Below are 56,871 nucleotides of genomic sequence, written 5' to 3' on the forward strand. Positions count from 1 at the left end.
CGCGGCTGGGGGTATAGAGCGCACGGCGCCGGCGGATGACGTCCATCTGTTCGGCGCTTTCCCGTTCGAGGTAGGTCGTATCTGCCCCAATGCGCGCTGCATACGGCGCGATGTAGGTCCAACCACCTTCTTCCACGGAGCCGACTGCCAGTTCGGGGTTGAACGGCGCGCCCAGCTTACGAACCAGCACCACATCGAGCTGACCGTCGAGCGCGGTGGCGATGAGCGCGCCCATGGGTACCGCGCCCCGCGGAATGGCAAGCACCAGGGGATGCAGGCCCCTGTACTTATCGAGCGCCTGCGCAAGCATGCGCGCTGCATTCAATCGATCCTTGAATCGCACGGCGCTACCTCATGTGTGGCTTGGATTGGGGGGGTACGCCCAGATGGCGCATAAACCATGCGCGCGCCAGCTCGGCAACGTGTTCGAGCGCGCCCGCCTCTTCAAAAAGATGCGTTGCGCGGGGCACCGTCTCCAGCGCCTTCTCGCAATGCATCTGGCTCAGCGCCTGCCGGTTGAGATCGAGCACGTCCAGATCGGCGGCTCCGACGATGAGGAGGGTCGGGCAGGTGAGTTTGCTCAGCGCAGATTGGCCGGCAAGATCGGGGCGACCGCCGCGACTGACGACCGCTTCGATCGGATAAGAGTCGTCCGGCTCGGCTGCCGCCAGGATGGCGGCCGCGGCTCCCGTGCTTGCGCCAAAGTAGCCGAGGCGCAGCCCGCGTTTGCGCGCGATGTCGCCCACCCCGTGTGTGGCCGTATGCAGGCGCCGCGCCAGAAGGCCGATGTCGAATCGGCACGACGCGTGTAACGCCTCGTCTGCGCTCAACAGGTCAAACAGCAGCGTGCCCAGCCCGGCAGCGCGGAGCTGATCGGCAACATATCGGTTGCGCGGACTGAGCCGCGAACTGCCGCTGCCATGCGCAAAGATCACCAGGCCGGTGGCGTTGCTGGGGCAGGTCAGCGTGCCCTCCAGCACGGCTTCGTCCGCCACGATGTCCATGCTGAGAGAAAGCGGCTCGGCGTTCATGGCGAGGGCTTCCTATGGGCCGTCGATCAGGCCGCCTGTTCCGCTTTTGCCTTTGCAGAACGTGCGAGTCCCGTCTTCTTGGCTTCCGAGTCGGGCAGGGCCATGAGGTTGAAGCTGTCAAAGAAGGCCTTCAACGAATCGGACGATGCCGCGAACAACTGAGACGAAGAGGTTTGCCCTTCCGGCTGTTGCATTTGCTGCGTCCACTCTGTCAGCCGACGCAAGTAGGCGGCCTGCAGCTTGTTCGTAAACTCGGCCCACGTCTTCAGCGCCGTCGCACTGTGACTCGATTGCATCTTCATGAAGAGGCTTTGCGCAGACGCCAGCGATGTCCAGTCATGCGTTCCGCTCAGTTCATGTTCGAGTTCACGCACATCCTCGAGCGCAGCCTCGGCCAGCTTCAGCCGGAAATGTGCCAGGTCGATCTGCGATTCGAGCATGAAGCTGGCGGTGCGGCTCATATCGCGCAGGACGGCGCACGCCACATTGCAGGTCATATCAGCAGGTTGTTGCATGACGTTCTCCAGTGGGGTCTTGGCGGACGGGTGAGCAGGACCGCCGAATGAGGAATCCTTCTGCAGCGTAGGCGCTCTGTGGCCGTATGCGTTGATATGGCGCAAATGGGCGGCCGCCGCTGAAACACCTTCGCTGGCACGCTTCGTTTCAAGGCACTTGATTGCCTGAGCCAGCGGCTCCGAAACAGCGTTACTGGCTACCTCGGATGGTCTGCACCACTTTGCAGATGTCGTCGGGGATGACATGTGTGCGCTCCTCCACGTTGAGGGGCTCTTGTGTGGCGATCTGTGTGTCCAGCACGTGCAGGTCTGCCTCGGATGCGTCGCGCCCTTCGCGCATGCGATTGCGGATGCGCGCGCGCAGCGTGTCGAAACCGGCCACGCAGTCGGCGATGGCCACGGCAACGCCCAAGCGCCGGCCCAGCGAAAAAAAGCGTCTGCGCTGCTGCTCCGCCAGGAACGTGGCATCCGCAATCATCGGGAAACCCGCGCATGCACCGAGTTTGCAGATGGCCGCCAGACGCCGATAAGTACGCTCGACCGCACGCGGCAGGTAGCGATCGGCAGCGGCGACATGTCGGCTGCGTTGACGTTCGACGTCGGAGCGCACGCGGATCATCCCTTCTGTTTCGACAAGCTGCGCGGCCCGAGTTGATTTTCCGCTGCCTGAAAGGCCATGCATGAGAAGAATGCAGGCCTCGTTTCGGCTGAGCAGTTGGCGAGACAGATCAAGCATGCGACGTGCCTCGGCCCGGGGCTCGGCGGCCAGATCCGGGGCGCCGTCCAACTGATGAGCGCGTTCGAGCAGTACTCGAGCCCGCACGAGTGCGCGCATCGATGCGTAGAAGGGCAGTACCGCCAACCCGCCATAGTCGCCGCATCGTTCAAGGTAGCGGTTGATGAGTCGATACGCCTGCCCATCCAGACCTGCGGCGAGCAAATCCATGAACAGAAATGCGGTGTCGTACATGGTGTCGACCCACCGCAGCGAAGGGGAGAATTCGAGACAGTCGAACGGCGTCGGCTGCCCGTTGATCAGCACGATGTTGCCCAGGTGCAGATCGCCGTGGCATTCGCGGATGTGCCGGCTACGTCGGCGTGAGGCGAACGTCGCTTCCAGGCGATTTGCCTCTCGGCAAAGCTGCGATATCGCGGCTTTCGCCAGCGCTGGTTCCGTGCTTAAGGCAATAACCCCAGCTGCGCAATCCTCTAGCGTGCGGCGAATGGCTGAGGGCGTTCCATCGTCTGAACCCGCACCGGCGACCGGCGCGGTGGCGTGGAAATCTGCGACCAAGTCGGCGAGCGCATCGACTTCTCCCGGGCGGAGCCGCCCGTCGCGCGCCACCACATTGAGTACGTCTTGCTGGGCGAACCGCCGCATGCAGACGGCGTACTCATCAGGCACCCCTTGTCCGTTGACGTGGATGGCGCCCGTGACCGGATCATGCGAAATCGGTACCACACCCACGTACAGCGACGGGGCGAGGCGACGGTTTAGACGGCACTCTTCCTCGCAATCGATTCGTCGCGCGCTGAGCGTCGAAAAATCGACGAAATCGAGCTTGACCGGCTTGCGCACCTTGTACGCAAACTCCCCGGCCAAAAAGACCCATGACAGATGGGTTTCGATCATCTGCAGATCCGCAGCGGGATGCGGATACGCCGCGGCGTCAAGCATGCGGCTGACAACCGCTTCTTCTGCCTGCGTGCTTGCAAGGATGGTGGCTTGTTCGGCCATACGCGGGTTTCATCTCCGGGCAATGAAGATCAATATCGCGCGGTTGCTGCCATGCGCCCTGACGTAGATCAACGTCCGCGCAGGGCGGTTGCCTAGCATGGAGTCATCGTCTTCCTTGGGGACTCCCATGAAAGCGCTCGTCTACGAAGGGCCCGGCAAGATCACGCTGGCTGACAAGCCAAAACCGGAGTTACAGGCGCCCGGCGACGCAGTGGTGCGCGTTACGCTGACGACCATCTGCGGTACCGATCTGCACATCATCAAGGGCGATGTGCCGACCTGTGAGTCTGGGCGCACCTTGGGCCACGAAGGCGTAGGCGTGGTGGAGTCGGTTGGCGCGGCCGTGACATCGCTCCAGCCGGGTGACCACGTGCTGATCTCGTGCATTTCATCGTGCGGCAAATGTGCAAACTGCCGGCGCGGCATGTACTCGCATTGCGAGACCGGCGGCTGGATCCTGGGGCACCGCATCGACGGCGTGCAGGCCGAGTACGTCCGGATTCCGCATGCGGAGACCAGCCTGTACAAGCTGCCGCCGGGCGTCGATGAAGAGGCGCTTGTCATGCTGTCGGACATCTTCCCGACCGGATTCGAATGCGGCGTGCTGAATGGCCGCGTGCAGCCGGGCAACAGCGTGGCGATTGTGGGCGCAGGCCCCATCGGGCTGGCCTCGTTGCTCACCGCGCAGTTCTACTCGCCGGCGCAGATCATCATGATCGACACGAATGCGGCGCGGCTGGAAGTGGCGAACCAGCTGGGCGCGACGGCCTGCATCGACGTCTCCAGTGAAGACGCCATTGCCGCTGTGAAGCGGTTGACGGACGAGGTGGGTGTCGACTGCGCAATCGAGGCGGTGGGCGTGCCCGCGACGTTCGAACTCTGCCAGCAACTGGTTGCGCCGGGCGGCGTGATTGCGAACATCGGCGTGCATGGCGTGAAGGCTGACCTGCATCTGGAAACGCTGTGGAGCCAGAACATCGCCATCACCACGAGGCTGGTGGATACCGTCAGCACACCGATGCTCCTCAAAACGGTACGGGCGGGGAAGCTACTTCCGGGGCAACTGATTACGCATCGCTTCAAGCTCGATGACATTCTTGCCGCCTACGACACCTTCCGCAACGCCGCGAAGACCCAAGCACTCAAGGTGATCATCGCTGCGTAGGGGCGGCAGATGTTCGATGCATTTTCAGTTTGATGAGGTGGATGCCATGAGCGAAGCGATGCTCCTGTCTTATGACCCGGTGAAGGGTCTGCTGCCACAGCCAACGTCCCACGCAGCGCCGGCAACCATTTCGCTGGCGCCGCCGCTCTTGGATAGCGGCAGCACGTTGGCGGCAGCGCTGAGCAAGCGGCAAAGCGTGCGGGAGTTCGCACCCACGCCGCTGTCGCTGCAGCAATTGAGCGAACTGCTATGGGCAGCGAACGGCATCAACCGGCCGGAAACAGGCGGGCGCACCGCACCTTCTGCGCATGGCCTGAACGAGATCGACCTCTACGTCGCGCTGCCTGAAGGCGTTTACCAATACGAGCCTGTGGCGCATCGCTTGCGGCTCAAGCGCGCCGTGGACGCGCGTAACTTGACGGGCTATCAGGATTTTGTCGGCAGGGCGCCGCTGGATCTGGTGTACGTGGTGAACCATGCGCGTGCGGACCAGATGCCCGAGGCCGTGCGCGGAACCTTTTCGGGCGTAGCGGCCGGTGCGATCTCGCAGAACGTGTCGCTCTACTGTGCCGCGACGAGGCTGGGCTGCGTGGTGCGTGGCTGGCTGAACCAGCGTCTTCTGGCAGAGGCCTTGTCGCTCAATGAAGACGAGGTGCCGGTGCTGGCACAGACGGTCGGCCACCCGACCGCCGAGCAGTGAGGTATGACATGCGCCACGCAAACTGTCTTGTATCAGGCAGCCTTCTCGCCGCGTTGGCGTTGGCGTTGACCGCCAGCACGCACGCTGGTGCAGCCGGGCCGGATGCGGCGGTGGCCCCGGAGGTGCGTTTCCAGAACGAGATCGCCTATGTGTCGGGCGGCGTTGGAAGCGACGAGCGCGCCGCCATGCACGCGATGGCGCGTCGTTTCAACGTGCGATTGAACGTGGTGTCGGCAAGGACCGGCGAAGCGCTGTCGGATGTGGATGTTTCGGTGGCGGATCATCGGGGCAAGCTTCGTTTGCGCGTACGCACCGAGGGGCCTCTGCTGTATATGCGCCTGCCGCACGGGCGCTATCAGATTACCGCTGCGTATCGCGGTGCGATGCAGACCCAGACCGTTCGCGCAGGCGCGTCACCGGTCGATACGGTCGTGCGGTTGCGTACCGAACCCGGCGCGGAAGAATGGCTGCTGTGCCAGCGCGATTGTCCACGCGCTGGCACACGTTCGACGCCGCGATGAGGCTGTCATGACAACACAACGCATCGACTCCAAGGCTGGCAGAACGGCCTATGCGAAGGCGCCAACGTTACGGCGCCAGCGCGGACGTCAATGCCGGCACGCACACGCGATGGCGCATGTGTGCAAGTCCACGACGTCTCAAGACTCAGACGAGCTTTTGCCCTTGGCTTCCGCAAGCATGCGTTCTACATGCGTGAACGCTTCGTGAAGCGCGACGTATGGGTCCTCGTGCGAGGTACTGCTCGAGACATGTGTCTGATGTGGCGTGAACACGTGGACGTGGACGTCGAAAGGTTTCCCCTGGCGCTGATGCTTGGCACCCACGGCCAGGCTGACGCGGCAGCGCAGCAGATCGCCGCGAATACGCTTCAAGCGGTCTGCACGGTGAACAACCGCCTCTTCGACCGCCCTGGAGTGGGGAATACCCTGGAACGAGATATCGATTGGCACGCTCATGATTAGGCCCCGTTGGTCTGAATGATGGTGTTGGCGTTGATGCGTTCATTCTTGACCGCACGATTCCCGGCACCTTGACCCGGATCAAACCGATGGGCGTGGCCATCGACATGTTGTGTTGCTGATACAGCTGACTTGAGGCGGAGCCGATCACCCGAGAAAGGCGTCCTTCGAGTGCAGTTGGCAGATCTGAGTTCGGGCGACGCTCGCGGATTGCGTCGCGTGTGTCATTGACCCAGGCAGCTAATGCGCGTCTTGCGCGCGCGGCGTCGCCGAAGCGCTGGCGGCGCCCACGTCCGGCTTCGGAGGCGGCATTGGCGTTACGTTTCCGGACAGGACACTGTCGAGGTCGTGGCGGTCAACCACCTCTTTTTCCAGCAGCATGCGCGACAGCGCTTCCAATTTGGAGCGCTGGCCTTGCAGCGTGGCCGTCACGCGCGCGCTGGCATCGGACAACACCTTGCGGACTTCCGCATCGATCAACTGCGCTGTGTCTTCGCTATATTCCTTGCGCTCGCGCTGCATCAAGCCCGTTCCAGCCAGGAGCGGGTTGGGCGTCTGCTCATAAGTCGCCAGACCGAGCCGCTCGCTCATCCCAAACTGGGTCACCATCTGCCGCGCCATGTCGGTTGCGCGTTGCAAGTCGTTTTGCGCTCCGGTCGATACGTCGTGATAGACGATCTGCTCGGCAACGTAGCCGCCCAGCAGTACGTCAAGGCGGTCGAGCAACTCACTTCGTTTTAGGAGATAGCGGTCCTCGGTCGGGGTCTGCTGTGTATAGCCCAAGGCGGCTATACCTCGTGGAATGATCGATACCTTCGAAACACGGTCGGCCAGCGGTCGATGCTCGGCCACGATGGCATGCCCGGCTTCGTGGTAGGCGATCGTCTCTTTTTCCGTGGCGTTCATCACGCGGTTCTTCTTCTCCAGGCCGCCCACGATGCGGTCCAGCGCCTGGTCAAAGTCAACGGTCTCCACGGCAGCTTTACCTTCGCGCGCCGCAAGAAGCGCTGCCTCATTGATGAGGTTGGCCAAGTCGGCCCCCGCAAAGCCCGGCGTCCGGGCGGCGATTTTGCCCAGGTCCACATCGGCCCCCAGCGTGACGTTTTTGGCGTGGACCTTCAGGATCTGCTCGCGCCCTTTGAGGTCCGGGCGATCCAGGGCGATATGGCGGTCAAACCGGCCAGGACGAAGCAGGGCAGGGTCGAGTATTTCGGGCCGGTTCGTGGCGGCCATGATGATGACGCCCTTGTTGCTGTCAAAGCCGTCCATCTCGACCAGAAGCTGGTTCAGCGTCTGCTCGCGTTCCTCATTGCCGCCAACGACGTTGAACGCGCGCGTCTTGCCCAGGGCGTCAAGCTCGTCGATGAAGATGATGCAGGGCGCCATGGCTTCGGCCTGACTGAACAGATCGCGCACCCGCGCCGCGCCAACGCCGACGAACATCTCGACAAATTCCGACCCGCTCATGCTGAAGAAGGGCACAGCCGCTTCACCGGCAACTGCCTTGGCAAGGAGGGTCTTGCCGGTGCCGGGCGCGCCCACAAGCAACACGCCTTTGGGAATCTTGCCACCCAGGAGCTGATACCGCAGCGGTTCCTTCAGAAAACTCACGATTTCCGACAGCTCGTCTTTGGCTTCGTCGATGCCGGCAACGTCGGCAAAGGTCACGCCCGTTTCCTTTTGCATGTAGACCTTCGCCTTGCTCTTGCCGATTTCCATCAGGCCACCGGCTGCAGCTCCGCCCATGCGCCGGATCAGGAAATTCCAAACAGCAAAGAACAGGAGCGCAGGCACAACCCACGAGAGCAGCGTGCTCAGCCATTTGTTGTCAGGCCGACCAACGAATCGCACCTTGGCTGCCTCCAGCTCCTGAACAAGGGCCGGGTCATTCACACGAAGCGTCTGGAACGGATGGTCGCCCTTGCCCGTGCGGCGGATGAGATCGATCTGCTGCTGCGTCAGCAACGCCTCGACACCCTCCGTCGAAAAGGTTCCGGTGATGTCCTGCTCGCCAATGGCGACGTCCTTGATCTTGCCGGCGTGCAGCAGGGCCTTGAAGTCGCTGTAGGGGAGGGTGTCCGTCTGCTCGGACATGAACAGCGCCTGGAACGCCAGCATGCTCAACGCGACGATGACGGCGTACCAGAGTGAAAATCTCTGCTGCTGCGGCTTCATGCTCTCTTTCACGATTTCACCTTCGCATGGTCGTGCGTCATCTGGCGTCCTGATCGAACCTTGATGTTCGTGCCTGGGCCGGAAAGACGGTTGATGCGGATCAACCCCTGCGCAGGGCGTCGTTGCACGCTCAGCGGCGTGCCTGCGATGGCGGAAACAGCCTCCAGCACCCCGCGCGGTGACGGAAGAAGATGATGACAAGCGGGCGGGCCGATGTTGTCAGCTCGGCCTGTACGCAGCCGCAGTCGACGCCGGGGCAATGCAGGCGCGAGATGCGCAGATTCGGTGCGTCGCGCAGGCCAAACCACTTGGTCACCAGCTCGCGCAACGTGGTTTCGTATTGGGGCATGGTGCGATTCGCCGTCATGCGGCCTGGGTCGGCTGCTGGGCAGTGCGCCATTCGGCGGACAGCGCCAGCAGCATCAGCTTGAACAGCATGCGCGCAGCCCGGACGGGGCTTTTCAGGCAGGCCTGCACCTGTGCGCTGCGGCACTCGCCGAACAGGCACCACGAACAGAAGTGCTCGCAGTTGTTGGTGAGCAGCCGGTAGTTGCGCTCCCCAAGGCGCGACCCGGCACGGCGAGCGACCTCTTCACCGTCGTAGCAGGGGCTGGCGTCGCACTGGATGGTTACCGCAAAGCCGCATGCAAAGCAGCCAATGGAGATGCGCTCCACCGGGCCACGGCGCTGACGTCGAGAGAAGCCGGCGTAGTGAATGACCTGCCCATTGCCGACATAGATGCCGTGGTGTCGGTATCCATCGCGGCCCGCTACAAGGTGCGCGCCTACCGGAAGCACAGTATCGAAAGCGGCGAGATCGTGCGGCTCATCCCACTGGGCGATGCATTCGATGTTTTGGCTCATGATGCGCTCCGTCGTCTTGGCTGGGCGTTGTCGTGTTTCGGGGGCGATTCGACAAGGCGCCGCGTTGCTCGTTGGCGTGTCACTAGTATTGGAGCGACACTCGGCGGCGTCATGCAGGCTGCGCTGAGAATGCTGTCGGAGCGGCGGGTTCCCATGTCAGGAAAGCCTGACACCGGGGGCGGCACCTCGGAAGCGATGTGCTTGATACGAGCCGCGCGACGCCCAGTCCGACGCCTGCCGTGCGCCCCCGTTGATCTGCCGCAAGGCGCGCCGGCACCGCCGTGCCACGATGAATGTGCTCACCCGGAGATTCCGGGGACCACTCACTAGGAGGCAGTCATGAGTCAACTCAAGCGTTATGACCCGTTCGCCATTGAGCCGGTCGGCGACATCTTCCAAGGGCTTCTGCGCTCGTTTCGCGGCGGGATGGAGGGGGCGTTGCCGTTCAAGGTGGACGTGACGGAATCGGACAAGGCATACAACGTGGTCGCGGAAATCCCGGGCGCGAAGAAGGAAGACATTGATGTGACGGTCGATCGCGGCACGGTCATGATTTCGGCCAAGGTGGAACGCAACTCCGAAGAGAAGGAGGGCGAACGCGTCATCCGCAGCGAGCGCTATAGCGGCGCCATGCAACGCATGTTCACGCTCGATGCGGCCGTCGACGAAAGTAAGGTCGATGCGACATACGAGAACGGACTGCTGCGCGTGACGCTGCCCAAGAAGGAAGCGTCACCGCAACAGCGCGTGACCATTCGCTGAGTGTCAGGGGCGACGGCATGCGGCTGCAATTTCTCGGCGCGACCGACACGGTGACGGGCTCCAAGTACGTGCTTGAGACCGGCGGGCGCCGGGTCATGGTCGACTGCGGGCTCTTCCAGGGCTACAAGTCGCTGCGTCTGCGCAACTGGGACAAGCTCGCCGTCAACCCGCACCACATCGACGCGGTTGTACTGACGCATGCCCATATCGACCACAGCGGCTACCTGCCGCTGCTCGTGCGCAATGGCTTTCATGGCCCGGTCTATTGCACGAAGGGCACCGCCGAACTGTGCAACATCCTGCTACCTGACAGCGCCCGGCTTGCACAGGAGGATGCGCAGTATGCCAATGCCGAAGGGTTCTCCCGTCATCACCCGGCCTTGCCGCTCTACGACGAAAAGGACGCCGCCCGGGCATTGCGGCGTCTGCACCCCGTTGACTATGGCGAACGCTTTCCCGTTGCGGAGGGCGTGGAAGCGGAGTTCCACCGTGCAGGGCACATCATCGGTGCGGCCACGGCGACGTTGTTCGCAGAGGGCCGTCGCGTCGTCTTTTCCGGCGACCTCGGGCGACAGATCGATCCTGTCATGCGGCCGCCCGAGCCCATTGCCGAGGCGGACACCTTGCTGGTCGAATCCACCTATGGCGATCGCGTGCATCCGGAAGGCGACCCGCTTGATGCGCTCCAGCAGGTTGTGCAGCGGACCATCGGGCAGGGCGGCACGCTGCTGATCCCAGCCTTTGCGGTGGGGCGTACGCAAGCGTTGCTCTATTGCCTCTACGTCCTGATCCGCGAGCGCCGGATTCCGCATGTGCCGATCTACCTCGACAGCCCGATGGCCGAGCTTGCGACCGAGGTATTTGCGCGCCATGTCGACGACCTGCATATCGGTGCCTCCGACTGCCAGGCGGCCTGCGCATTGGCCGTCCCGGTGCAGAGCCCTGAACAGTCGAGGCATCTGGGCAGCGATCGCGCGCCCAAGATCATTCTTGCCGCAAGCGGCATGGCTACGGGCGGGCGGGTGCTGCATCACCTGAAGAGCTTTGGCGGCGGAAAGCGCAACGCCATCCTCATGTCCGGCTTCCAGGCGGCGGGCACGCGGGGCGCAGCGCTGCTGGCCGGTCAACGGGCGTTGCGCGTGCACGGACGCGAGGTTGCCATCCGGGCCTCGGTGGAGCAGATCCAGAACCTGTCCGCCCATGCGGATGCCAATGAACTGATGGCCTGGCTGCGCGGCTTTACGCGGCCGCCACAGCAAACCTTCATCGTGCATGGCGAACCAGCCGCCAGTGACGCCTTGCGCCAGCGCATCGAGCATGAACTGCAGTGGCCAGTCCGCATGCCGGAGTATCGCCAGTCTTACGATCTGGAGGGCACATGACTGCCCCGGCCGTTGGTCTGGACCCGCAGCGTGTGTTGATTGCCATGCCGGGCTGCGAGGCCGCAGCCACGCGGCTTGCCATTCCGCTGAGCGCGGAATTGGGCCATGCCGCCGTGAGCCATTTTCCGGACGGCGAGTCCTACGTGCGGCTTTACACACCCGTGGGCGGCGCAGAAGTCGCCATTGTCTGCACGCTCGATCATCCCGACGAAAAGCTGTTGCCACTGCTCTGGCTGGCGATTGCGGCACGCCAGGGTGGGGCGCGTCGCGTTGGGCTGATTGCGCCGTATCTGCCATACATGCGGCAGGACGTCATCTTCAATGTGGGAGAGATTCGCGCTGCCGGGCACTTTGCGGCCTTGCTCAATCCCGCGTTCGACTGGCTCGTCACGGTGGATCCGCATCTGCATCGCATCGCGCATCTGTCGGATGTCTATCGCATGCCGACGGTCGCCGTGGAAGCGGCGCCAGCCATTGCCGCATGGATCCAGACCCATGTACAGGCGCCGTTCCTGATCGGGCCCGACGATGAAAGCCGCCAGTGGGTCGAGCATGTAGCCGGTATCTGCAACGCCCCATGGGCAGCGTTGGCCAAGACGCGGCACAGTGCGTGGCACGTGGAGATTGCGGAACTGCCAACCATTCCGCCGGGGTGTGTACCGGTCCTCGTCGACGACATCATCTCGACCGGCCGCACGATGCTCGCCGCGGCAGCGTTGTTGCAGCGTGCCGGTCAGCCTCAGCCAATCTGCGTTGGCGTGCACGCCGTGTTTGCCGCCGACGCGTACAGCCGCCTGTGCGCTGGCAGCGCAGATGTCGTCACGTGCGACACCATCCCGCATCCCTCGAACCAGATCGCACTGACAGAGCCGCTGGTCGACGCCGTTTCACGCATGTTTGAGTTACCGCTGCCTTCGAGCAAGCCGATGCTTGTTTGACCAGGGCGCATTCGTATTTGGAGGCCATCATGAAACAGATCCGATTCCTGCCTGACGAGCCCACCTACTGTGCAACGGGGCCGCGTCTGCAATGCCGCGCGTCGGTCGATGGCAACTCCGCCAGCTACGCGATCACGGCCGAGGCGCTCGAAGATCATTTCGGTGCGCGCTCCTGCCGCTCGGACGATCTGCTCAGCGCATTCCAGGTACACCGCGGTGACATTGAAGAAGTCGCACGCATGCTGTTCGAACAAACGGGGTCGAAAGAGATCACGCTCCACAGCGGGCACTTCCGCTTTGCCGGCTGACGTACCTGCCATGAGCACCGTTTCTGTGCCGTCTCTGGACGCACCTCTCGCGCCGCAGGGGTGTCTGCGGTTCAAGGCGCTTGGCATTGATACGTGGCAGGAGCACGTCATCTACATGCATCCGGACAGTGCTGTTTGCCGGTCAGAGGGTTTTGCCGCGCAGGCCCGCGTGGAAGTGCAGATCGGGCAGCGATCGGCAATCGCAACGCTGAATCTGGTGGGATCAGGGCTGCTGGAAAAGCACGAGGTAAGCCTGTCTGCCAGCGCGGTGGAGGCGTTGATGGCGCGGCCCGGGGATGAGGTCTGTGTCAGGCACGCGCCGTCGCTTGAATCGCTGCGGGCCTTGCGGGCGAAGATCTACGGCGCGCATCTGGATGCCAAGCAATTGCAGGACATCGTGGCGGACATTTCGCACGAGCGTTATGCCGATGTCCATATCGCCGCCTTCCTGAGCGCCTGCGCGTCGGGGCGCATGACGATCAAGGAGACCATCGACCTCACACAGGCCATGGTCGACTCGGGCGAGCGCCTGCAGTGGGATCGCGCCGTCGTGGCAGACAAGCACTGCGTGGGCGGATTGCCCGGCAACCGCACCAGCCCCATCGTGGTGGCCATCTGCGCGGCGGCGGGGCTGCTGCTGCCCAAAACGTCATCACGCGCCATCACCTCGCCGGCAGGCACCGCAGACATGATGGAAACGCTCACCCGCGTCAACCTGAGTGCCGCAGAGCTGCGAAGCGTCGTGGGGCAGGTCGGCGCATCGCTCGCGTGGGGCGGCGCGTTGAGCCTCAGCCCCGCGGACGACGTCTTGATTCGCGTGGAAAGGGCGCTCGATGTCGACAGCGATGCACAGCTTGTGGCGTCCATTCTCTCCAAGAAGATCGCGGCCGGGTCCACCCATGTGTTGATCGACGTGCCCGTCGGCCCAACGGCCAAAGTCCGCAGTGTCGAAGACCTCGAACGCCTGGAAATGTTGCTCAAGCGCGTGGCCCAGGCGTTTGGCGTGCAGGTGTTGATGGTGCGCACGGATGGCGCTCAACCGGTTGGCCGCGGAATCGGCCCTGCGTTGGAAGCAAGAGACGTCCTCGCGGTGCTGCAGCGCTCTCCGACTGCGCCATTCGACTTGCGGGAACGGTCTTTATTGCTTGCCGGCGCGTTGCTGGAATTCTGCGGCGCAGCCGTTGCCGGAACGGGGCTCGACATGGCAACCGGCCTGCTCGACAGCGGCGCTGCATGGCGCAAGTTCGAGGCGATCTGCGAGGCGCAGGGCGGCTTGCGCATCCCCGGAGAAGCCGTGTTCCGCCGCGACGTGGTTGCCGATCAAAATGGCATCGTCACCAACATCGACAACCGCCACCTGGCCCGCATCGCAAAGCTTGCGGGCGCACCGATGCGTCAAGTCGCGGGCGTGCAGATGCATGTGCGGCTGCGGGATCAGGTGAGTGTGGGGCAGCCGCTATTCACGATTCATGCGCAGGCCTCGGGCGAGCTGGAGTATTCGTCGGCATATGCCTTGGCGCATGCTGCGGTGGATTTGTCTCCGGTGGGAATCAGTTGATCTTGATTGCATATCGTTGGTGGTGCGGCATCGTCAAATGGAAGGCACATTGCGTTACAATCCGCGCATGCCACGTGCGACTGCAAGCCTCTCGCTTCGGGCAATGCTGTTGTTGACCATCGTGTTGATGCAGCTGCTCAGCCCGCTTCTGCACGGCCATCTCGGAACACCGAAACAATTTGGCCTGCACGTGCACACCGCACTTCCTGCTGCGGTTGATTCTCATTTCTCGTCCATCTCGTTTGCCCATCGGCCTTCCGCTGAAACGTCGGCTACGACCGATCTCCATGACTGGGCATTGACGAGTCAGGAACCGTTCGAAGTGGATGTCGAGCCCGCCATGGGCCCGGCGGACCTTGCTGCGTTTCTTTGGGCAGCGGCGGCCGCTGGCGTTTCTGCGCTGACGTTCCTCCTCCTTGCGGCGCTTGCTCGCGCCGCTGCATTGCGTCCCGCCTATCGGCCAACGCCCGTTCGAGCGCGCTGGCGGGATCGCATCAACCGGCCACCTCCGTCCCAAGCACCTCCGCTGCAGTCCTGATCCGTACCCGGTTGACGGCCGGCGTGCGCGTGGCTCCGCAGCTTGTTGACTTGCAACAAGCCCTACGTGTCTGCATTGGCGATGATGAATGTGTCAAAAGCGCTGTCTTTTGCCGCATTGCGCCCGCCTAACGCTACGCGGCGATAGCCACACCGCTTTCCACTGGCCATCCACCGCAAGCGTTTGTCGCTCGCGTCGCATGCAGACGCAGAGCGACGGTTGATCTTTAGGTTGCTCCGCGTACGCGCGGCAATCAGGGGCGGCGCCCGCAGCGCTGCCTCCGAGGATTGGAGTCAGGCATGTCTTTCAAACGAATCTTCACCGCCAGTGCGTGTGTCGTGCTGATCGTGTGCCCGCTCGGGCAGGCCGCTGCCCAAGCAGGTGCCCAGGCGGTGCCGCTGTCGGCGGAGCAGGCGCGCTCGCTTGGTGTGCGCTTCAGCCCGGTCGACAGTGCTTCTGGGCTGGAGGTGGGCACGCATGCGCGCGTCGTCTTCAAGCCGGACGCGCAATATGTGGTGGCAGCGCCGTACGCGGGCATGGTGCCGCGGGTGTTGGTGTCGGTCGGGCAAACCGTCCGCACGGGCCAGCCGCTGGCAGGTTTCCTGAGCCCGCAACTGTTCGAAACCAGCCGCGCATTCACCGAAGCCAATTCCCAGGCGCGGCTCGCACAGCAGTCGCTTGCGCGCGACAAGGCCCTCTACGACGACGGCATCATCGCTGCAAGCCGCTGGCAGGCAACGCAAGCGCGGGCCGCTGAAGCCGGCGCCATGGTCAAGGCCCGCAGGGCGGAGCTGGCTTCCGCAGGCATCGCATTCACCGGCGCGGGCGGTGAGGCGCAACTGGTTGCGAGCCGTGGTGGTGTCGTGTCCGAAGTGAACGCCGTTCCGGGCGCGCGAGTGGAAGCGGCGGCACCGCTTTTCAGGATCGTCGATCCGGCTGCCCTGGAGCTGGACCTGCTCGTCGGCCGCGATATACCGGTACCGGCAGCAGGCGATCGGGTGGAGATCGCGCAACGCGGCGCGGGCGGCACCGTCATTGGTGTCGCGCCTTCCGGTGATGGCACAGCGGGCGTGCGGGTGCGCGCATCGCTGGAGCGACGTGGCGATCTGCGCGCCGGAGAGAGTGTCAACGTCACGCTCAAGCTCAGGGGCCAGGCCAGCGCGAACGCTCCCGGGCTGCTGCGCGTGCCTGTGGCCGCGCTGGTCTATGTGCGCGGCGTGCCGGGCGTGTTTGTCGCGACCGATAAGGGTTTCCGCTTCCAGGAGGTCGCCGTCGCCAGTACGGACGACGCCATCGCCGTCGTTCGTGCCAACCTTCCGGCCGGTGCGCGCGTAGCGGTGGCAGGTGTCGGCGCGCTCAAGGGCTTGCTGGCGGGAGAGCAGTGATGTTGCCCCGCCTGATTGAGTTTTCGTTGCGCCAGCGCGTGCTGGTGCTGATCGCGGCTGGCGTGCTGGCAGTGGCCGGCGTCTGGGCGTATCTGAACCTGCCAATCGACGCGTTTCCCGATATCTCGCCAACGCAGGTCAAGGTCGTGCTGAAGGTGCCGGGCATGACCCCAGAGGAGGTGGAGCAGCGGGTCTCCACGCCCATCGAGCAGGAGCTGCTCGGCCTGCCGCACAAGACGATCGTGCGCTCGGTATCCAAATACGGCATCAGCGATGTGACGGTCGATTTTGAAGAAGGTGTCGACGTTTATTGGGCACGCCAGCAGGTGTCGGAGCGTCTGGCCGGCTTGGCGCGCGATCTGCCGTCGACGGCCGTGGGCGGCTTGGCGCCTATCACCACGCCGCTGGGCGAGATGTTTATGTTCACGGTGGAGGGCGATGGCTATTCCCTGGCCGAACGGCGCCGTGTGCTGGACTGGGTGATCCGGCCAGCGCTGCGCACCGTGCCGGGCGTGGCTGACGTCAACGCCCTCGGCGGCGAGGTGCGCAGCTATGAGGTGACACCCGACCCGGCCCGACTGCGGGCACGCGGCGTCACGCTCGAACAATTGCGTCAGGCGCTGAACGCCAATAATCGCAACGATGGAGCAGGGAGGCTGGACCGCGGAGACGAGCATTGGGTCGTGCGCGTAGAAGGCGGCGTGCGCGGGCTGGATGATCTGCGCGCGATTGTCGTGGTGCCGGCACAGAGCCTGTCTTCCGCGCCTGCGGTCACGGTTGGCGATGTTGCGACCGTGCGCCTGGGCGAGGCTACCCGCAATGGCGCCGTCAGCAAAGATGGCAACGGCGAGGCGGTTGAAGGACTGGTGCTGGGCCTGCGCGGCAGCGATGCGCGCAAGCTCGTGGAGGCGGTGCAGGCGCGGCTCGATGCGCTGGGCCCGCAACTGCCAAAGGGCATGTCGACCCACGTCTTCTACAACCGCGGCGAGCTGGTCACCCGCGCAGCGAATACCGTGGTCCGCGCGTTGATTGAAGCCAGCGTGCTGGTGGTCATCACCTTGTACCTGTTTCTGGGCGGGGTGCGGGCGGCGCTGGTCGTGGCGGCCACGCTGCCGCTATCGATGCTGGCGACGTTCCTGCTGATGCGCTATGTGGGCCTGACGGCCAACCTGATGAGCCTCGGTGGCTTGGCCATTGCGCTGGGCATGCTCGTGGACGCCGCCGTCGTCGTGGTCGAGAACATCGAGACGGCCATGGCGCGTGCGCAAGACCACAAGACAGATCCGGCGTTGCGCGGCGCGGTCATCCGCCATGCAGTGGCAACGGTGGCGGTACCGATGCTGTCGGGCGTGTCGATCATTGCCATCGTGTTTCTGCCGCTGCTGTCATTGCAAGGCCTGGAGGGCAAGCTCTTCGGGCCGGTGGCGCTGACCATCGTGCTGGCGCTGGCCTCGTCCGTGGTGATCGCGTTTACGGTGGTTCCCGCGCTCGCTTCTCTGCTCTTGCTGGCGCATGCAGACGAGCCGCCCTGGCTGATGCGCAAGGTCGCGGGCGGCTTTGCGCGACTGCAGGCATGGACGACAACGCATCGCCGCACGGTGTTCAGTCTGGCTGGCGTGGCGCTGGCGCTGGCCGTGGTGTTGTACATGTCGGTCGGCAAGACCTTCATGCCGACGATGGATGAGGGCGATCTCATCGTCCAGTTGCAGAAGGCGCCGTCCGTTTCGCTCGCCGCGTCGCTCGACATGGATCAACGTGTGCAACAGGCGTTGCTCAAGGAGGTGCCGGAAATACGCTCGATCGTCGCGCGTTCGGGGTCGGATGATCTCGGCCTGGACCCGATGGGCCTGAACGAAACCGATACGTTCCTGGTGCTCAAGCCCAAGGATCAGTGGCGCGGCAGCAAGGAAGACATCGCGATAGCGATCCGGCGTGTGATGGGGCGCTTTCCCGGCGTCATCTACGGCTTCACGCAGCCCATTGAGATGCGTGTCTCTGAGATGCTGACCGGCACGCGCGGCGACGTTGCCATCAAGCTGTTTGGCAGCGACCTTGCCGCCATCGATGCAGCTGCGCAGGCCATCGCTGCGAAGGTCCGCACCATTCCCGGCGCGGCGGAAGTGATTGCGCCCAGCAACAGCGGCGTGCAGTACCTGAAGGTGTCGCTGGACCGGGCGGCGGTCGGTCAGGCCGGCTTCTCCGGCGATGCCCTGCAGGCACAACTGCGCGCGCTGATCGAAGGTGACCGCATTGGCGTGGTGCCGGAGGGCATCGTCCGCACGCCGCTGATCTTGCGTGGTGGAGCCAGCTTGCGACAGGCCCCCGAGAACCTGACCAGCCTTCTGGTAACGGCGCCCGACGGCAAGGTATGGCCGCTCACGTCCCTCGCGCGCATCGAACGTGTGGACGGCCCCGTGCGCATCAACCACGAAGACGGCGCCCGGTTTGCAGTAATCCAGGCCAATGTCGATGGTCGGGACCTCGCAGGTTTCGTGCAGGAAGCCCAGGCAGCAGTCGGTGGCATTGGCACCTTGCCGAAAGGGCTGCGCGTGGTGTGGGGCGGTCAGTTCGAGAACCAGCAACGCGCCGCGGCGCGCCTTGCGCTGGTGGTTCCACTGGCTCTGGGCGCGATCTTCCTCTTGCTGATGCTGACGTTCCGCTCGGTGCGGCAGGCCGTGCTCGTGGTCGCCAACATTCCGTTCGCGCTCGTGGGCGGCATTGCGGCGCTGCGGATATCGGGCGAGTACCTGTCGGTGCCGGCATCCGTTGGGTTTATCGCATTGCTCGGTATCGCGGTGCTCAACGGCGTGGTGCTGGTGTCGCACTTCAACACGCTGTTGGAGTCTGGCATTGGCATGGCGCAAGCCGTGCGCGACGGCGTGCGAGACCGCCTGCGGCCTGTCCTGATGACGGCCTGCATCACCGCGCTGGGGATGATTCCGCTGCTGCTGGCCAGCGGGCCGGGGTCAGAAATTCAGCGGCCGCTGGCGATTGTCGTATCGGGCGGACTCATCTCTTCGACCGCGCTGACGCTGCTTCTTCTGCCCCTGCTGTTTGAACGTTTTGGGTTGCCTCGGCCGCGCGCGGCCGCCGGGCAGGGAGATTCACAATGAGGTTGGAACTGTTTCGCATCGTATTGGCCGGCGCGGGCGCGATGCTGCTGTGGAGTGCCGCGGCGCAAGCGCAATGGCAAGGTTCGCCGAGCTATCTACCCGCCGAGAGCGCCGTGCGCGAGGCCGTCGCGCAGTCGCCCGACGTGCTGGCGGCAGAGGCCCGCCGCGATGCCGTACTGGCCCGCGCTGAGGGCATCCGCGTCGGCACGGCGGAAACGGTGGTGCGTGCCATTGGCCAGGGCCGACAGGTGCGCGACCCTTCCGAGCGCCATGCCGAAGGGCAGATTGCCGTGGAACGGCCATTGCGACTATGGAGCAAAGCGCAAGCCGACGGGCAGCTTGCCGATGCGGCTGCCGAGGCCGGCCAGCTTGCCGTCAAGGACGCACGCCATGAGGCATCGCGGCAGGTTCTCGCCTTGTGGTTTGCAGCCGTGCGTGCAGGTCAGGCACGCCAAGCGGCGCAGGAGAATGCCAAGGCGGCCACCGATCTGGCGACGCTGACGGCCCGTCGGGTGCAACTGGGTGATGCCTCCCGCCTGGAGGCCGAGCTGGCCGCAGCCGACCGCGCGCGCATGCAGGCCGCGCTGGCGACCGCCGAGGCGGCGGAGCGGACAGCGCTGGCGGAGCTGCAAGCGCGGTTTCCGGGACTCGGCCATCCCGCGGTGGGCGCCGATACCGCACTCGCAGCGTTGCCGCGCGATCCAGACGATCCGCCAGATCGACTACGTGTCCAGTACATCCAGGACAGTCACGAATACCGGCTTGCCATGGCAGAAGAGGCGCAGGCGCAGCAGATGGCCAAGCGTGCCGATCTGGACCGTCGGCCCGACCCGACTGTCGGCATGTTCGTTACGGTGGAACGCGGCGGCGCCGAACGCATCATGGGCGTGAGCGTTGCCATGCCGATCGGTTCGGCGCATCGCCGCTCAGCGGCGGTGGCGGCCGCTGCCGATGCGGAAACGGCGGCACGGCGCAGGCTGGGTGCGGAGCGGCGGCTGGGTGCCGAATTCGATGTTCTCTACGGCAACTTGCAAGGCAAGCGGGCCAGCGCGCAAGCGCAGATGGAAGCGGCCACGCTGCAAAAGAGCGCTTCCGACAGGGCTACCCGTGCGTATCGCGCAGGTGAGTCGGGCCTGACGGAGCTATTGGCCGCGCGCCGCAGTCTGGCCGAGGCGCAACTGGCCGAGCGGCTCGCCCGCGTCGACCTGCTGGAGGCCGACAGCCGCCTTCAACTCGATCTGCATCGGATGTGGGATTTCGACGATTGACCTGCAACCGCTTGACCGCTCACTCAACACATTCTGGATAACGCTATGCAAACCGAACTGAAATATTCCCCCACCATGCGCGCGCTCCATTGGCTGGTGGTCCTGGCGGTGGCGATCGCCGTTGTGGCCATCGAGATCATGGATTTTTTCCCGAAGGGAAGCGCCGAGCGAGCGTCTCTGTTCGTCGTCCACCAGACAGCGGGCCTCTCCGTGCTCGCCTTGATGGTGTTGCGCCTGTTGGCCCGGGTGGCCACGCAGGCCCCGCCACCGGTTCCGGGCACACCGCTGGTGCAGCTTGCGGCGCGACTCACGCATGGCGCGCTCTACGTCCTGATGGTCGGGATGCCCGTTCTGGGCCTGCTGGCACTGGCCTGGGGCGGCAAGCCGATTCAACCGTTCGGGCTGAATCTGCCGCTGGCGCTCACGCAAGACAAGACCTTGGCGCACTGGTCCAAGGAAATTCATGAGTCGGGCGCCACGCTCGTCTATATCGCGGTCGGGCTGCATGCCGCTGCGGCGCTCTGGCACGAGTTCATCCTGAAGGATCGGCTGCTGCGCCGCATGCTGTAGCCAACATGGGCACATGAGCACATGAAGACTGCGCCGACAACGAGCCCCACGATGCACTCCACGCGCCTGCTCGCCAACGTTGCGTTGCTTGCCGTGTCAGCGCTGACCTTGGCGGCGGGGCTATGGGCGCGGTATGTCGGTGCTGATGCGCTGGCGCAGCAACTCTGGCTGATCGGCGTGGTGCCGAACTGGGTCGCGCTGGTCGCCGCGATTGTTCGCTCACTGATGCGACGGCAGGCCGGCGTGGATGTTCTGGCCGTGATGTCGATCAGCTTTGCGCTCCTGTCTGGCGAGGTGCTGGTCGCGGCGGTCATTGCGTTGATGCTCGCGACGGGCCGCACGTTGGAAGACTTTGCCCAGGCGCGTGCGCAGCGCGAGATGACCGCGTTACTCGGCCACGCGCCCAAGCGGGCCAATCGCTTCGACGACGGTCAGTGGCGCCAGGTCAGTCTGGAGACGGTGCAAGCCGGTGACCGGTTGCTGGTGCGACACGGCGAAGTCGTACCGGTGGACGGTACGCTGTCCGAGCCCGCCGATCTCGATGAATCCACGTTGACCGGAGAATCGCTCACCCGTCATCGGTTGGCCGCAGATGCCATTTGCAGCGGCGTGCTCAATGTGGGCGCCGCTTTCGAAATGATCGCGAGCGCGTCAGCCGAGAAGAGCACGTTTGCCGGCGTTGTCCGCCTGGTCGGTGCGGCGCAGTCAGAGCGCAGCCCTTCGGTGAGGCTGGCTGACCGATATGCCTTTGCCTTTGGCGGCGTCGCCATTCTTCTGGCCGGGGCGAGCTGGATCCTCACGGGCGATTCGGCGCGTTGTCTTGCCGTGCTCGTTGTCGCCACGCCGTGTCCGTTGATCCTTGCGGTGCCGGTCGCGATCGTTTCCGGGTTGTCGCGTTGCGCCAAACGGGGCGTACTCGTCAAAGGCGGCAGCGCGCTGGAGCGACTGGCACTGGCCGACACGCTGTTCTTCGACAAAACGGGCACGCTGACCAGCGGATATGCGCGATTGGTCGACGTTGAATGCGCACCGCAGTACGCGCCGGATGTTGTGCTTGGGCTTGCAGGATCACTCGCGCAGGCATCGAACCACGTTACGGCAGAAGCCGTCGCCAAGGCCGCGCGCGAGCAGGGTGCGACGCTGCGATTGCCAAGCGCGGTCGTCGAAAGTCCCGGAGCCGGGGTCTGCGGCCGCGTTGATGGGCATGTCGTTTCCATCGGCGCGTTGCCTTATGTCTTGGGTTCGGCCGCCGTGCCGGCTTGGGTGGAAGCGTTCGTCAAGCGCGTGAGCTATGCCGGTGCGTCGGCCGTCTTTGTCGGCGTAGATGGCGCACTGGTGGGCGCATTGCAGTTGATTGACCGCGTTCGCCTTGAAGCCCCTCGTGCGCTACGGCTCCTGCGCCGAGAGGGCATCACACGCCAGGCGATGTTGACCGGCGATCGCGCAGACGTTGCGGAATCGGTGGGATCGATGCTGGGGGTGACGGAGATCTATGCGTCGTTGTCGCCGGGGGCCAAGCTCGCAGCGATTCGGGATGCCCGCGCCAATGGCACAGTCGTCATGGTCGGTGACGGCGTCAACGATGCGCCTGCGCTGGCTGCGGCAGACATTGGCGTGGCCATGGGTGCGCGCGGCGCGGCCGCCTCTTCGGAGGCTGCAGACGTTGTCTTGCTGGTGGACCGCCTGGACCGGCTCGTTGATGCGGTCCGGATCGCGCACCGCACACGCCGCATCGCGCTGCAGAGCGTGATGATCGGCATGTCGTTGTCGCTGGCCGCCATGGTTGTGGCAGCACTGGGCCATCTACCGCCGTTGGCGGGCGCACTGCTGCAGGAAGTGATTGATGTATTGGCAATCGCCAACGCGTTACGCGCGCTGTTGCCCAATCAAGCTGGAGCGGCCCGTTCAATGATCTCTGCAGACGTCGAACGTCTGAAGGCCGAACACGCCGAGCTAGAGCCCATTCTCAGCCGCATCCGCGTCGTTGCAGACGCGCTGCCCCATATGGCCGGCGCAGCGGCAAAAGCCGCGCTGTTATCGCTCAACCAATCCTTGGCAGACGTCCTGCTGCCGCATGAGCGCCGTGACGACACCCAGCTGTACCCGGACGTCGCGCGCCTGCTCGGCGGAGACGACCCGATGGCGGCAATGAGCGCCATGCATCGTGAGATATTCCGCGTGACGAACCTGTTGGGCCGTATCGTGGCGGATGTTCCCCTCGACGGACCTGATGCCGCCGTCACACAAGAGTTGCAACGCCTGCTGTATGGCCTCGATGCCATCTTGCGGCTGCATTGCGCACAAGAAGACGAACTGTTCCACGTGCTGGGTCGAGAGGCCTGAACGCCATGACAAACCTGCTCGCATTGTTCGCGACCCTCTTTTTGCTGAACGTGATGCCGGCCTTCGCCCCGCCGACGTGGATGGTCATGTCATGGGTGGGCTTCTCTCGGCCCGATGCGAATCCAGCGCTTCTTGCAGGCGTGGCTGCCTGCGCGGCAACCCTCGGCCGCCTGGTCCTTGCGCGGCTGTCCTGCACGCTGGTACGCAACCGCTGGATGCGCGAGGCGGATCGTCAGAACATCGATGTGGTGCGCGCGTGGTTGGAAGACCGCAAGGGTATGACGGTCGGCCTGATGCTTGCCTACGCGTTCAGCCCCTTCCCATCCAACTACATCTTCATTGCGTACGGTTTGACCGGGATGCGGCTATGGCTGATCGGCGTTCCGTTCTTCATCGGCCGCTGGATCAGCTACCTCACCTGGACGCACATTGCCCAGATCGGCGCCCGTTATCTGGATGCGGAGGCGGAGATCGACGGGGCGTATATGGGCGTGTATTTCGTCGTGTCGCAGGTGGCGTTTCTTGCGCTCGTTTATGGGTTCGCCAAAGTGGATTGGGGACACTTCTTGCAAACGAAGCGGCTGCGCTGGCGGCGTCTGCGGTCCCTTGAATCGGCGTCTGAAGAGACGAGCGCACAGGCAAAGAGATGAATTTGGCTCTGACGCCTTTGCCTGGCGCTCAGGTAACCGTGTCATTTTTACCGTCGCCTGTACGCCACGTTTGTACACAACACATGTATTTAAATAAATACATTTGAACTCGGCGCTGATACATTGGCTTTGAGAGCTCGCTCTCCCCACGGTCTTGAAGGCGGTCCACCTCTCTCCGGACCGCCTTTATTTTTTTCTGTGGGACGGTGCCTGGGCAGGAAAATTGCGCACCTGAAGGTATGTCATGCAGATTCACGCCAACCATGCCTTTTGCACGGGACAGCCGATCGGGCCCTGTCGGCCCTACCAACGCGCGGTCGTCCGACCGTTTTCTCGAATGCGCCCACGAATGTGAGCGCCTGGCGTTGTCCGCGCGCGTGCCGCCCCGCATCGCCGCCGTCGCGCGCGAGTGCAGCCATTTCTGCTACATGGCCGCCGCACTGCCGGGTGTCGAAACCGAGCATTCCTCGTACTTCATCTATCGCAGTTGCATGGAGCACTGCGCGGGCTTGGCGTTCGCCTGTGCCGGCCTGAGCGGGGCGGCGCAGTGTGCCGAACTGTGCTGTGAGTGCGAGGCGCTTTGCCATGAACGCTGTGGTCGCGCGGCTTTGTAAAACCCGGTGCCGCCTGCATGGGAAGCCCCTTCCTGACGTTGCGCCTGCGGTAAAAGGTGCGGCCGCGTTTGCTGCACCCTACAATGCCTTGGCTGGCAATCTGCCGGCTTCCACTTGGCGGCTCCAATGCAACTGCCCTACGGCGTATTAAAGGTCCTTCCTGAACCGTATATCGTCGTAGACGAGCGGCTCTTCATCCTGTTCGCGAATACAGCTGCGCGCGACATGCTCATGCTCCCGCTTCAAGAGGGGCGGGCGCTCGATCTGCGGACGGACGCGCTCGATGCCGTTTCGGCCGCCATGCATCGCGCTTCACCGCAAACGATTGAATTCGATGGCCCCGGCGGCGCCCGCTTCCAGGCGGAGATCCTGCCAGAAGGCGAGGATGCGAGGCCCGGGCGCGCGATCATTCGTTTCCACCGCGTTATCAACAACATCGAGCGAGCCCACAGCGAGGCTCATGACGCCTTTCAAGACGAGGCGATGCTGCGCATGGCCGTTGAAGCGGCGGAGATCGGCACGTTCTATTGCCCGATGCCGCTGCACAAGATCGTCTGGAACGCGAAGTGCAAGGAGCATTTCTGGCTCCCGGCCGATGCCGAGGTCGATATCGACGTCTTCTACGCCCGGCTGCACCCTGACGACGTTGCGCATACGCGCGAGGCGGTTGAAGCGGCGGTGTATCGCGCCATGCCGTACGACATCGAATACCGGACGCTGTCGCCGTCGGGCGACGTGCGATGGCTGCGGGCGATGGGCCGCACGCGATACTCCGAATCGGGCGACCCCGTTCAGTTTGACGGCATCACGATCGACATCACCAAACAGAAATTGGTGGAAAAGGAGCGGGACCGGCTCCTAGAGCACGAGCGGCTGCGCCGGCAGGAAGCCCAAACCGCAAGCTCGCTCAAGGATGCATTGATCGCGACGGTTTCGCACGAACTGCGCACGCCGCTGAACGCAATCAAAGCCTGGACCGAGGTGCTGGCTGCCAAAGCGACTGACCCTGAGGCGGTCATGCGGTGCGTCGAGGTGCTGCACCGAAACATCGATGCACAAGCGCGGCTGGTGGACGATCTGCTGGATGTCAATCGCGCGGCCACCGACAAGCTGGTCATTGAACGCGAGCCGCTGCGGATCGAGAACATTGTCTCGGCGGAAGTCCAAAGCTGGATGCCGATCGCGCAACGCAAGCAGATCGACTTGCGCTATCGGCTGGAAGCCGGCGGGCCCGTGGCGGGCGACGCGGTGCGTCTGCGCCAGATCATCTCCAACGTGCTCAGCAACGCAATGCGCTACACGCCTGCAGGCGGGCACATCGACGTTGCCGTCACCGTGGACGGACCGCTCGCGAAAGTCGCCATGTCCGACAGCGGCAAGGGCATCCCGCCGGAGAAACTCGAAACGATCTTTGAGCCGTTTGCGCAGCTGGGCGCGTCCCGTCCCAGCGATCATGGCGGCTTGGGCCTGGGGCTGGCCATCGCCCGCAAACTGGCGACGCTGCATGGCGGCACGTTGACGGCGACCAGCGCGGGCGAAGGGAAGGGCGCCACGTTCGCCCTGGCGTTGCCGCTGGAGGCCGTGGCCGCAGCGACGATCGGCACGATTGACGCCGGTGCGAGGAATCCACCGGAAGACGTGCCGGTTGCTGCGGCGTTGTTGGCGGCGCCGCTCGCCGCTGTATCCGTGTCGTGATGTTTCCTGCGGCGAAGCGGCATGGATTGCCGCCGGGCCACAATAAGTGAATCAAAGGCGTGCCGACATGTACTGCTCTCGCAGGGCTAGGCCAGCGTAAGGAAGGTTGCTGGCCGTGACGGTTGCAAGGTAATCGGCAAATCGATACTGCAAACGTGCTGTCTGCAACGGCGACCCGCTTAGCGCCTCCGGTGATGCATCACCCACCGCCGACGTTGGCATACCGAGCGCCTTGCGCAGCGCCTCTGTCGCGCCGTTCCAGGCAGCGGTTGTGTCGCTGGCAGTCATACCGCGCCGGTAGACGTCTATGCCGATGAGGCGGCCGCCTGGACCGAAGCTGAGCCACAACTCGCTGACGGGCGGGCCGGCCAGACCCAGCTTATTGGCATCGACGCCGCGGCAGCGAAGATAGCTGTAGCCGTGCTTGACGTCATCGCACGCAACGCCGTTTTCGTGTGCCCAGCGGGCAGCCTGTTCGGCTGTCGTCCCATCCAGCACGAACCCGCCCGGGACGGGGCGCACCGGCGCGGAACGGTCCGCGCGCACGTGCGCCAGTCCGCTTGCACGCAGCGCGCTGACTTGCTCGGCCGTAGTCTGGTCGACCGGGCAGGGGACGCCGAGCATCGCCAGCACAGGACGAGCCGCCTTCAAATGCATTGCCCCGACGAGACCGATCGCCACCGCAAGCGCTGCAACACTGGGCACGGCATAGCGTTGCAGACCGCGTTGCGGGCTCATTGGCAGTTCTGGGCGGTGTTAGGGCCCAGATACTTAGGCATCGGCGACACGATGGACGACTTCAGACCGGTCAGCACAGGAGCCACACGAGAGATGTACCCGTCCGGAACGCCATCAGTCTTCATGACAGCCGCGGCATCGGTGATGAACTGGTCGAATACGCAGCCCGGGATGCCGACGTCGGCGTGTGCGGTCGCCATGTCCTCACACATGACGGTGGCGCCGTCCGCCGAGACTTTGCCTGGATAGCTGAAAGGGCCGCCAAACAGCGCCTTGAACTGGAGGTTCAGGCAAGCCTTCAGGCGTCCCACCGTATCGTGCCCGGGTTGACCGATGTTGGCGAAGTACGGCGCTTCTTTGGGGTCCGCAAGCAAACCGGACACCGCGTCGTCCACCACTTTTGAAATGGCTGCCGGTGCACTGGCGTCACCACCAAGCCCCGCCCACATGTCGGCGTTTTGCGGAAACTGCGCTGTCGCCGCCGTCGATGCCGTCGACATGGGTGCATCGTCGCCGCCTCCGCATGCGCTCAGCGTCGCGGTGGTCAGCGTCAAAACCAATAGCAGTGCTCGCTTCATCGTCAATCTCCTTGGGCCGGATATGGATCGGGCGCTGCGTGGTTTGCCTCACGCGCTACGCAGCGCTGGATTCATATACGGTAGCCATGCGAGATCGGATGCAGAGCGGACCGTGCAACCGAGAAGATATGTACGGGAGCAGGGGACGAATCTCAACGCACTTTCAACTCAGCGCGGTGCGCCAAGCAGCCGCGCGTTCTTTTCGAAGTAGTCGGAGTAGAAAAAATCCGAGGGCGGTTTGCAATCGAACCCTTCATATCAAAGGGTCGACTGATTGCAGCTTCCGCGTTCCGCAGTTGGCCCGAGGGTGCCGTGTTGTTTTCTTACCGGAGCGCAACATTTGGCCGTATTGTTTGACGATACATCGCGAAACAGCGGGCCACCATTTCTGGAAGCGCTGGAGGAATTCGGCTGAACTTCGTATTTCAATACGACGGGGAAGAGGACGATCAGTCGGCTCCACCCCGGTTACCGACTTCAAGTAGGAGACGCTATGGTTAGGACTGCCCCAGTTGCCTTCGTCACAAACGCTTGCGGCTATGCAGGATTGCCGGCCGTTGAAGCGTTGGTCGCCGCTGGCTTCAATGTCTTCGCGCATGACACGAGCTTTCCCGAAGCCGATCCATGGGCAGGATCGGCGGGAGGGCAACGCGTGAGGCGTCTCGCCGGTGACGCAGCCACCGCCCTGGAGACAACATGGGCCGAGACAGGCCGCATCGACGCGCTCGTTAGCAATGACCATCACCCGGCAATTCATCACGCCACGGAGACTGTGCCAATCCGCGCGTTGAGCGAGACGCTGGATGCGCTTGTTGTACGACCATTCGCTCTGCTTCAAAGCGCGATACCGCACTTGAAGCGTCAAGGCGGAGCAAACATTGTGATGATCACCTCGTGTCGAACACGCTTGCCAATGCCTGGCGGTGCGATTCCCGATATGGCGCGTGCGGCAGCCAATGCCCTTGTCAGATCGCTGGCCATTGAGTTGGCCCCAAATGACATTGCAGTCAATGCTATTGCGCCGAATTTTCTCTACAGTGAAGCCTATTACCCAAAAGCCTGCTTCGTTGACGATGCCGACGGACGTGAGTTTGTGAGGCGTTCTGTACCTGCGGGCCGGCTTGGACGGCCGGATGAGATCGGAGAATTGATTACCTTCCTGGCCACGACAAAAGCTCGTTTTATGACCGGTGCCATCATCGACTTCTCGGGCGGCTGGCCGGCGTCGCCCCCGCGACCGTGAAGCCCTGGATCGAACACCGAGTCACCGCCGTCGGGCTGTTGGGTCAGCTTGCAGCCCAGGAGCGAATAACTTTCAGCGCTCAAGCTGCGTCTTGTATCTACGTAAGCTCGGTAGATGGGCAACGCGTCGCCCAGTTATCCTCGAAATCAACGGTAAAGCCGACTTCATCAGCCCGACCCGCGGCACAGGTTCTTAAGGCAATTCGCCCACAACGCGGCTTGACCCTTCCAGGGCGAATCTGGACGAGGAGAACGATGATGAAAAAACTCATCCTGAACATGCAGATGTCGGTCGATGGTTTCGTCGGTGCCAATGAGGACCATCGCTGGCAGCTTTGGGGTTGGGGCGACGAATGCGCTTGGGACGAAGAATTGAAGCGGGACTTCAACGCCATCTTTGAGACGATCGACACCATTCTCTTGAGCCGCAAGATGGCGGAGGAGGGATATCTGACTCATTGGGGCAATGCCGCGAAGAAGTTTCCGCAGGACCGCTTCTACGCCTTTGCGCAGCGCATCGTCGAAGCCCAAAAGATCGTACCGAGCGACAAGCTCACAACGAGCCGCTGGGAGCGCACCAAAGTCGTGAGCGGCGATCTGCCCACTGAAGTCATCGCCTTAAAGCAAGGTGCAGGCGGCAACATCGGCGTGTTTGGTGGCGCCGGATTTGCCTCTGCGTTGATTGCTGCCAATCTGATCGACGAGTTCCAGCTCTTCGTCAATCCGGCTGTGCTCGGCGCTGGCCGCCGCGTCTTTGACCGGGGTGGGTTTTCGCGGCTGAAATTACTTGGCTCTAAATCCTATGCCAGTGGCATGGTGGTGAGTCGCTATGCTCGATGCGAGTGATGACGGCAGGATTGCCGCATCCGGTCCCGAGCGACGGCTGGTTCGGCTCGCATCACCTTGGTGTGGTCCTGTAAAGGCACGACTTGGCACAAACACCAATATGTCGCGTAATTTGTGTTATGTAAAATAACAAAACACCTTCGAGAAACGGTGCGGCGGCTTCCTTCGTCCTGCTCCTTTGACAATAACGCTCGTCACTGCAGCTTGCATCGAACTGCATGCCGTGCCGCCACCCACTCCTCATTCGTCGGCTCTACCGCCACGCGAACCCGGCTCGCTGAACTGGAAATGATTGCAGCATGGGCTTGGTTGGCCGCTTCATTCAGCTCGGCACCCAAGTAACCCAGTGCGCCGACAACGCGTTCGCGCAGTACCGCGTTGTGTTCGCCAATCCCAGCCGTGAACACCAGAAAATCCAGGCCGCCGAGCACCGCCACCAGTGCGCCGATCTCGCGGACGATGCGGCGCACGTAGAGCGCCAGTGCTGCCTGTGCGCGCGGATTGTCGGCTTCGTGCGAAATGAGTTCGCGCGGGTCGGAAGACAGCCCTGATACGCCCAGAAGACCCGATTCGTGATACAGCACGTGCCCGACCTGTGCCGGGGAAAGATGCTCCGTCTCCATCATGTAGAGCACCGCACCCGGATCGAGCGAGCCACATCGCGTCCCCATCATCAGGCCCTCGAGCGCTGAAAACCCCATCGTGGTGGCCACGCTCTTGAGCCCGTGCATTGCACACAGGCTGGCACCGCTGCCGAGGTGCGCGACAATGGTTCGCCCGCGGGCGATATCGCCATGCCGCTGGGGCAAGGCAATCGACATGTATTCGTACGACAACCCATGAAAGCCATAACGCCGCAGGCCGCGCTCCCATGCCTTGTAAGGCAACGGCAGCATCGTCTCGACCTGCGGCAGCGTGCTGTGGAACGCGGTATCGAAGCAGGCGACCTGCGGCACGTCAGGCAAGTCCGACAGAAGCGCCTCGATGGCTTCCAGTGCAAACGGCTGATGCAGCGGTGCCAGTGGGATGTAGCTGCGCAGATCGGAAAGCACCTCCGCGTCCACGCGTACCGGCGCAAAATACTTGGCGCCGCCGTGCACGACCCGATGCGCCACGGCCATCAGCCGGCGGCCGTCCAGCCTTTGCTGGACACGCCGGCGAATGTGCACGAGCGCGGCGTGATACGGCTGTGCAGCGTCAAGGTCCACCGCCTGTGCCGGCGCGCCTGCCTCACTTGCGGTGGGGTGTGCAGTGCCGATCCCCTCCACTTTTCCGTTCCACATGGGCGCGCGCGGCAACGGGTCCAAGGTGGCATCGAACAACGCAAACTTGATGCTCGACGAGCCGCAGTTCAGTACGACGATGCAATCGTTCATGGCGGTAAGTTGCGGTAGCGGTGGGCCAGCAATGTGGCAAGCGCGCACGACGCAATGCGCGATTCGCGCGAGTCGGCACGGCTGGTCAACACAATGGGCACGCGGGCGCCGAGCACGATGCCCGCGCTGGCAGCCCCGCCTAGGTATTCCAACTGTTTGGCGAGCATGTTGCCGCTTTCCAGATCGGGCACCACCAGCACATCGGCCTGGCCTGCCACTTCCGAGACGATGCCCTTGATGCGCGCGGCCGCGGCAGATACGGCGTTATCGAAGGCCAGTGGCCCGTCCAGCACCCCGCCCTCAATCTGGCCACGGTCCGCCATCTTGCACAGCGCCGCCGCGTCGAGCGTGGCCGGCATGCGCGGGTTCACGGTTTCGACCGCCGCAAGGATCGCCACCCGAGGCCGTACCACGCCAATCGCATGGGCCAGATCGATGGCGTTGCGCACGATGTCCGCCTTCTGATCCAGGGTCGGCGTGATGTTGATGGCGGCATCCGTCACGATAAACGGGCGCGGGTACGCGGGCGACTGCATGAGGAAACAATGGCTGATCCGGCGCTTGGTACGCAGCCCAGCCTCTTCGCGCACGACCGCCGCCATCAATTCATCGGTATGCAGGCTGCCCTTCATGAGCGCCTCTGCCCTGCCCTGCGTGACAAGCTCCACGGCGCGGGTGGCAGCGGCGCTGCTGTGCGGCACGTCTTCAATCTCGATGCCGCGGAGGTCGAGGCCGGCTTCGGCGGCCACGCGCATCAGCTTGGCGTATGGCGCGACGAGACACGGCACGATCAGCCCTTCAGCGCGCGCGTCCATCACGGCAGACAGGCTCAGCACATCGCACGGGTGAACGACAGCCATGTGAATCGCACCAAGCGGCCGCACATGGTCGAGCAGCCGATGGATACCGTCACTGCCGGTGGTGATGCGCACATCCGGCAGTGTGGTACGCGGACGTTCGATCCGCTCGGTGGGCGCGATGACCTCCGCCTCGCCGGCGATGGCCACCGTGCCGCTGTCGTTCGTACACGTGCATGCCAGCTTGACCCGCTTTCTCTCCTCTTCCTTGCTGACCACCGTCACGCGGATGGTCAACGTGTCGCCCACGCGCACCGGCGCCAGAAATTGCAGTGTCTGGCCAAGGTAGATCGTTCCCGGGCCCGGCAAACGGGTCCCGAGCAAGGCGGAAATCAGCGCTCCGCCGAGCATGCCGTGGGCAATCACGCCATGAAAGCGCGTGGATGCGGCAAATTCCGGGTCGAGGTGTTGGGGGTTGACGTCCCCCGACAGCACGGCAAAGAGCTGGATGTCCTCCGCCGTGAGCGTGCGCAGGATGGCTGCAGTGTCGCCAACGGCAATTTCGTCAAAGGTGCGATTGCGCACCACGCTGAGGTCGCTGCCCGGCAGGAGCGCCGGAGATGCAGGCAGATGATCGGGGCCCATGTGCGCTCGTCAGGAAGCTTTGCGGAGTTGTCCGTTGCCCTTGCCGGGGGCACGCAGAAGATTCGGGGTCGACGGCTCGCTTGCGGAGCGGAGCACGGCATCGCCCGGCACGCCCCACGTCGACAGCATGTCCTGCAGCGCCGTGTGGACCGGCATGGCATTGCCGGCCGTGCTCAGGGTCTGGACGGAGGCCTGCTGCCATTCCAGCATGACGCGCTGGTAATCCGCCACGAAGCTCGACTGGTTCGAGACGGCGGTCTGCAGCACGCCTTGCAGTACATCCATGACCCGCTGGCTGCTCTGCCAGAATGCGTTGGGCAGCAGTGCAGCAAACGCGTTCCAGTCCTCGACGCTTCGCAGTTCGGCCAGCGCAGATTCCGTGCGGACCACGTCTGCGGCAAGCAGTTCAGCGCCGAGTTCATACCAGCGCTGTCGCGTTGCCTTGAGCAGACCCAACATCTGCAGTCCGAATGCAATCTGCGCTTTTTGAAGCGCAAGAGGAACGTTGGCGGGTGTATCCATGTTGGCTCCTTAAGCCATCTGGCTGATGGTTTGGCGAAAGCGTGTCAATGACGCGAGAAACAGCACGGTACCGATGACGCAGATGGCCAGACACTGCGGCCACACGACCTCCAGCCCCGCACCGCGATAGAGAATGGCTTGCGACGCCGATACGAAATGGGTGGTCGGTGCGGCGAGCATGATGTCTCGCACCACGCCGGGCATGCTCTCGCGCGGGGTGGTGCCGCCGGAAAGCAACTGCAGCGGCAGCAGCACCAGAACGAGCAGCATGCCGAACTGCGGCATGGACCGCGCCACCGTCGCAAGAAAAATCCCCATGGAGGTTGTGGCAAACAAGTGCAGCGTGGCCACCAGCATGAACAGCAGGATCGAGCCCTCGATCGGGACATGCAGCACGCCTTGCACCACGAACACCAGCGCCACGAGCGCGGCGAGCACCACCACCAGCCCCATCGACCAGACCTTGGACACCATGATCTCGAACGGCGTGACAGGCATCACCAGCAGGTGTTCGATCGTGCCGTGCTCGCGTTCGCGGATCAGCGCCGCGCCCGTCAGGATGATCGACAGCATGGTCACGTTGTTGATGATCTCCATCAACGATCCGAACCACGTCTGCTCCAGATTGGGGTTGAAGCGCGTGCGCAGCACCAGGTCGACCGGCGTGGCAGGCGCGGCGCGGTGGCGCTGCAGGAACGTGCTCACCTCCCCCGAGACGATCTGCTGGATGTAGCCATTGCCGGTGAAGGCCTGGCTCATGCGCGTGGCGTCGATGTTGAGCTGGATTGACGGTGCGCGTCCGGCCAGCACGTCGCGCTGGAAGTTGGGCGGGATGTCGAGCACGAACGTGTAGCGGCCGCTGTCCATGCCTGTGTCCACCTCGGTGAGCGGGATCAGCGCCGGCGTGCGGAAATGCGGTGGATAGAAGCTCGAGACAATGCGTGCCGACAGCGGCGAACTGTCTTCATCGACGATAGCGATGGAGGCGTTGTGCAGGCTCTCCGGCATGGCGGTGGCGGCCACGTAGATCGACAGCGTGAAGGTGTAGACGATCAGCACCAGCATCATCGGATCGCGCAGCAGGCTGCGCAATTCCTTGATGCCCAGCCGGAAGATGTTGCTCAGGCGGGCGGTGCGGCGATCGGTCGGAAGGTGCGGCATGGCGGGACTCTCCTACTGATCCTGCTTGCGAAGCATCAGCAACGTCGCGCCCAGAATGAATGGCACCGCCGCCAGCAGCGGCCAGAAGGCGCTGCCCAGCGCGCCCACATCCAGTGCCTTGCTGAACACGCCGCGGCTGATCGTCAGGAAATGCGTGGCCGGATAGACGCGCCCGATCACGGCACCTGCCCCTTCCAGTGACGACACCGGATTGAGCAGTCCGGCAAACTGCACGCACGGAATGATCGTGCCGATCATGGTGACGAACATGGCCGCGATCTGGCTTTGCGTGAAGGTCGACGCAAACAGCCCGAAACCCGTCGAACACGTCACGAAAATCAGCGCCCCCAGCGCGAGCGTCGCAAAGCTGCCCTTGATCGGCACACCGAACACCGTGACCGCCAGCAGCGCCAACAAAAAGAAGTTCAGCATGGCGAGCACAATGTACGGCGCTTGCTTGCCGAGCACGAATTCCGCCCGCGTAACCGGGGTGACATAGAAATTGATGATGGAGCCCAGTTCCTTTTCTCGCACCACCGACAACGCCGCCAGCATGGCGGGAATCATCATTAGCAGCATCGGAATCACGGCAGGCACCATGGCAGGCAGGCTTTTCACGTCAGGGTTGTAGCGATAGCGCGTTTCAACACTGCTGGGCGCCGCAAGGCGCACGCCCAGCCGGTGCACGGCGGCATCTGCCAGCCAGAGCTGGTGGATCGCCTGCACGTAACCGCGCACGGTTTCCGCGCGGGTGGGCATGGCGCCGTCCACCCAGGCACCAATCTGCACGGCCGTGCCGCGCTCCACGTCGCGCGCAAAGCCAGGCGGAATTTCAATCGCCAGCGACAACTCGCCGTTGCGCATGCGGCGGTCCAACTCAGCGTAGTCCCGAATCGGGGGTTTTTCGATGAAATAACGCGAGCCCGCCAGGTTGAGCGTGTAGTCGTGTGAAAGCACGGTCTGGTCGCGGTCGAGCACGGCGTAGGTCAGATTCTCCACATCAAGGCTGATGCCGTATCCGATGATGAACATGAGGATGGCCGTCCCCAGCAGGGCCAGCGTGGCGCGCACGCGGTCACGGCGCAGTTCCAGGGCCTCACGCAGCGAATAGCTCATCGCACGCGCCAGACTGAAGCGGCGCCCGGCCGACATGCCGGTAGGCGCAGGGGTTGGCGCCGCGCGCTCCGGCAGCGGCGCGGCAAACTCTGCGGCCCCCGCAGACGCTTCAGCCGCCTCCTGGAGATAGGCGATGAACGCTTGCTCCAGCGTCTCTGTACCCCGGGCACGCACCAGCGCCGCGGGCGCGTCGCTCACCAGCACACGTCCCGCATGCATGAGCGAGATGCGGTCGCATCGCTCGGCCTCGTTCATGAAATGCGTGGAGATGAAGATGGTCACGCGGTCCCGCCGCGCGAGGTCGATCATCAGGCGCCAGAACAGGTCGCGGGCGACCGGGTCCACGCCGGAGGTCGGCTCGTCCAGGATCAACAGCTCGGGCTTGTGCACCATCGCCACGGCCAGTGACAGGCGCTGCCGCATGCCCAGCGGCACGCTCTGGGGCAGGCTGTCGGCCACCTCCTGCAGCCCGAAGCGGATCAGCATCTCAGCCACACGCGACTGCACTTCCTGATCGGGCACCTGGAACAGGCGCGCATGCAGGACAAGGTTCTGGCGCACCGTCAACTCGCCATACAGCGAGAACGCCTGCGACATGTAGCCCACGCGGCGGCGTGTGTCGATGTCCTTCGGGTCGACCGGATGGCCGAACAGCCAGGCCTGCCCTTCGCTGGCAGGCAGCAGGCCGGTGAGCATTTTCATGGTGGTCGATTTGCCGCAGCCGTTGGAGCCGAGAAAACCGAAGATCTCTCCACGACGGATGCGGAAGTCGACGTGGTCGACGGCCACGAAGTCGCCGAAGCGCATGGTCAAGCCGCTCGCCTGCACAGCCACATCGTCTTCTGCACCGGCCACCAGGGGTGGCACCACCACGGCCTGATGGCCCTGCCGGCGCGTTGGCGGCAACAGCGCGATGAAGGCGGCCTCAAGCGAATCGGCGCCGGCGCGGCTGCGCAGCTCGGCCGGCGTGCCGGTGGCGAGCACCTGCCCGGCGTCCATGGCGACCAGCCAGTCGAAGCGCTCGGCCTCTTCCATGTATGCGGTGGCCACGATCACGCTCATGCCGGGTCGCGCGGCGCGAATACTGGCAATCAGGTCCCAGAACTGCCTGCGCGAAAGCGGGTCGACGCCCGTGGTCGGTTCATCGAGGATCAGCAGATCCGGGTCGTGGATCAGCGCGCAGCACAACGCCAGCTTCTGTTTCATGCCGCCCGAGAGCTTGCCTGCAGGCCGTGAGAGAAACGCCCGCAGGCCGGTGCTGGCCGTGAGTGCATCAATGCGGCGGCGGCGCTCCGCTGCATCGTGGCCGAACAGGCGCCCGAAAAACTGCAGGTTCTCTTCGATCGACAGCGTGGGATACAGGTTGCGCCCCAACCCTTGCGGCATGTAGGCGATGCGCGGCCCGACCGCGGCGCGCGCTCGGCGGTCGGCCATGTCGCTGCCCAGCACATGGACGGAGCCCTCCTGCAGAGCCCGGGCACCCGCCACCAGAGACAACAGGCTGGACTTGCCAACGCCGTCCGGGCCGATCAACCCGACCATGCACCCCGCGGGCAGGTCGAGCGTGACGCTATCCAGCGCGAGCGTCTTGCGGTAGCGCAAGCGCACGCCAGCCAGGCTGGCCACCGGCGCCGCCGGGCGCGCGTCAGGCGAGGCGCATGGGTCGGCAGAGGCAGTCACTGCGGAACCTTGATCGCCAGGCTGGCCGGCCATTCGCCTTGCGCGTCGAGCTTGAGCCACGCCACGCCGGGCAAGCCCGTCTTCACCAGCTTCAGGTGCTTGCGCAGCAGATCGCGATCGATCTGCGCCTTGACGCGGAACATCAGCTTCTGGCGCTCGCTGGCCGTTTCCACGGTCTTGGGCGTGAATTGCGCGGTGCTGGCGACAAAGGACACGCGCGCCGGAATCACGTATTGCGGCGCTGCGTCGAGCACGATACGCACCTCGCTGCCCATGGCGATGCGGCCCGCGTCGGTCTCCGGCACGAAGAAGGTCATGTAGACGTCGGACAGATCGACGAGATTGAGCAGCCGCCCGCCGCCGGCCAGGACCTCGCCGGGCTGGGCGATGCGGTATTGCACGCGGGCGTCGCGCGGCGCCGTCAGGGCGCTGTCGTCGATATCGGCCTTGATGCGCAGTACGGTGGCATCTGCCGCCTTGACGGTGGCGCCGGCGCCGGCCACCTGTGTACGCGCGGCCAATACGGCAGCCTGCGCCGCCTCAGCTTGCGCGCGGGCCGCCACCAGCGCGGCCTTGGCGCTGCGCACGCGGGCGCGGTCGTCGTCCAGTTCCTGCATCGACGATGCCCCTTCGTGCGACAGCGTCTCGGAACGCGCCAGGCGGCGCTGCGCGGCGTCGAGGTCGCTCTCACGCAGGGCGATTTGCGCGAGAGCCGCTTGCCTATCGGCTTCTCGCACGGCCACCTGCGCCTGTGCGCTCGCCACGGCAGAGACCGATTGCTGCTGCCGCGCGAGAGCCTCGTCGCGCTGAGCCTCGAGCGTCTGCACTTGCATGTGCGCAAGCGGCTGCCCTGCCATCACGAAGTCGCCCTCGTCCACCAGGATGTCCTGCACGCGGCCGGGGAGCTTGGTTGCCACGTCGATTTCGGTGGCTTCGATGCGGCCGTTGCCGCTCACAAAGCCCTTGCCGGGCCCCTCTTGCCTTAAAGCCTTCCACGCGAACGCCGCTCCGGCTACCACCAGGGCGGCCGCCAGCAGCGCAATCCATCGTTGTTGGGGAGTCGTCGTCATGGTGTTGTTCGGCCCGATACGCGCGGTGCCGGCGTCAGGCTCAGAGGATGGGGTTGCGGATCGGTTGCGGATTCGACGGCCTGCGTGCCCCCGCCCAGTGCCGCATACAGGCCAACGCGGCAGGAGAGAAGCGCCCGGCGCAGTTGCACCAGCTGCTGCTGCGCAGCCAGCAGATCGCGCTGGGCGTCGAGCACCTCCAGGAACGTTGATGCTCCAGCGTCGAAACGGAGTTGCGACAACCGCGCCCGTTCGGTCTGCGCTGCCAACGCGGCCTGTGCAATGTCGAGCTGTTCGGCCAACCACCTGCGTGCGGAGAGCGCGTCGGACACGTCCCGGAATGCGACCTGCACGGTCTTTTCGTAGGCGGCCACGGCCAGATCTCGGCGGGCCTCTGCCAGGTCGAGATTGCTGCGCAGCTTCCCACCTTCAAACAGCGGCAGGCTGATGCTCGGGGCAAACACCCAGGCGCGTGTGCCCGGTGCGAACAGATTGCCCAGTTCGGGGCCGACGGTGCCGTAAGCGCCCGTCAGCGCGACGCGGGGAAAGAACGCCGCCCGTGCCGCGCCGATGCTGGCGTGCGCGGCCCGCAGCCGGTGCTCCGCAGCTGCAATGTCCGGGCGCTGCGTCAGCAGATCGGAAGGCAGACCGGCGCGCAGCTCGGCCAGCATGTGGCGTTCGTCAAGCGGCTCGGCAACCGGTGGCAGGTTGAGGGGCTTGCCGACAAGCACGGCGAGGCCATGCGCCTGAACGTCGCGCGCCTGCCGCAGTTGCGTCAGCAGCGCCTGCGCCTGGGTCAGTAGTGTCTCGACCTGCGTTTGGTTCAACCGTGAAGTCGCCCCGACCGCCACCCGGCGCGAAAAGATGCGCAGGGTCTCGGTGCGGCTATCGACGGTCTGCTGCGCCAGCGCGAAGCGCTCGTCCAGTTCGCGCAGGACCAGGTAGCTGTCGGCCACCTGTGCGATCAACCCAAGCGCAACTGCGCGGCGCGCTGCGTCGGACGCTACGTAGTTCTCCAGTGCGGCGTCGTTGAGGTTGCGCACGCGCCCCCAGAAATCGATCTCCCAGCTCGAAATACCGGCCCCCACCTGGTACTGGGTGGCGCGCAGCGGCATGCCGAATGGGCTGACGTCCGCCGGAATGCTCACGCGGCTGATGCCGGCCTGCGCGTCGAGGTGCGGAAAAGACTCCGAGCGCTGGACGCCGAACGCGGCACGCGCCTCTTCCACGCGCAGCACGGCAGTGCGCAAGTCACGGTTGTTCTCCAGCGCTTGGGCGATCAGGGCCTGCAGGCGCGTGTCCGAAAAGTACGCCCGCCAGCCCGTGGCGGCGGCCGACAGGCCGTCCTTGCCGTCGTCGGTGTCGTAGTGCTGGGCTACAGGCAACGCGGGCGCCTCGTAAGGCGGCGCCATCGAGATGCAAGCCGACAGGGTCAGCACTGCGGCGGCCGCCATCGCCGCCGTGCGCGTGCCTGCGTACCTGCCGTCTTGCAGGCGTTGTTTCTCCACACGCATCTATTTCTCCAGCACGTAGGTGCCGGGCGCGTCGGCCAATGGCAGCGATCCTGGAACGCCCATCTTCGGCGGCTTCACCACTGCGGAGCCCGATGCATGTGCAACGAGCCATGCATGCCACGCCGGCCACCAAGAGCCGTCTGTGGCGGGTGCCGAGGCCAGCCAGTCATCCGGCGCCGCCGATGTCTCGCCTGCATGGCGTGTCTGCATCTGGAACCGTCGATGCGAGTTGGCCGGCGGGCTGACGATGCCGGCGTTATGGCCGCCGCTGGTCAACACGAACGTCAGCTCAGCCTCGGTCAGGTGATGCAGCTTGTAGACGGAGCGCCAGGGCGCCACGTGGTCGGTCAGCGTGCCCACCACGAAGATAGGCAAATCGATATCGTTGAGCGCCACCGGCTTGCCGTTGACAGGGTAGCGGCCCTCGCTCAGGTCGTCGTTCAGGAACAGGTGCCGCAGGTACTGGCTGTGCATGCGCGCGGGCATGCGCGTGGCATCGGCGTTCCAGGCCATCAGGTCATTCATGGGCGCGCGGTCGCCGAGCAGGTATTCGCCTACGAGGCGCGACCACAACAAGTCGTACGAGCGCAGCATCTGGAAGGCCCCGGCCATCTGGCTGGCGCGCAGATAGCCGGTCTGCTCCATCTGGGCTTCAAGCAGGCTGACCTGTGCCTCGTCGATGAACAGGCCCAGTTCGCCCGGCTCGCAGAAGTCTGTCTGCGCGGCAAAGAGCGTCATGGAAGCCAGTCGCGCATCGCCATCGCGCGCCATGGCAGCCGCAGCGATGGCCAGTAACGTGCCGCCGAGGCAGTAGCCGGCCGCATGTACGCGCTGGCCCGGCACGATGGCATTGACAGCATCGAGCGCGGCAAAGACGCCGAGCTTGAGGTAGTCATCCATGTCAAGGTCGCGATCGGCCTCGTCGGGGTTCTTCCAGGAGATGCAGAACACGGTATGACCCTGCTCGACCAGATAGCGGATCAGCGAGTTCTGCGGGGACAGATCCAGGATGTAGTACTTCATGATCCAGGCCGGCACGATCAGGATGGGCACGGCCTGGACCTTGCTTGTGGCTGGCGTGTACTGGATCAGCTCGATCAGGCGGTTGCGCAAGACCACCTTGCCGGGCGTGATGGCCACGTCGCGGCCCACCATAAAGCGTTCGGTACCGGCAGCGGGTGCGCCGCTCATGGAGCGCTCCAGATCGTCAAGCGCATTGAGCGCGCCGCGCACGAGATTGGCACCGTGTTGCTCGAAGGTCCGGCGCAGGACAATCGGGTTGGTCGCCAATTGGTTGCCCGGCGACATCATGTCGAGCCACTGTCGCGCAGCAAAGGCGACCACGTCCTCGTGATGCTTGGCGACACCCCACACGCCGCGCGTGGCCGCCTCCCACAATTGTTCTGTCAACAGAAAAGCCTGATGCAGCAGGTTGAACGGCCACAAGCGCCATTCGTCGGCAGAGAAACGGCGGTCGCGGGCCGGCGGCTGGACGCAAAGACACGCGTTCTGAGGGCCGGCCGCCATGCAGTCTCGGATGTAACCCTCGAGTTGTTGGGCTTGCGTCAGCGCCAAGCGGTACAGATCCAGCTGCTTGCCGGGAGAGGCGGCCAGATGCAGCGCCCAGTCGAGCAACGCCAGTTGCATCGATGCAAGCGACAGCGAATTGGAGGCGCGGGCAAGCGCAGCGTGAAACGGTAGGTCGATCTGCTCTGCAGTCGGCGGAGACGGCACGGGGGCGGTGCGCATGGTCGGGGCGTCAAACGATTGCGAAATATGCAATCCATTAGATGCCAGGGGCTAAGGCCCGGACTTGACGCACCTCAAACCGGGACAAGAGGGCCGACTCTAGGTGGTTTCACAGAAACGACATCTGTGCCCTCGATCTTCGAGACAAACGGGAGCCGTTGCCCGCCCTCTCGCAGGCTCCCCAAGGCCTGATAGCTGCAGTCGCTACCGACGCACAGGCTCCCCCCGCATATCAGCCGACCCGCCCGAACCTGCGGCAGCACCGGTTCCCGGCAACCCATCGCTGCCGCCGGAGCCTCGCGATCCTGCAGCCGTAGCGGCGGCATCGGAGGTAGACGCTTTCGGCGCGGATGCAGCCTGTGCACCGGGACGCCGAGGCACATTCCTGGTCGCCTTCCGTTGGACCACGGCTCGTCCATCCGGCGACGTCGAATGCGTCTGGGCTGGCTGGGCGAACGACAAGCCGCTTCCCAGTCCGAACAGAAACAGCAGCCCTGCTGCCGCGTTCATCTGCACTGTCCTCACGCGTTCCATGCTGAGCCTCCGTCGTCTTCCGTGTTGGAAAGCAGCGGACATGCCACCGGCTTCGGCCCGCAGTCACGATTCTTGCTGCCCGGCTTGCTCTTCTGCGCGCTTTTGCGCTGCGTCTCCACCGCGAAGCCCCCAGACACGGAGTGTCCTATGCACGACGACTTCAAGCCGGCCCGACGCCGTTTGCTCAAGGCCCTGGGGATGACGCTGCCTGCCTCGACCACCGTATTTGCCGTGGCGCAAAGCCCGCCGGCGCGCACATCGGCGCCCCCGCCTGGAATGACGAGCGCGCCGCATCCCACGGCCGCCGCAGGCGCAAGCGCACCCGAACCCGTCAGTCTTTTCTTCAATGCCGATGAAAAAGCGGCCGTCGATGCGATCGTTGCACGGCTGATTCCGGCAGACGAACTCGGACCCGGTGCGAAAGAGGCTGGCGTCACGGTGTTTCTGGATCGACAACTGGCGGGCAGTTTCGGCAACGGCGCGAACTTCTATCGCCATGGCCCCTTCCAGACAGGCACACCGGAACAGGGCTATCAGCTGGCGCTGACACCGGCGGAATGCTACCGCCTCGGGCTGGCGGCATTGGACCGCGTCTGTGCAAACCGTTATGGCGGAAAGCGATTCGCCCAGCTCGATGCAGCAACGCAGGATGCGGTGCTCAGCGACGCTGAAGCCGGCAAGCTTGAGATGGACGCCGTGCCAAGCGCGGTGTTCTTCCAGATGCTGTTGGACGGCGCTGTCGAGGGCTATTTCTCCGACCCGCTCTACGGCGGCAATCGCGACATGGTGGGCTGGAAGCTCGTCGGTTTTCCGGGTGCGATGGCCAGTTTTGCCAATGACATCGAGCGCCACAACCAGCCCTACACGCGCGCACCTGTTTCGATTGCCACGGCACACCCGCACGACATGGCGTCAGCACCACCGCGCTCGGAGGCACAACCGATTGCGTTCATGGCGCTGGCAAGCAACGAGGTGTGCCGCAGCCGCACGGGTACCGGCAACGGAGGCGGCGAATGAAGACATTGCCTCCCGTGGATGCCGTCATCATCGGCGGCGGCTGGACCGGCGCCATCATCGGCAAGGAGTTGGCGGCCCATGGCTCGCGTGTGGTGGTGATGGAGCGTGGGCAGCCCCGCTGGCCGTCACCCGATTTCCAGGCGCCGGCAATCCACGACGAACTGAAATACACGCGCCGGCATGCGCTGCACCAGGACACGTCGACCGAGACCTTCACCTTCCGCAACCGCAGCGACCAGGTGGCCTTGCCGATGCGCCGCTGGCAGTTCGCCTATCCGGCCACGCATCTGGGCGGCGCCGGCAACCACTGGTCCGGCGCCTATTACCGATTCGACCCAACCGACCTCAAGCTGCGCAGCCACTATCGCCAGCGCTATGGCGATCGCATCTTCGACGCCAACCTCACCGCCCAGGACTGGCCCCTCACCTACGACGAGCTGGAACCGTATTACGACCGCTTCGACTACCTGATCGGTGCGTCGGGTTTTGCCGGCAACCTGAAGGGGCAGTTGCAGCCGGGTGGCAACCCCTTCGAGCCGTGGCGCTCGCGCCCATATCCGAATCCGCCGATGAAGGTGCCGTTTGCATCGGCATTGTTTGGCACGGCTGCAGCATCAATGGGATACCACCCCTATATCCAGCCCTCTGCGCTGTGCACGCGCCCCTACGTGAACACCGAGGGGCTGCCGATGAATGCATGCGTGTATTGCGGCTTTTGCTCCAACTTTGGGTGCGAACATTTTGCGAAGGCGTCCCCGCAAATCTGCGTGCTGCCGGCCGCGCTCAAGCTCAACACGTTTGAGCTGCGCACGAACGCCCACGTGCTGAAGGTCGAGCTGGACGAAGCGCGCAAGCATGCGCGGGGCGTGACCTATGTCGACGCGACGGGCCAGCAGTTCTTTCAGCCCGCAGAGATGGTGGTGCTGTGCGCGTTCAGCGTTCAGAACGTGCGGCTGCTGCTTCTATCCGGCATCGGCAAGCCTTACGACGCCGCCACGGGCCAGGGCGTTGTGGGTCGCAATTACACGCACCAGACAACGTCCGGCGTGAACCTGTTCTTCGACGAGAAGACGTGGCTCAACCCCTTCATGGGCGCCGGTGCCGCGGCGGTAACGATCGACGATTTCAGCGCCGACAACTTCGACCACGGGCCGCATGGCTTCGTGGGCGGCGGCTACATCCAGATCCAGGTGGTAAGCGGCGCGCCCATCGGATACCACCCGACACCGCACGGCACCCCGCAGTGGGGCAGCGCCTGGAAGCGTGCCGTGAAGCGCTATTACAACCATTCCGCCTCGATCACGATCACCGGCTCGGCCATGCCGACGCGCGGCGGCTATCTCGACCTGGACCCGACGTACCGCGACGTCTACGGCCTGCCGTTGCTGCGCATCACCTACGACTTTCCTGACAACGACATCCGCATGTCGGCCTTCCTCACCGACCGTGGAAACGCCATCGGCAAGGCCATGCAAGGTGTGGTGGCAACCGAGCCTGGCCCCCGCAAGCGGCCATACACGGCGACGAGCTATCAGTCGACACACCTCACCGGAGGCGCCGCGATCGGCGACGATCCGGCCACCAGTGTCGTCAACCGCTTCGGGCAATGTTGGGATGTGCCGAACGTGTTCGTGACGGGGGCCAGCCTCTTCCCGCAAAACTCCAACTACAACCCCACCGGTACGGTCGGTGCCACCGCGTACTGGATTGCCGACGCCATCAACGCGCGCTATCTGAAATCCCCGGGGAAGGGGCTGGTATGACCGAAGACCGCCCGCCCTCGCGCCGCCTGCCGGTCGTTTTATGGCTGCTGCCGTTGCTCGGCATTGCGTTGCCGATCGGCGCCGTCTTTTATGACATGTTGTCGGATCGGGGCATCCCGTCATTCCGCAGACCAAGCCAGGCGGAAAACCGTGCGAAACCGCCAGGCAACGTGGCGGAAGCCGGGACGGCGGTCAGGCGCGCCACCGATTTCATCCCCAAGCCGACAGCGTGGTCCGCCCTGCTGGCAAAGGCGCCGCAAGAAGACCCTGCGCGTGGGCGGGTCCTTGTCACGCAGGGCAGTGGCGCCGTGCCGCCCGCATGCGCAATCTGCCACGGTGCGAAGTCCGTGGCGCCGCAACCGTTTCCTGCACTGGAGGGATTGCCGGCCGAGTACATCGTCAAGCAACTGCTCGACTACCGCAGTGGCGCGCGGCAATCGTCCGTCATGCAACCGGTCGCGCGCGAGTTGTCGGACAGCGATATCACCGCAGTCGCGCGGTACTACGCGACGCAAGCACGGCCGGCCACCGCAGCGTTGCCCACGGATGGGGCCGCCGCGAGCCTGCATTGGTCCGGCGACAACGCGCGTGCCCTGCCCGCCTGCGCAGACTGCCACGGCGCCTCCGGACGCGGCGGCGGCCCCGTCTTGCCGCCGCTGACGGGGCAACCCAAGGGCATGGTCGCTGCGCAGCTCAATGCGTTTCGCTCCGGCACGCGCGCCAACGACGACGACGGCGTCATGCGTGCGTTTGCCCGCCGCCTGACCGCTGCCGAGATCGAAGGCCTCGACAACTTCTATGCAGCAGCTTCCGCCCCGCAGGGCGGCGTCCGCAAGCCAGCGCAGTAGAAATCGACCTGCCACATCCCGTTCAGATGAGACGGAGCCGCTACTTGCCCCAAGGCGGGGCGTTTCCGTGGTACAACCGGCGCCAGCGTCTCATTCACTTCTTGCATTCAGGTTGGCATCGGCGCACTTACGGCCCGATTCCCCTTGCCTCGCGCTGAGGCACAACGACACCTCCATTTAGAGAAAACCGTGTTCACTTGCATCAACCAGAGCTGCGGCACGCAGTGGCAGCTTTCCGACGTCGTCATCAAAGACGAGGGCCAAGGGCCGCTCTTCCGCTGTGCGCTATGCGGCGCGCGCAACTATCTCAAACGCGTCGAAACCAAAGACGGCCGGGTCATCTACAAGCAAATCGAAGGCAAGCCGCTCAAGTGATCCAACGCAACGACATGACCATCGAACCGACCGCCGCGCCTTTCAGCACCCTGGCGCTTCCCCCTGCCGTGCTCGCCAACCTTGCGCAGCTTGGCTACACCGACATGACGCCGATCCAGGCCGCAAGCCTGCCGATCGCTCTTGCCGGTCACGACCTGATCGCGCAGGCAAAAACGGGCAGCGGCAAAACCGCAGCGTTTGCGCTGGCCCTGCTTGCACGGCTCGACGCGCGCAGCTTCGACGTGCAGGCGATGGTGCTGTGCCCTACGCGCGAGCTTGCCGACCAGGTTGCGCAGGAGGTGCGTCGCCTGGCGCGCGCCGAAGAAAACGTGAAGGTGCTGACGCTGTGCGGCGGCACACCGATGCGCCCGCAGGCGGCAAGCTTGGAGCACGGCGCGCACGTCATCGTCGGCACGCCGGGCCGCATCATGGACCATCTGGAGCGCGGCAATCTCGCGCTCGGTGCGCTGAAGACGCTCGTGCTGGACGAAGCCGACCGCATGCTCGACATGGGCTTCTTCGATGACATTGCGACGGTCGTGCGCCAATGCCCGACCGACCGGCAAACGCTGCTGTTCTCGGCAACGTACCCGGAAGGCATTGCGAAGCTGAGCCAGCGGATTCTGCGCAACCCGAAAGAAGTAAAACTCCAAGAGCGCCACGACGACAGCAAAATTCGCCAGCGCTTTTACGAGGTAGCCGACAGCCAGCGGCTGCATGCGGTCGGGCTGCTGCTCAAGCACTATCGGCCCGTCAGCACGCTCGCGTTCTGCAACACGAAGCAGCAATGCCGCGACCTGCTCGACGTGTTGCGCGCGCAGGGCATTCACGCGCTTGCGCTGCATGGCGAACTCGAGCAGCGCGAACGCGACCAGGTATTGATCCAGTTTGCGAACCGCAGTTGCTCGGTGCTGGTTGCGACCGACGTTGCCGCGCGAGGGCTCGATATCGCCCAGCTTGAAGCGGTGATCAACGTTGACGTGACGCCCGATCCCGAAGTGCATGTGCATCGGATTGGCCGCACAGGCCGCGCCGATGAGAACGGCTGGGCGCTGAGCCTCGCCAGCATGGACGAGATGGGGCGCGTCGGCAATATCGAAGAGGCGATGGGCCGCGAGGTCGAATGGCACAAGCTCGACGAGCTTGATACCGGCAACGATGCGCCTTTGTTGCCGCCTATGGAAACGCTGCAGATTCTGGGCGGGCGCAAGGAGAAGATCCGCCCCGGCGATGTGCTCGGCGCCTTGACCGGCGATGCTGGCTTTCGCGGCGACCAGATCGGCAAGATCAACGTGACGGAATTCTCGACCTACGTCGCGGTCGAGCGCGGCATCGCACGCGACGCGCTGCGCAAGCTCAACGCCGGCACGGTGAAGGGCAAGAAGGTCAGGGTCCGGCTGATGGAGGAGTGACGCTCTGCCCTGCGCCGCGTGCGACTCAACCCAGCATGGCAGCGGCAACACCCGCCGCCGCACACAACGCCACCACGATCAGCGGTGGCGTTTTCCATCGTGTCAGCAGCAGGAACCCGATCACCGCGACGGCAACATCGCGCCATGACCGCACGGCGCTCGTCCAGACCGGCGTATAAAGGGCAAACGCCAGCAATCCCACCACGGCCGCATTCACACCCGCCAGCAGCGCTGCCATGGACGGGCGCGCGCGCAATGCCTGCCAATAAGGCAATGCCGCGACGACCAACAGCAGGCCCGGCAGAAAAATACCCACCGTGGCGAGCGCGGCGCCAGCCCAGTGATTGAGCCCCGGTGCGATCGTCCAACCGAGGAAAGCAGCAAAGGTGAATAGCGGCCCGGGCACGGCCTGCGCGGCACCGTAGCCGGCCAGAAAATCGTTCGACGCGACCCAACCGGTTGCGACCGTCTGCTGCTCCAGCAGCGGAAGCACGACATGACCACCCCCGAAAACCAACGCGCCCGAACGATAGAACGCATCGAACACCTTCGCGGGCATCCACGGATAAAGGTCCGCGGCAACCGGGAGCCCGAACAGCAGCGCGCAAAACAGCACGAGGCTCGCGATGCTGGCCAAGTGAGACACGCGGAATGCGCCGCCCTGCCCTGCCTTCAAGCCAGCCGGCGCCGGACGGGCCGATCGGCACAGCAACAGCCCCAGCACGGCGCCCAGCGCAATCACGACCAGTTGCGCGTAGACGGTCGTCAACGCACCAAGCACGGCAATGCTGATCACCGCAATGCCCGCGCGTTGCCAGTCGGGACAGAGCTTGCGCGCCATGTCCCACACGGCCTGCGCCACTACCGCAACGGCAACGAGCTTCAAACCGTGGATCAGGCCTGCGCCGACCGGGCCGCCCAGGCTTGGCGCGAGCATGGCAAAAGCCAGCAGCAACAGGACGGAAGGCAGCGTAAAGCCGCACCATGCCGCCAAACCGCCGCGCCATCCGGCCCGGAGCAAGCCGACGGAAAACCCCACCTGGCTGCTGGCCGGCCCCGGCAGAAACTGGCAGAGCCCGACCAGGTCGGTGAATGTGGCGTCGTCGAGCCAACGACGGCGCTCCACGAACTCGCGGCGGAAGTAGCCGATATGCGCGACAGGGCCACCGAAGCTCGTGAGCCCCAGCTTGAGAAAGACCGCCAGCACTTCCATGGCAGAGCCCGCTTGATGTGTACGGGACGGTGTGGCGGAAGCGGTCATCGGGGCGGGATATCGATGTTCGGGAAGCGCGTATTAGAACATTGCCGCCATGACTTGGAAGGCAACTAAAGTGGCAGGATAGGCATCGCCGTCACCGTCATTGGACTCTGCCGCGTACCCCATCATGCACTTTGCCCACACCATTGGCGCGCAGCGCCATGTGTTCAACGATCTCAAGACGCTTCTGGCCAAAGCCAGCCCCGCGCGCTCAGGGGATTACCTGGCCGGCCTGGCCGCCGCTAGCGAGGGCGAGCGCATGGCCGCGCGGATGGCGTTGGCGGACGTGCCGCTGTCGGTCTTCCTGAACGAAGCGCTGGTGCCGTATGAAGACGACGAGGTCACGCGCCTGATTCTCGATCGGCATGACGCGCAGGCCTTCCAGCCGATCGCCTCGCTCACCGTGGGCGAATTTCGCAACTGGCTGCTCCTGCACGAGACCGACAGCGCGACATTGGCGAGCGTCGCGCCTGGCATCACGCCGGAAATGGCCGCCGCGGTCAGCAAGCTGATGCGCAACCAGGATCTGGTCGCCGTGGCCCGCAAGTGCCGGGTGGTCACGCGCTTTCGCAACACCATCGGTTTGCCGGGCCGGTTGTCAGTCCGGCTGCAGCCCAATCACCCCACGGATGATCCCAAAGGCATTGCTGCGTCGATCATCGATGGCCTGCTCTACGGCTGCGGCGACGCGACCATCGGCATCAACCCCGCCGGCGACAATCTCGGCGCCATCGTTTCGCTGCTGCAACTGGTGGATGAGCTGCGCAACCGCTACGCCATTCCCACGCAGTCGTGCGTGCTGACCCACGTGACGAACACCATACGCGCCATTGACCAGGGCGCCCCGGTCGACTTGGTGTTCCAGTCGGTGGCCGGCAGCGAGCAAGCCAATGCGGGGTTCGGCATCAGCCTCGCATTGCTGGGCGAAGCGCATGACGCAGCGCAAAGCCTCTCGCGCGGCACGGTCGGCAACAACGTGATGTATTTCGAGACCGGTCAGGGCAGTGCGCTGTCGGCCAATGCCCACCACGGCGTGGATCAGCAAACGATGGAAGCGCGGGCCTATGCCGTAGCGCGGGCGTTCTCGCCCTTGCTGGTGAATACGGTCGTCGGCTTTATAGGGCCGGAGTATCTCTACGACGGCAAGCAGATCATCCGCGCCGGATTGGAAGACCACTTCTGCGGCAAGCTGATGGGCCTGCCGATGGGCTGCGACGTCTGCTACACCAACCACGCAGAGGCAGACCAGGACGACATGGATACGTTGCTGACGCTGTTTGGCGTGGCCGGCATCCATTTCATCATGGGCGTGCCGGGCGCCGACGACATCATGCTGAACTACCAGAGCACGTCGTTTCATGACGCGCTCTACTTGCGCGACACGCTGGGCCTGCGGCCCGCACCGGAGTTCGAGGCGTGGCTGCAAAGCATGGGCATCGTCGATGCGGCCGGCCGCCTGCAAGACGCCACGGCGCGGCAACCGCTGCTGCAGTTGGCTCACGCATTGTGAACGCCGTGGGGAAGCCAAACATGCCGAAACACACCCTCGTTCAGCCCAATCCGTGGGCGCACCTGCGCGCCTTTACCGATGCCCGTATCGCGCTGGGCCGCGCCGGCAACAGCCAGACGACCGACGCCGTGCTGGCATTCGGCGTGGCGCATGCCCAGGCGCGCGATGCCGTGCACCTCCCGCTCGATAGCGCAGCAGTGGCGGCCGCACTTGGGGAAGCGGGCTTCACAGCGGTGAAGGCGCACAGCGCGGCTGCCGATCGCGCGGAATATCTGCGCCGTCCCGACCTGGGCCGCCGTCTTGACGATGCCAGCCGCGCAAGACTCGGCGCGTTGCGGCCAGCACAACCCTTCGACGTGGTTTTCGTGATTGCCGATGGGCTCTCCGCATTGGCAGCCCAGAGCCATGCCGTGCCGCTGCTGTGCAGCGTGCGTGAGCGTCTGCCGGCCGGCTGGTCCATCGGGCCCGTCGTCATCGCTGAACAATCGCGCGTTGCGCTGGGGGATGAGATCGGTGCGCTACTTGATGCGCGGCAAGTGGTGATGCTGATCGGTGAGCGGCCGGGGCTGAGTTCGCCTGACAGCCTAGGCATTTACCTGACCTACGGGCCGCGCGTCGGCCGCTCCGATGCGGAGCGCAATTGCATCTCGAATGTGCGGCCGGCAGGCCTGACCTATGACCGGGCAGCAAGCCGGCTGGTGTTCCTGCTCAATGGCGCGTTGGCGTTGGGCCGCAGCGGCGTGGACCTGAAGGACGACACCCCGGCCGTTCCTGCGGTTGCCCCGGGTACAGCCCGACTTGCCGAACGTCACAGCCCGTGACACACTCCCCCCGCTGCCCACACCGGCAGCACGCAGGCGCGGCTGACACACCAACGACAGCTGCAACACGCCGCAGGAGAGACCGGGCTCAACGCGCATACGCGCAACGCCCGGCGCCGATGGAGCAACCACCCCGGAAACTCTCAGGCAAAAGGACTGTGGCGTCGACTGCGAATCTGGAGAGAGGCGCACACGCGTGCGCCCACCGAAGGGGAAGGCGCCAGCGCTGCTGATGCCCAAGCTCTCAGGTCCCAAGACAGATGGGGTGAGCCGACCGGATCGTCCGGTCATGACATCACTCCATAGGGACCGCCATGACGCACATCGTCATCGTCGGCGCCGGCATATCCGGCGTCACTACCGCTTACACGCTCTCGCAACTCGGCTACCAGGTCACGGTGCTCGACCGCCACCTGTATCCGGCCATGGAAACCTCGTTCGCCAACGGCGGCCAGCTTTCCGCCAGCAACGCTGAAGTCTGGAACAGCACCGGCACGCTGCTCAAAGGCATTAAATGGATGCTGCGCAACGACGCCCCGCTGCTGCTCAACCCCAAGCCGTCGTGGCACAAATACGCGTGGATCGGCGAGTTCGTCGCCAACATCGCGCACTACCGGCGCAACACCATCGAAACCACACGCATGGCCATCGAGGCACGCAAGCATCTGTTTGCGATGGCCGAACGGGAGCAGATCGATTTCGACCTGCAGAAGCGCGGCATCCTGCACGTCTATCACGACAAGGCCAGCTTTGCGGCAGCAGGCAAGGCCAACGCCCTGCTCGTCGCCGGCGGGCTTGAGCGCCACGCGGTGAGCCCCGAGGAGATTGCCGCCATTGAGCCAACGCTGCGCGGCAACTACTACGGCGGCTACTTCACCGCATCCGACGCCACGGGCGACATCCACAAGTTCACGCGCGGCCTGGCGCAGGCGTGTGAGAAGCGCGGCGTGCGGTTCATGCACGGCGTGGAGGTGAGCGATGTGGAAACCACCGAAAGCGGCGTCCGCCTGCTGTTGCAAACCACCCTCGATGACCGCCTTTCCAGCAGTGCGGCGAATGTCGTACAGGATCTTGCCGCCGATGCGATGGTCGTGTGCGCGGGCGTGGGCAGCCGGCATATCGCACAACTGGTGGGCGATCGCATCAACGTGTATCCGGTCAAGGGCTATTCGATCACGGTCCACCTGGACGACGACGCCAGCGTGCAAGGCGCACCGTGGGTCAGCCTGTTGGACGAGAGCGCGAAGATCGTGACAAGCCGCCTGGGCGCAGGCCGCTTCCGCGTGGCCGGTACGGCAGAGTTCAATGGCTACAACCGCGACATCCGCGCCGACCGCATCGAACCGCTGGTGGCATGGACGCGCCGCAACTTTGCGATTGGCACGTCGCGTGTGGTGCCATGGGCCGGCTTGCGCCCGATGATGCCGGACATGATGCCGCGCGTCGGCCGTGGGCGGCACGCGCGCGTGTTCTACAACACGGGCCACGGGCATCTGGGCTGGACGCTGTCTGGCGCCACCGCTGCCATGGTGGGCGACGTGATCGCGCGAGATTGTCCGCTGCATTGATCGCAGCAAACGAAAAAGCCCGCCGGAACACTGGCGGGCTTTTTTTCATTGCGGGAATGAACCAAGCGATCAGAACTTGTGCCGCACACCCAGCATCACGCCCAACCGCGAGTTGTTGCCATACGTGTTGCCCGAATTGTTGAATGCGGCCGCGCTGTTCAGGGCAACCCAGGCGCCCTGCAGGCGAGTGTAGTCCACTTCGGCGTAGACATCGGTGCGCTTGCTGAAGGCGTAGTCGAGCATGCCGGCGGTGGTCAGGCGCTTGCCGCTGGCATCAAGATGTTTCATCCAGTCGTACTGCACGGTGCCGATGAAGCTCAGTGCGCCGGAGATCGGCACCTTTGCACCAACATAGGCGGCCTGGTTCTTGTAGTCGGCCACGTCGAGACGGCTGTTCGTATAGCCGAGGTACCACGTGGCAATCGACGTATCGAGTTTGCCGCCAAAACCCCAGACCGTCTGCTTGCTGGCCTGCGCGGCCGGCACCGCCCCGAAGAACGCCGACGACACATCGCGCGTGACCTGGTACACCGCGCCCACTTCAGCCGCCCCCATGCTGTAGACAATTGAGCCGGCGCCGGCCGAACTCTTGCTGAAGCTGCCGGCTGCTTCGCCAAACGTCCATGCGCCGGCAAGCTGCAGACCCCCGAACGACTTGATGTATTTGACCGTGTTGTCGTAGCGCAGGCCGGTGTAGTTGCCGCCTTGATAGCCGACGATGGAGTTATTGGCGAACGCCATCGCCTCATACGAAGACAGCACTTCATGCGCCAGCGTGTATTGGCGGCCCAGGTACAGCTTGCCGTAGTCGCCCTCCAGGCCCACCACCGCGGTGCGCCCAAACAGACGCCCGCCCTGCTGGCTGCCGCCCGTATCGGGGAAGAAGCCCGATTCCAGGATGAACATGGCCTTGGTACCGCCGCCCAGGTCTTCAGTGCCGCGCAGGCCCCAGCGGCTGCCGGTCAGCACGCCGTCCATCATTTGCAGATTGCTGTTGCCTGCCGCGTTTTCGTGCGTGCTGTAGCGGATCGTGGTGTCGATCAGCCCGTAGAGCGTGACACCGCCCGCGCTTTGCGCCGCGGCCGGCAGGCTCGTGGCTCCGAGCACCAGTGCGGCAATCATGGTCTTGTTCATGGCTCCCTTGTCTCCTTTTTTCGATATGACGGGCGTGGATGTGCGATGGCTGCCCGCGCTGCCTTTGCTGCGTTGAAATCGCCCATGACTGCACTGGCCATTGGCGGGTGATGGGTCAATCGATGGATGAACGGTGTGAGTTCAGCCGCCCGCGTTGGCGTGTTCGCGGCTCAGTTGCGCCTGCACCGCCATGCGCACGGCGGCGTTTGCGGCGCCGTAGCCCAGGTAGCCGTTGCGCTGGACCAGCTCGAAGAAGAAGCGCTCGCGAAACGGTTCGGTGTAGGTGTGCAGGAAATCGCCGTGCGGGTCGCGGTCGTAGAGCAGGCCGTCGTCGTGCAGCCGCGTGACCAGTGCATCGTCGAGCCCGAGCCGGGCAGCGATGTCGTCGTAATAGTTCTCAGGCACGTGCTGCAGGTGGGCGGCACCGCGGTCGATGGCTTCAATGGTCTCGAACAGCCGCTCGGTGCGGAAGGCAATGTGATGCACGCCCGAGCCCGCGTAGGCGGCAATGAACCGGCCGGTGGCCGTACGCCCGCTTTCCGACACGCTCAGCGGAATCCGCACGTTGCGATCGGGGCTCACCATGGCGCGGCTCTTCACAAGGCCGTACGGGTCGGCAATCTCTTGCATCGCTTCAGCCTGCATGCCGAAGATGGCGCGGTAGAACAGCACGAAGCTGTCGAGCCGATGCGCCGGCAGCGCCTGGGCAACGTGGTCGATCGATGCCCACCCTGCTGCCTCGTCCTGCACCTGCGGCAGCAAGACAAAATCGCTCTCGTAGATGCTGCGATCGGCCTGGCGGTCGTCGATCAAATAAAGCAACGTGCCGTCCGGGGCGCGCAGCGCCGGAATGCTGCGCTCCCTCGGCCCGACCGGCCCGCGCCATTCCTGGGCGCACAACTCGCGCGCACGTGTCATGGCGCGCTCGGCGTCGTCCACCTTCAGGCCGATCGCGCAGACAGACGGCCCGTGCAACTCGAAATGTTCCGACGCCGCGCTGTCCTGCTCCATATTCAGGATGACGTTGACGCCGCCTTGCCGATACAGGTCGACAGCCTTGGAGCGATGGTGCCCCGCAAGGGTAAAACCGAGCGCACGCAGCCGCGTTTCAAGCTCCCGCCCGGCAGCGGCGTCCACAGCAAACTCGAGGAAATCCACGCCGCCAAAACGAGCGGGGGCCGGCAATGGCGCACCGCCGGCCTCGGACTCCAGCCACCGCAGCGAGCGCATGCCGTCGAGCGCCGTCAAGCGCGCAGGCGCCGCACGAAACTCGTCATTGAAGACTTCCAGCGACAGCGGCCCGGTATAGCCCGCGGCAAGCAGGTCGCGTGCAAATGCCGTGACCGCCAGCTCGCCCTGCCCCGGGAAATTGCGGTGATGTCGGCTCCAGGACAGCACGTCCATCGACAACTTCGGGGCATCCGCAAACTGCACGAAAAAGAGCTTGTCCGCCGGCACCTCGTTGAGGCCCTCCAGCGAGTCGCCCAGCGAGAGCGTGTGAAAACTGTCGAGAATCAGCCCCAGCGCCGGATGATCGGCCTGCTTCACGATCTGCCAGGCCTGGCGCCAAGTCCGCGTGTGCCGGGCCCAGGCCAGCGCTTCGTAACCCACGCGCAGCCCGCGCCGGGCGGCCGCTTCCGCCATCTGGCGCAGATCGTCCGCCGCACGCGCGGGATCGTCCATGGCGATGTCCTGGATGTTGCTGCAGACCAGCACCATCTCGACGCCCAGCTCGGCCATGACGTCGAACTTGCGTTCCGCACGCGCAAGGTTGCGGGCAAGGAACTCACGCGGCATGGCTTCGAAATCGCGGAACGGCTGGTACAGCATGATCGCCAGCCCAAGCTCCGCCGCCATCTGCCGCACGCGCGCCGGCGACCCGTCGAAGTTCAGCAGATCGTTCTCGAACATCTCGATGCCGTCAAAGCCGGCAGCGGCTGCCGCTTCCAGTTTTTCAGGCAGCGTGCCGGACAGGCACACAGTGGCGATGCATTTGGGATGGCGCGCTGCGCGGGGCGGATTCATGGCGATGCGTGGGTCGGGCGTCTGGCAATGCCCGCAGCGTAGGTGCCGAGCCCTTCCGCTCACAAGCGGCATTCGCGCAACAGCGTGCGATCATCGTACAATCGTGCGCACATATCGCTCGTTTTTAGGGTTATCGCCATGACGAAGGAACCGCTGAACCGGCGCGACTGGATCGCCGGATTGGAGAAAGGGCTCGCAATCCTGGAGGCGTTCGATCACGAGCACCCGCGGCTGACGCCCACCCAGGCCGCCGAGCTGACGGGCCTGACCCGCACCGCCGCGCGCCGCTACCTGCTGACGCTCGAGCATCTGGGCTACCTCACCAGCGAAGGGACGCTCTTCAGCCTGACACCGCGCGTGCTGAAGGTGGGCTGGTCGTACTTTGATTCGGCCCGGCTGCCACGAACCGTGCAGCCTTTCCTGCAGCAGGTGACCGCTGCCGTTGGCGAGGTGGCGTACCTCAGCGTGCTGGACGACTGGGAACTCGTCTTCATCTCGCGCACCAGCACCAGCCGCGTCATGAGCACAGGGTTCGTGCTGGGCGCGCGCGTGCCGGCGCCGCTCGCCTCGGCCGGGGTGATGATGCTGGCCGCGCAGCCCGAACAGAAGGTCAAGGCATGGCTGGAAACCTGTGTGCTGACGCCCTATACGCCCTACACGATCCTGCAGCGGGACCGTCTATTCGACGAAATTCGCAAAGCCGGCAGGCAGGACTACGCCGTGGTCGAGCAGCAGTTGCAGATTGGCGTACGCGGCGTGGCCGTGCCGTTGCGCGACCGGCACGGCAACGTGATTGCAGCGTTGAGCGTGAACATGCAAGTCGGCGACGAGACCTCCGAGCAGGCCTTGCACCGTGTGCTGCAAGTGCTGCAGGACACCGCGCTTTCCATCATGCGCGTGCTGTAGTTCCACACGCGCCCCGCGCATACAACGCCCTTTCTCTGGCAGGCCGACGAACTCGGAGAAACCCTTGAGTCGTGCGTTATTCGCACCATATTGTGCGATTATCGAACGTTTTCAGCCGACAGTCGCTTGTGCCCCGCCATGGCGGCGGACTACGCTGCGGTGCGTGTACAGACGGCCCTTGATTGCACCCACTGCACGACAGGCCGCACAGATAAAACCGGAGACAACCATGACCGCAGCCCCTGCCCACGAGCCCCTGGGCAAGCACCAGTCGAAGAAAGCCGCCGCCAGCGGCTGGATCGGCTCGGCGCTCGAGTACTACGACTTCTTCATCTACGCCACCGCAGCGGCGCTGATTTTTCCGCAGATTTTCTTCC

Annotated in this window: 50 protein-coding genes and 1 riboswitch (2 of these 51 cut by a window edge); of the genes, 29 read left to right on the forward strand and 21 right to left on the reverse strand. The window is 64.5% G+C overall.

Going from position 1 to position 56,871, the window contains the following annotated elements:
- The 4 genes from ABIC76_RS00745 to ABIC76_RS00760 all read right to left on the reverse strand — a co-directional run.
- On the reverse strand, positions 1–343 hold the 5' portion of the coding sequence (locus ABIC76_RS00745) for a phosphoribosyltransferase (protein ID WP_354532633.1). The gene continues 308 nt to the left of window position 1, outside the view; 343 of the gene's 651 nt are visible here — the first part of the coding sequence; the start codon lies at positions 341–343; its stop codon lies off the left edge, out of view.
- A 4-nt stretch (positions 344–347) separates the two neighbouring features.
- On the reverse strand, positions 348–1,031 hold the full coding sequence (locus ABIC76_RS00750; protein ID WP_354532634.1) for a dienelactone hydrolase family protein: 684 nt from the start codon (positions 1,029–1,031) through the stop codon (positions 348–350).
- Between the two features lie 26 nt (positions 1,032–1,057).
- Complete coding sequence (locus ABIC76_RS00755) at positions 1,058–1,546, reverse strand: hypothetical protein (protein ID WP_354532635.1); 489 nt, start codon at positions 1,544–1,546, stop codon at positions 1,058–1,060.
- Between the two features lie 190 nt (positions 1,547–1,736).
- Positions 1,737–3,284, reverse strand: coding sequence for a bifunctional aminoglycoside phosphotransferase/ATP-binding protein (locus ABIC76_RS00760; protein WP_354532636.1), 1,548 nt, complete (start codon positions 3,282–3,284; stop codon positions 1,737–1,739).
- 127 nt (positions 3,285–3,411) lie between these two features.
- On the opposite strand from ABIC76_RS00760, the gene ABIC76_RS00765 reads away from it, so the two are divergent.
- From ABIC76_RS00765 to ABIC76_RS00775, 3 genes are read left to right on the forward strand one after another with little or no spacing between them, the layout of a single operon-like run.
- A complete protein-coding gene (locus ABIC76_RS00765; RefSeq protein WP_354532637.1) occupies positions 3,412–4,449 on the forward strand; it encodes a zinc-dependent alcohol dehydrogenase family protein in 1,038 nt (345 codons plus the stop codon).
- A gap of 46 nt (positions 4,450–4,495) precedes the next feature.
- Positions 4,496–5,149: a SagB/ThcOx family dehydrogenase gene (locus ABIC76_RS00770; RefSeq protein ID WP_354532638.1), complete on the forward strand. Its 654-nt coding sequence runs from the start codon at positions 4,496–4,498 to the stop codon at positions 5,147–5,149.
- 8 nt (positions 5,150–5,157) lie between these two features.
- Positions 5,158–5,670: a hypothetical protein gene (locus ABIC76_RS00775; RefSeq protein WP_354532639.1), complete on the forward strand. Its 513-nt coding sequence runs from the start codon at positions 5,158–5,160 to the stop codon at positions 5,668–5,670.
- A gap of 138 nt (positions 5,671–5,808) precedes the next feature.
- Here the strand turns inward: ABIC76_RS00775 and ABIC76_RS00780 are convergent, their stop codons facing one another.
- From ABIC76_RS00780 to ABIC76_RS00795, 4 genes are all read right to left on the reverse strand, one after another.
- Positions 5,809–6,126: an HPF/RaiA family ribosome-associated protein gene (locus ABIC76_RS00780; RefSeq protein WP_354532640.1), complete on the reverse strand. Its 318-nt coding sequence runs from the start codon at positions 6,124–6,126 to the stop codon at positions 5,809–5,811.
- Between the two features lie 243 nt (positions 6,127–6,369).
- Positions 6,370–8,304 (reverse strand): ATP-dependent zinc metalloprotease FtsH, encoded by a 1,935-nt coding sequence (gene ftsH, locus ABIC76_RS00785; RefSeq protein ID WP_354532641.1) that lies wholly within the window; start codon positions 8,302–8,304, stop codon positions 6,370–6,372.
- A 130-nt stretch (positions 8,305–8,434) separates the two neighbouring features.
- Positions 8,435–8,653: a hypothetical protein gene (locus ABIC76_RS00790; RefSeq protein WP_354532642.1), complete on the reverse strand. Its 219-nt coding sequence runs from the start codon at positions 8,651–8,653 to the stop codon at positions 8,435–8,437.
- Between the two features lie 14 nt (positions 8,654–8,667).
- Positions 8,668–9,168, reverse strand: coding sequence for a lecithin retinol acyltransferase family protein (locus tag ABIC76_RS00795; RefSeq protein ID WP_354532643.1), 501 nt, complete (start codon positions 9,166–9,168; stop codon positions 8,668–8,670).
- A 339-nt stretch (positions 9,169–9,507) separates the two neighbouring features.
- Here ABIC76_RS00795 and ABIC76_RS00800 point away from each other — a divergent pair, with 339 nt between their 5' ends.
- From ABIC76_RS00800 to ABIC76_RS00865, 14 genes are all read left to right on the forward strand, one after another.
- Positions 9,508–9,930 carry an Hsp20/alpha crystallin family protein gene (locus ABIC76_RS00800; RefSeq protein WP_102067646.1) on the forward strand — a complete coding sequence of 141 codons (423 nt, stop codon included), beginning with the start codon at positions 9,508–9,510 and terminating at the stop codon, positions 9,928–9,930.
- A gap of 17 nt (positions 9,931–9,947) precedes the next feature.
- Positions 9,948–11,312, forward strand: coding sequence for an MBL fold metallo-hydrolase RNA specificity domain-containing protein (locus ABIC76_RS00805; RefSeq protein ID WP_354532644.1), 1,365 nt, complete (start codon positions 9,948–9,950; stop codon positions 11,310–11,312).
- Positions 11,309–12,250, forward strand: coding sequence for a ribose-phosphate pyrophosphokinase (locus ABIC76_RS00810; RefSeq protein WP_354532645.1), 942 nt, complete (start codon positions 11,309–11,311; stop codon positions 12,248–12,250). The genes ABIC76_RS00805 and ABIC76_RS00810 overlap by 4 nt, the downstream gene beginning before the upstream one ends.
- Before the next feature lie 29 nt (positions 12,251–12,279).
- Positions 12,280–12,558 (forward strand): DUF1488 family protein, encoded by a 279-nt coding sequence (locus ABIC76_RS00815; RefSeq protein WP_354532646.1) that lies wholly within the window; start codon positions 12,280–12,282, stop codon positions 12,556–12,558.
- A gap of 10 nt (positions 12,559–12,568) precedes the next feature.
- The gene (locus ABIC76_RS00820) at positions 12,569–14,116 is read left to right on the forward strand and encodes a thymidine phosphorylase family protein (RefSeq protein WP_354532647.1); all 1,548 of its coding nucleotides are present in this window, start codon (positions 12,569–12,571) and stop codon (positions 14,114–14,116) included.
- A 37-nt stretch (positions 14,117–14,153) separates the two neighbouring features.
- On the forward strand, positions 14,154–14,654 hold the full coding sequence (locus ABIC76_RS00825; protein ID WP_354532648.1) for a hypothetical protein: 501 nt from the start codon (positions 14,154–14,156) through the stop codon (positions 14,652–14,654).
- 299 nt (positions 14,655–14,953) lie between these two features.
- Entirely contained in the window at positions 14,954–16,039 is a 1,086-nt protein-coding gene (locus ABIC76_RS00830; RefSeq protein ID WP_354532649.1) for an efflux RND transporter periplasmic adaptor subunit, read from the forward strand.
- A complete protein-coding gene (locus tag ABIC76_RS00835; protein ID WP_354532650.1) occupies positions 16,039–19,152 on the forward strand; it encodes an efflux RND transporter permease subunit in 3,114 nt (1,037 codons plus the stop codon). Before ABIC76_RS00830 ends, ABIC76_RS00835 begins: the two co-directional genes overlap by 1 nt.
- A complete protein-coding gene (locus ABIC76_RS00840) occupies positions 19,149–20,420 on the forward strand; it encodes a TolC family protein (RefSeq protein WP_354532651.1) in 1,272 nt (423 codons plus the stop codon). Before ABIC76_RS00835 ends, ABIC76_RS00840 begins: the two co-directional genes overlap by 4 nt.
- Positions 20,421–20,465: 45 nt before the next feature.
- Positions 20,466–20,990, forward strand: coding sequence for a cytochrome b (locus ABIC76_RS00845; RefSeq protein WP_354532652.1), 525 nt, complete (start codon positions 20,466–20,468; stop codon positions 20,988–20,990).
- Positions 20,991–21,041: 51 nt separating this feature from the next.
- Entirely contained in the window at positions 21,042–23,333 is a 2,292-nt protein-coding gene (locus tag ABIC76_RS00850; protein ID WP_354532653.1) for a heavy metal translocating P-type ATPase, read from the forward strand.
- A gap of 5 nt (positions 23,334–23,338) precedes the next feature.
- A complete protein-coding gene (locus tag ABIC76_RS00855; protein WP_354532654.1) occupies positions 23,339–23,983 on the forward strand; it encodes a hypothetical protein in 645 nt (214 codons plus the stop codon).
- Between the two features lie 377 nt (positions 23,984–24,360).
- Positions 24,361–24,597: a hypothetical protein gene (locus ABIC76_RS00860; protein WP_354532655.1), complete on the forward strand. Its 237-nt coding sequence runs from the start codon at positions 24,361–24,363 to the stop codon at positions 24,595–24,597.
- Positions 24,598–24,723: 126 nt separating this feature from the next.
- Positions 24,724–26,292, forward strand: coding sequence for a sensor histidine kinase (locus tag ABIC76_RS00865; RefSeq protein WP_354532656.1), 1,569 nt, complete (start codon positions 24,724–24,726; stop codon positions 26,290–26,292).
- 51 nt (positions 26,293–26,343) lie between these two features.
- On the opposite strand, the gene ABIC76_RS00870 is transcribed toward ABIC76_RS00865, so the two are convergent.
- Positions 26,344–27,030, reverse strand: coding sequence for a hypothetical protein (locus ABIC76_RS00870; RefSeq protein WP_354532657.1), 687 nt, complete (start codon positions 27,028–27,030; stop codon positions 26,344–26,346).
- The gene (locus ABIC76_RS00875; protein WP_354532658.1) at positions 27,027–27,608 is read right to left on the reverse strand and encodes a globin family protein; all 582 of its coding nucleotides are present in this window, start codon (positions 27,606–27,608) and stop codon (positions 27,027–27,029) included. The genes ABIC76_RS00870 and ABIC76_RS00875 overlap by 4 nt, the downstream gene beginning before the upstream one ends.
- A gap of 493 nt (positions 27,609–28,101) precedes the next feature.
- On the opposite strand from ABIC76_RS00875, the gene ABIC76_RS00880 reads away from it, so the two are divergent.
- The gene (locus tag ABIC76_RS00880) at positions 28,102–28,851 is read left to right on the forward strand and encodes an SDR family oxidoreductase (protein ID WP_354532659.1); all 750 of its coding nucleotides are present in this window, start codon (positions 28,102–28,104) and stop codon (positions 28,849–28,851) included.
- Between the two features lie 254 nt (positions 28,852–29,105).
- Positions 29,106–29,696: a dihydrofolate reductase family protein gene (locus tag ABIC76_RS00885; RefSeq protein WP_354532660.1), complete on the forward strand. Its 591-nt coding sequence runs from the start codon at positions 29,106–29,108 to the stop codon at positions 29,694–29,696.
- A 194-nt stretch (positions 29,697–29,890) separates the two neighbouring features.
- On the opposite strand, the gene ABIC76_RS00890 is transcribed toward ABIC76_RS00885, so the two are convergent.
- The 8 genes from ABIC76_RS00890 to ABIC76_RS00925 are packed head-to-tail and all read right to left on the reverse strand — an operon-like array spanning position 29,891 to position 41,323.
- Positions 29,891–31,072, reverse strand: coding sequence for an acetate/propionate family kinase (locus tag ABIC76_RS00890; RefSeq protein ID WP_354532661.1), 1,182 nt, complete (start codon positions 31,070–31,072; stop codon positions 29,891–29,893).
- Positions 31,069–32,514 carry a bifunctional enoyl-CoA hydratase/phosphate acetyltransferase gene (locus ABIC76_RS00895; protein ID WP_354532662.1) on the reverse strand — a complete coding sequence of 482 codons (1,446 nt, stop codon included), beginning with the start codon at positions 32,512–32,514 and terminating at the stop codon, positions 31,069–31,071. The genes ABIC76_RS00890 and ABIC76_RS00895 overlap by 4 nt, the downstream gene beginning before the upstream one ends.
- Positions 32,515–32,523: 9 nt before the next feature.
- Positions 32,524–33,036, reverse strand: coding sequence for a hypothetical protein (locus ABIC76_RS00900; protein ID WP_354532663.1), 513 nt, complete (start codon positions 33,034–33,036; stop codon positions 32,524–32,526).
- A 9-nt stretch (positions 33,037–33,045) separates the two neighbouring features.
- Positions 33,046–34,197 (reverse strand): ABC transporter permease, encoded by a 1,152-nt coding sequence (locus tag ABIC76_RS00905; RefSeq protein WP_354532664.1) that lies wholly within the window; start codon positions 34,195–34,197, stop codon positions 33,046–33,048.
- Positions 34,198–34,209: 12 nt separating this feature from the next.
- On the reverse strand, positions 34,210–37,026 hold the full coding sequence (gene rbbA, locus ABIC76_RS00910) for a ribosome-associated ATPase/putative transporter RbbA (protein WP_354532665.1): 2,817 nt from the start codon (positions 37,024–37,026) through the stop codon (positions 34,210–34,212).
- Positions 36,990–38,063, reverse strand: coding sequence for an HlyD family secretion protein (locus ABIC76_RS00915; RefSeq protein WP_354532666.1), 1,074 nt, complete (start codon positions 38,061–38,063; stop codon positions 36,990–36,992). The genes rbbA and ABIC76_RS00915 overlap by 37 nt, the downstream gene beginning before the upstream one ends.
- The gene (locus ABIC76_RS00920) at positions 38,060–39,574 is read right to left on the reverse strand and encodes an efflux transporter outer membrane subunit (protein WP_502947823.1); all 1,515 of its coding nucleotides are present in this window, start codon (positions 39,572–39,574) and stop codon (positions 38,060–38,062) included. Before ABIC76_RS00920 ends, ABIC76_RS00915 begins: the two co-directional genes overlap by 4 nt.
- Positions 39,575–41,323 (reverse strand): PHA/PHB synthase family protein, encoded by a 1,749-nt coding sequence (locus tag ABIC76_RS00925; RefSeq protein WP_354532667.1) that lies wholly within the window; start codon positions 41,321–41,323, stop codon positions 39,575–39,577.
- A gap of 681 nt (positions 41,324–42,004) precedes the next feature.
- On the opposite strand from ABIC76_RS00925, the gene ABIC76_RS00930 reads away from it, so the two are divergent.
- The 5 genes from ABIC76_RS00930 to dbpA all read left to right on the forward strand — a co-directional run bounded on the left by ABIC76_RS00930 (position 42,005) and on the right by dbpA (position 47,272).
- Positions 42,005–42,874, forward strand: coding sequence for a gluconate 2-dehydrogenase subunit 3 family protein (locus ABIC76_RS00930; protein ID WP_354532668.1), 870 nt, complete (start codon positions 42,005–42,007; stop codon positions 42,872–42,874).
- Positions 42,871–44,637 carry a GMC family oxidoreductase gene (locus ABIC76_RS00935; RefSeq protein ID WP_354532669.1) on the forward strand — a complete coding sequence of 589 codons (1,767 nt, stop codon included), beginning with the start codon at positions 42,871–42,873 and terminating at the stop codon, positions 44,635–44,637. Before ABIC76_RS00930 ends, ABIC76_RS00935 begins: the two co-directional genes overlap by 4 nt.
- Positions 44,634–45,485, forward strand: a complete 852-nt coding sequence (locus ABIC76_RS00940) for a c-type cytochrome (RefSeq protein ID WP_354532670.1) — start codon at positions 44,634–44,636, stop codon at positions 45,483–45,485. Before ABIC76_RS00935 ends, ABIC76_RS00940 begins: the two co-directional genes overlap by 4 nt.
- A gap of 189 nt (positions 45,486–45,674) precedes the next feature.
- Complete coding sequence (locus ABIC76_RS00945) at positions 45,675–45,860, forward strand: hypothetical protein (protein ID WP_009241699.1); 186 nt, start codon at positions 45,675–45,677, stop codon at positions 45,858–45,860.
- Between the two features lie 14 nt (positions 45,861–45,874).
- Complete coding sequence (dbpA, locus tag ABIC76_RS00950) at positions 45,875–47,272, forward strand: ATP-dependent RNA helicase DbpA (RefSeq protein WP_354532671.1); 1,398 nt, start codon at positions 45,875–45,877, stop codon at positions 47,270–47,272.
- Between the two features lie 25 nt (positions 47,273–47,297).
- On the opposite strand, the gene chrA is transcribed toward dbpA, so the two are convergent.
- Positions 47,298–48,533, reverse strand: coding sequence for a chromate efflux transporter (gene chrA / locus ABIC76_RS00955; protein ID WP_354532672.1), 1,236 nt, complete (start codon positions 48,531–48,533; stop codon positions 47,298–47,300).
- A gap of 124 nt (positions 48,534–48,657) precedes the next feature.
- On the opposite strand from chrA, the gene ABIC76_RS00960 reads away from it, so the two are divergent.
- The 3 genes from ABIC76_RS00960 to ABIC76_RS00970 all read left to right on the forward strand — a co-directional run bounded on the left by ABIC76_RS00960 (position 48,658) and on the right by ABIC76_RS00970 (position 52,429).
- Positions 48,658–50,040, forward strand: a complete 1,383-nt coding sequence (locus tag ABIC76_RS00960) for an ethanolamine ammonia-lyase subunit EutB (protein WP_354532673.1) — start codon at positions 48,658–48,660, stop codon at positions 50,038–50,040.
- A 20-nt stretch (positions 50,041–50,060) separates the two neighbouring features.
- Complete coding sequence (gene eutC, locus ABIC76_RS00965) at positions 50,061–50,861, forward strand: ethanolamine ammonia-lyase subunit EutC (RefSeq protein WP_354532674.1); 801 nt, start codon at positions 50,061–50,063, stop codon at positions 50,859–50,861.
- Positions 50,862–50,924: 63 nt separating this feature from the next.
- Positions 50,925–51,030: riboswitch (glycine riboswitch) on the forward strand.
- Between the two features lie 145 nt (positions 51,031–51,175).
- A complete protein-coding gene (locus ABIC76_RS00970) occupies positions 51,176–52,429 on the forward strand; it encodes a D-amino acid dehydrogenase (protein ID WP_354532675.1) in 1,254 nt (417 codons plus the stop codon).
- Positions 52,430–52,498: 69 nt separating this feature from the next.
- Here ABIC76_RS00970 and ABIC76_RS00975 read toward each other — a convergent pair whose 3' ends face one another.
- On the reverse strand, positions 52,499–53,563 hold the full coding sequence (locus ABIC76_RS00975; protein WP_027678996.1) for a porin: 1,065 nt from the start codon (positions 53,561–53,563) through the stop codon (positions 52,499–52,501).
- Between the two features lie 141 nt (positions 53,564–53,704).
- Positions 53,705–55,588, reverse strand: coding sequence for a bifunctional sugar phosphate isomerase/epimerase/4-hydroxyphenylpyruvate dioxygenase family protein (locus ABIC76_RS00980; protein ID WP_354532676.1), 1,884 nt, complete (start codon positions 55,586–55,588; stop codon positions 53,705–53,707).
- Positions 55,589–55,726: 138 nt separating this feature from the next.
- On the opposite strand from ABIC76_RS00980, the gene ABIC76_RS00985 reads away from it, so the two are divergent.
- Together ABIC76_RS00985 and ABIC76_RS00990 are read left to right on the forward strand one after the other, a co-directional pair.
- On the forward strand, positions 55,727–56,494 hold the full coding sequence (locus ABIC76_RS00985; RefSeq protein WP_027678998.1) for an IclR family transcriptional regulator domain-containing protein: 768 nt from the start codon (positions 55,727–55,729) through the stop codon (positions 56,492–56,494).
- Between the two features lie 229 nt (positions 56,495–56,723).
- Positions 56,724–56,871: the beginning of an MFS transporter gene (locus tag ABIC76_RS00990; RefSeq protein WP_354532677.1), read on the forward strand. The gene runs 1,238 nt beyond the window's last position; 148 of the gene's 1,386 nt are visible here — the first part of the coding sequence; its start codon is at positions 56,724–56,726; its stop codon lies off the right edge, out of view.

Origin of the sequence: Ralstonia sp. 1138 (assembly GCF_040544795.1) — a bacterium.
GTDB classification, from domain to species: Bacteria; Pseudomonadota; Gammaproteobacteria; order Burkholderiales; family Burkholderiaceae; genus Ralstonia; species Ralstonia flatus.

Excerpts from the sequence above, each read along its gene's own strand:
- ABIC76_RS00750 (WP_354532634.1), bottom strand. The coding sequence starts at position 1,031 with ATGAACGCCGAGCCGCTTTCTCTCAGCATGGACATCGTGGCGGACGAA.
- ABIC76_RS00755 (WP_354532635.1), bottom strand. The coding sequence starts at position 1,546 with ATGCAACAACCTGCTGATATGACCTGCAATGTGGCGTGCGCCGTCCTG.
- ABIC76_RS00760 (WP_354532636.1), bottom strand. The coding sequence starts at position 3,284 with ATGGCCGAACAAGCCACCATCCTTGCAAGCACGCAGGCAGAAGAAGCG.
- ABIC76_RS00765 (WP_354532637.1), top strand. The coding sequence starts at position 3,412 with ATGAAAGCGCTCGTCTACGAAGGGCCCGGCAAGATCACGCTGGCTGAC.
- ABIC76_RS00770 (WP_354532638.1), top strand. The coding sequence starts at position 4,496 with ATGAGCGAAGCGATGCTCCTGTCTTATGACCCGGTGAAGGGTCTGCTG.
- ABIC76_RS00775 (WP_354532639.1), top strand. The coding sequence starts at position 5,158 with ATGCGCCACGCAAACTGTCTTGTATCAGGCAGCCTTCTCGCCGCGTTG.
- ABIC76_RS00780 (WP_354532640.1), bottom strand. The coding sequence starts at position 6,126 with ATGAGCGTGCCAATCGATATCTCGTTCCAGGGTATTCCCCACTCCAGG.
- ftsH (WP_354532641.1), bottom strand. The coding sequence starts at position 8,304 with ATGAAGCCGCAGCAGCAGAGATTTTCACTCTGGTACGCCGTCATCGTC.
- ABIC76_RS00790 (WP_354532642.1), bottom strand. The coding sequence starts at position 8,653 with ATGCCCCAATACGAAACCACGTTGCGCGAGCTGGTGACCAAGTGGTTT.
- ABIC76_RS00795 (WP_354532643.1), bottom strand. The coding sequence starts at position 9,168 with ATGAGCCAAAACATCGAATGCATCGCCCAGTGGGATGAGCCGCACGAT.
- ABIC76_RS00800 (WP_102067646.1), top strand. The coding sequence starts at position 9,508 with ATGAGTCAACTCAAGCGTTATGACCCGTTCGCCATTGAGCCGGTCGGC.
- ABIC76_RS00805 (WP_354532644.1), top strand. The coding sequence starts at position 9,948 with ATGCGGCTGCAATTTCTCGGCGCGACCGACACGGTGACGGGCTCCAAG.
- ABIC76_RS00810 (WP_354532645.1), top strand. The coding sequence starts at position 11,309 with ATGACTGCCCCGGCCGTTGGTCTGGACCCGCAGCGTGTGTTGATTGCC.
- ABIC76_RS00815 (WP_354532646.1), top strand. The coding sequence starts at position 12,280 with ATGAAACAGATCCGATTCCTGCCTGACGAGCCCACCTACTGTGCAACG.
- ABIC76_RS00820 (WP_354532647.1), top strand. The coding sequence starts at position 12,569 with ATGAGCACCGTTTCTGTGCCGTCTCTGGACGCACCTCTCGCGCCGCAG.
- ABIC76_RS00825 (WP_354532648.1), top strand. The coding sequence starts at position 14,154 with ATGGAAGGCACATTGCGTTACAATCCGCGCATGCCACGTGCGACTGCA.
- ABIC76_RS00830 (WP_354532649.1), top strand. The coding sequence starts at position 14,954 with ATGTCTTTCAAACGAATCTTCACCGCCAGTGCGTGTGTCGTGCTGATC.
- ABIC76_RS00835 (WP_354532650.1), top strand. The coding sequence starts at position 16,039 with ATGTTGCCCCGCCTGATTGAGTTTTCGTTGCGCCAGCGCGTGCTGGTG.
- ABIC76_RS00840 (WP_354532651.1), top strand. The coding sequence starts at position 19,149 with ATGAGGTTGGAACTGTTTCGCATCGTATTGGCCGGCGCGGGCGCGATG.
- ABIC76_RS00845 (WP_354532652.1), top strand. The coding sequence starts at position 20,466 with ATGCAAACCGAACTGAAATATTCCCCCACCATGCGCGCGCTCCATTGG.
- ABIC76_RS00850 (WP_354532653.1), top strand. The coding sequence starts at position 21,042 with ATGCACTCCACGCGCCTGCTCGCCAACGTTGCGTTGCTTGCCGTGTCA.
- ABIC76_RS00855 (WP_354532654.1), top strand. The coding sequence starts at position 23,339 with ATGACAAACCTGCTCGCATTGTTCGCGACCCTCTTTTTGCTGAACGTG.
- ABIC76_RS00865 (WP_354532656.1), top strand. The coding sequence starts at position 24,724 with ATGCAACTGCCCTACGGCGTATTAAAGGTCCTTCCTGAACCGTATATC.
- ABIC76_RS00870 (WP_354532657.1), bottom strand. The coding sequence starts at position 27,030 with ATGAGCCCGCAACGCGGTCTGCAACGCTATGCCGTGCCCAGTGTTGCA.
- ABIC76_RS00875 (WP_354532658.1), bottom strand. The coding sequence starts at position 27,608 with ATGAAGCGAGCACTGCTATTGGTTTTGACGCTGACCACCGCGACGCTG.
- ABIC76_RS00880 (WP_354532659.1), top strand. The coding sequence starts at position 28,102 with ATGGTTAGGACTGCCCCAGTTGCCTTCGTCACAAACGCTTGCGGCTAT.
- ABIC76_RS00885 (WP_354532660.1), top strand. The coding sequence starts at position 29,106 with ATGATGAAAAAACTCATCCTGAACATGCAGATGTCGGTCGATGGTTTC.
- ABIC76_RS00890 (WP_354532661.1), bottom strand. The coding sequence starts at position 31,072 with ATGAACGATTGCATCGTCGTACTGAACTGCGGCTCGTCGAGCATCAAG.
- ABIC76_RS00895 (WP_354532662.1), bottom strand. The coding sequence starts at position 32,514 with ATGGGCCCCGATCATCTGCCTGCATCTCCGGCGCTCCTGCCGGGCAGC.
- ABIC76_RS00900 (WP_354532663.1), bottom strand. The coding sequence starts at position 33,036 with ATGGATACACCCGCCAACGTTCCTCTTGCGCTTCAAAAAGCGCAGATT.
- ABIC76_RS00905 (WP_354532664.1), bottom strand. The coding sequence starts at position 34,197 with ATGCCGCACCTTCCGACCGATCGCCGCACCGCCCGCCTGAGCAACATC.
- rbbA (WP_354532665.1), bottom strand. The coding sequence starts at position 37,026 with ATGGCCGGCCAGCCTGGCGATCAAGGTTCCGCAGTGACTGCCTCTGCC.
- ABIC76_RS00915 (WP_354532666.1), bottom strand. The coding sequence starts at position 38,063 with ATGACGACGACTCCCCAACAACGATGGATTGCGCTGCTGGCGGCCGCC.
- ABIC76_RS00920 (WP_502947823.1), bottom strand. The coding sequence starts at position 39,574 with ATGCGTGTGGAGAAACAACGCCTGCAAGACGGCAGGTACGCAGGCACG.
- ABIC76_RS00925 (WP_354532667.1), bottom strand. The coding sequence starts at position 41,323 with ATGCGCACCGCCCCCGTGCCGTCTCCGCCGACTGCAGAGCAGATCGAC.
- ABIC76_RS00930 (WP_354532668.1), top strand. The coding sequence starts at position 42,005 with ATGCACGACGACTTCAAGCCGGCCCGACGCCGTTTGCTCAAGGCCCTG.
- ABIC76_RS00935 (WP_354532669.1), top strand. The coding sequence starts at position 42,871 with ATGAAGACATTGCCTCCCGTGGATGCCGTCATCATCGGCGGCGGCTGG.
- ABIC76_RS00940 (WP_354532670.1), top strand. The coding sequence starts at position 44,634 with ATGACCGAAGACCGCCCGCCCTCGCGCCGCCTGCCGGTCGTTTTATGG.
- dbpA (WP_354532671.1), top strand. The coding sequence starts at position 45,875 with ATGACCATCGAACCGACCGCCGCGCCTTTCAGCACCCTGGCGCTTCCC.
- chrA (WP_354532672.1), bottom strand. The coding sequence starts at position 48,533 with ATGACCGCTTCCGCCACACCGTCCCGTACACATCAAGCGGGCTCTGCC.
- ABIC76_RS00960 (WP_354532673.1), top strand. The coding sequence starts at position 48,658 with ATGCACTTTGCCCACACCATTGGCGCGCAGCGCCATGTGTTCAACGAT.
- eutC (WP_354532674.1), top strand. The coding sequence starts at position 50,061 with ATGCCGAAACACACCCTCGTTCAGCCCAATCCGTGGGCGCACCTGCGC.
- ABIC76_RS00970 (WP_354532675.1), top strand. The coding sequence starts at position 51,176 with ATGACGCACATCGTCATCGTCGGCGCCGGCATATCCGGCGTCACTACC.
- ABIC76_RS00975 (WP_027678996.1), bottom strand. The coding sequence starts at position 53,563 with ATGAACAAGACCATGATTGCCGCACTGGTGCTCGGAGCCACGAGCCTG.
- ABIC76_RS00980 (WP_354532676.1), bottom strand. The coding sequence starts at position 55,588 with ATGAATCCGCCCCGCGCAGCGCGCCATCCCAAATGCATCGCCACTGTG.
- ABIC76_RS00985 (WP_027678998.1), top strand. The coding sequence starts at position 55,727 with ATGACGAAGGAACCGCTGAACCGGCGCGACTGGATCGCCGGATTGGAG.